Annotated in this window: 57 protein-coding genes and 4 tRNA genes (2 of these 61 cut by a window edge); 53 read left to right on the forward strand and 8 right to left on the reverse strand. The window is 38.9% G+C overall.

The features are described 5' to 3' along the window. The 7 genes from MOQ65_RS08270 to MOQ65_RS08300 all read left to right on the forward strand — a co-directional run. Nucleotides 1-193 carry the final stretch of a sensor histidine kinase gene (locus MOQ65_RS08270; protein ID WP_060924132.1) on the forward strand. Its footprint begins 1,148 nt before the window's first position, so the window shows 193 of its 1,341 coding nt (coding positions 1,149-1,341); its start codon lies off the left edge, out of view; it ends in the stop codon at nucleotides 191-193. Continuing rightward, a complete protein-coding gene (locus tag MOQ65_RS08275) occupies nucleotides 190-879 on the forward strand; it encodes a response regulator transcription factor (RefSeq protein WP_005387927.1) in 690 nt (229 codons plus the stop codon). Before MOQ65_RS08270 ends, MOQ65_RS08275 begins: the two co-directional genes overlap by 4 nt. Before the next feature lie 663 nt (nucleotides 880-1,542). Then, nucleotides 1,543-2,637 carry a S1C family serine protease gene (locus MOQ65_RS08280; protein ID WP_257847261.1) on the forward strand — a complete coding sequence of 365 codons (1,095 nt, stop codon included), beginning with the start codon at nucleotides 1,543-1,545 and terminating at the stop codon, nucleotides 2,635-2,637. 336 nt (nucleotides 2,638-2,973) lie between these two features. Then, nucleotides 2,974-3,303 (forward strand): PadR family transcriptional regulator, encoded by a 330-nt coding sequence (locus MOQ65_RS08285; RefSeq protein ID WP_036466165.1) that lies wholly within the window; start codon nucleotides 2,974-2,976, stop codon nucleotides 3,301-3,303. Beyond that, a complete protein-coding gene (locus tag MOQ65_RS08290; RefSeq protein WP_024047881.1) occupies nucleotides 3,290-3,865 on the forward strand; it encodes a DUF1700 domain-containing protein in 576 nt (191 codons plus the stop codon). The genes MOQ65_RS08285 and MOQ65_RS08290 overlap by 14 nt, the downstream gene beginning before the upstream one ends. Before the next feature lie 9 nt (nucleotides 3,866-3,874). Further along, nucleotides 3,875-4,276: a transcriptional regulator gene (locus MOQ65_RS08295; RefSeq protein ID WP_257847262.1), complete on the forward strand. Its 402-nt coding sequence runs from the start codon at nucleotides 3,875-3,877 to the stop codon at nucleotides 4,274-4,276. A gap of 123 nt (nucleotides 4,277-4,399) precedes the next feature. After that, complete coding sequence (locus MOQ65_RS08300; protein ID WP_257847263.1) at nucleotides 4,400-4,840, forward strand: transcriptional regulator; 441 nt, start codon at nucleotides 4,400-4,402, stop codon at nucleotides 4,838-4,840. Between the two features lie 280 nt (nucleotides 4,841-5,120). Here MOQ65_RS08300 and pyrE read toward each other — a convergent pair whose 3' ends face one another. Together pyrE and pyrF are read right to left on the reverse strand one after the other, a co-directional pair. Next, nucleotides 5,121-5,708, reverse strand: a complete 588-nt coding sequence (gene pyrE / locus MOQ65_RS08305; RefSeq protein WP_105085311.1) for an orotate phosphoribosyltransferase — start codon at nucleotides 5,706-5,708, stop codon at nucleotides 5,121-5,123. Next, nucleotides 5,705-6,424, reverse strand: a complete 720-nt coding sequence (gene pyrF / locus MOQ65_RS08310; protein WP_156719623.1) for an orotidine-5'-phosphate decarboxylase — start codon at nucleotides 6,422-6,424, stop codon at nucleotides 5,705-5,707. Before pyrF ends, pyrE begins: the two co-directional genes overlap by 4 nt. Before the next feature lie 203 nt (nucleotides 6,425-6,627). Here pyrF and MOQ65_RS08315 point away from each other — a divergent pair, with 203 nt between their 5' ends. From MOQ65_RS08315 to MOQ65_RS08330, 4 genes are read left to right on the forward strand one after another with little or no spacing between them, the layout of a single operon-like run. Continuing rightward, nucleotides 6,628-7,257 (forward strand): 3'-5' exonuclease, encoded by a 630-nt coding sequence (locus MOQ65_RS08315; protein ID WP_119206488.1) that lies wholly within the window; start codon nucleotides 6,628-6,630, stop codon nucleotides 7,255-7,257. A gap of 14 nt (nucleotides 7,258-7,271) precedes the next feature. Beyond that, complete coding sequence (gene deoC, locus MOQ65_RS08320) at nucleotides 7,272-7,934, forward strand: deoxyribose-phosphate aldolase (RefSeq protein ID WP_257847264.1); 663 nt, start codon at nucleotides 7,272-7,274, stop codon at nucleotides 7,932-7,934. A 53-nt stretch (nucleotides 7,935-7,987) separates the two neighbouring features. Beyond that, a complete protein-coding gene (locus MOQ65_RS08325) occupies nucleotides 7,988-9,289 on the forward strand; it encodes a pyrimidine-nucleoside phosphorylase (protein WP_257847265.1) in 1,302 nt (433 codons plus the stop codon). Nucleotides 9,290-9,299: 10 nt separating this feature from the next. Further along, nucleotides 9,300-9,716, forward strand: coding sequence for a cytidine deaminase (locus tag MOQ65_RS08330; protein WP_257847266.1), 417 nt, complete (start codon nucleotides 9,300-9,302; stop codon nucleotides 9,714-9,716). 42 nt (nucleotides 9,717-9,758) lie between these two features. Here the strand turns inward: MOQ65_RS08330 and MOQ65_RS08335 are convergent, their stop codons facing one another. Both MOQ65_RS08335 and menA read right to left on the reverse strand, forming a co-directional pair. Then, nucleotides 9,759-10,580 carry a MetQ/NlpA family ABC transporter substrate-binding protein gene (locus MOQ65_RS08335; protein ID WP_156719647.1) on the reverse strand — a complete coding sequence of 274 codons (822 nt, stop codon included), beginning with the start codon at nucleotides 10,578-10,580 and terminating at the stop codon, nucleotides 9,759-9,761. Between the two features lie 257 nt (nucleotides 10,581-10,837). Continuing rightward, nucleotides 10,838-11,734: a 1,4-dihydroxy-2-naphthoate octaprenyltransferase gene (menA, locus tag MOQ65_RS08340; protein ID WP_257847267.1), complete on the reverse strand. Its 897-nt coding sequence runs from the start codon at nucleotides 11,732-11,734 to the stop codon at nucleotides 10,838-10,840. A 240-nt stretch (nucleotides 11,735-11,974) separates the two neighbouring features. Between menA and MOQ65_RS08345 the strand changes: the two genes are divergently transcribed. The 8 genes from MOQ65_RS08345 to MOQ65_RS09675 all read left to right on the forward strand — a co-directional run bounded on the left by MOQ65_RS08345 (nucleotide 11,975) and on the right by MOQ65_RS09675 (nucleotide 18,271). Then, the gene (locus MOQ65_RS08345; protein WP_257847268.1) at nucleotides 11,975-12,919 is read left to right on the forward strand and encodes a hypothetical protein; all 945 of its coding nucleotides are present in this window, start codon (nucleotides 11,975-11,977) and stop codon (nucleotides 12,917-12,919) included. Nucleotide 12,920: 1 nt separating this feature from the next. Further along, entirely contained in the window at nucleotides 12,921-13,703 is a 783-nt protein-coding gene (locus MOQ65_RS08350) for a hypothetical protein (RefSeq protein WP_257847269.1), read from the forward strand. 116 nt (nucleotides 13,704-13,819) lie between these two features. Then, nucleotides 13,820-14,191: a RidA family protein gene (locus MOQ65_RS08355; RefSeq protein WP_105085321.1), complete on the forward strand. Its 372-nt coding sequence runs from the start codon at nucleotides 13,820-13,822 to the stop codon at nucleotides 14,189-14,191. Nucleotide 14,192: 1 nt separating this feature from the next. Beyond that, nucleotides 14,193-15,440, forward strand: coding sequence for an L-cysteine desulfidase family protein (locus MOQ65_RS08360; RefSeq protein ID WP_257847270.1), 1,248 nt, complete (start codon nucleotides 14,193-14,195; stop codon nucleotides 15,438-15,440). A 900-nt stretch (nucleotides 15,441-16,340) separates the two neighbouring features. After that, nucleotides 16,341-16,796 carry a hypothetical protein gene (locus MOQ65_RS08365; protein WP_213467706.1) on the forward strand — a complete coding sequence of 152 codons (456 nt, stop codon included), beginning with the start codon at nucleotides 16,341-16,343 and terminating at the stop codon, nucleotides 16,794-16,796. Between the two features lie 87 nt (nucleotides 16,797-16,883). After that, nucleotides 16,884-17,453 (forward strand): transposase, encoded by a 570-nt coding sequence (locus MOQ65_RS08370; RefSeq protein WP_241670441.1) that lies wholly within the window; start codon nucleotides 16,884-16,886, stop codon nucleotides 17,451-17,453. After that, the gene (locus MOQ65_RS08375; protein WP_257847299.1) at nucleotides 17,417-17,986 is read left to right on the forward strand and encodes an IS3 family transposase; all 570 of its coding nucleotides are present in this window, start codon (nucleotides 17,417-17,419) and stop codon (nucleotides 17,984-17,986) included. Before MOQ65_RS08370 ends, MOQ65_RS08375 begins: the two co-directional genes overlap by 37 nt. A 51-nt stretch (nucleotides 17,987-18,037) precedes the next feature. Beyond that, on the forward strand, nucleotides 18,038-18,271 hold the full coding sequence (locus MOQ65_RS09675) for an IS3 family transposase (protein WP_373027854.1): 234 nt from the start codon (nucleotides 18,038-18,040) through the stop codon (nucleotides 18,269-18,271). Between the two features lie 63 nt (nucleotides 18,272-18,334). Here the strand turns inward: MOQ65_RS09675 and MOQ65_RS08380 are convergent, their stop codons facing one another. The 3 genes from MOQ65_RS08380 to tadA all read right to left on the reverse strand — a co-directional run bounded on the left by MOQ65_RS08380 (nucleotide 18,335) and on the right by tadA (nucleotide 20,245). Continuing rightward, nucleotides 18,335-19,522: an MFS transporter gene (locus MOQ65_RS08380; RefSeq protein WP_257847271.1), complete on the reverse strand. Its 1,188-nt coding sequence runs from the start codon at nucleotides 19,520-19,522 to the stop codon at nucleotides 18,335-18,337. Nucleotides 19,523-19,658: 136 nt separating this feature from the next. Then, a tRNA-Ser gene (locus MOQ65_RS08385) sits at nucleotides 19,659-19,749 on the reverse strand. Beyond that, nucleotides 19,703-20,245: a tRNA adenosine(34) deaminase TadA gene (gene tadA, locus MOQ65_RS08390; protein WP_257847300.1), complete on the reverse strand. Its 543-nt coding sequence runs from the start codon at nucleotides 20,243-20,245 to the stop codon at nucleotides 19,703-19,705. The genes MOQ65_RS08385 and tadA overlap by 47 nt, the downstream gene beginning before the upstream one ends. 83 nt (nucleotides 20,246-20,328) lie before the next feature. Between tadA and MOQ65_RS08395 the strand changes: the two genes are divergently transcribed. The 27 genes from MOQ65_RS08395 (at nucleotide 20,329) to MOQ65_RS08525 (ending at nucleotide 41,771) form a co-directional block, all read left to right on the forward strand. Further along, entirely contained in the window at nucleotides 20,329-20,976 is a 648-nt protein-coding gene (locus MOQ65_RS08395; RefSeq protein ID WP_213467709.1) for a trimeric intracellular cation channel family protein, read from the forward strand. 128 nt (nucleotides 20,977-21,104) lie between these two features. Then, nucleotides 21,105-22,928, forward strand: coding sequence for a DUF4127 family protein (locus tag MOQ65_RS08400; RefSeq protein WP_257847272.1), 1,824 nt, complete (start codon nucleotides 21,105-21,107; stop codon nucleotides 22,926-22,928). Between the two features lie 10 nt (nucleotides 22,929-22,938). After that, the gene (locus tag MOQ65_RS08405) at nucleotides 22,939-24,060 is read left to right on the forward strand and encodes an acyltransferase (protein WP_257847273.1); all 1,122 of its coding nucleotides are present in this window, start codon (nucleotides 22,939-22,941) and stop codon (nucleotides 24,058-24,060) included. A gap of 174 nt (nucleotides 24,061-24,234) precedes the next feature. Then, on the forward strand, nucleotides 24,235-25,092 hold the full coding sequence (locus MOQ65_RS08410) for an aminotransferase class IV (protein WP_005387963.1): 858 nt from the start codon (nucleotides 24,235-24,237) through the stop codon (nucleotides 25,090-25,092). Between the two features lie 55 nt (nucleotides 25,093-25,147). Then, entirely contained in the window at nucleotides 25,148-26,194 is a 1,047-nt protein-coding gene (locus tag MOQ65_RS08415; RefSeq protein WP_257847274.1) for a methionine ABC transporter ATP-binding protein, read from the forward strand. Next, nucleotides 26,175-26,828, forward strand: a complete 654-nt coding sequence (locus MOQ65_RS08420) for a methionine ABC transporter permease (protein WP_005387966.1) — start codon at nucleotides 26,175-26,177, stop codon at nucleotides 26,826-26,828. Before MOQ65_RS08415 ends, MOQ65_RS08420 begins: the two co-directional genes overlap by 20 nt. Before the next feature lie 9 nt (nucleotides 26,829-26,837). After that, nucleotides 26,838-27,134, forward strand: a complete 297-nt coding sequence (locus tag MOQ65_RS08425; RefSeq protein ID WP_005387967.1) for a YerC/YecD family TrpR-related protein — start codon at nucleotides 26,838-26,840, stop codon at nucleotides 27,132-27,134. Between the two features lie 65 nt (nucleotides 27,135-27,199). Then, complete coding sequence (locus tag MOQ65_RS08430; RefSeq protein ID WP_257847275.1) at nucleotides 27,200-27,994, forward strand: TSUP family transporter; 795 nt, start codon at nucleotides 27,200-27,202, stop codon at nucleotides 27,992-27,994. 11 nt (nucleotides 27,995-28,005) lie between these two features. Next, nucleotides 28,006-28,773 carry an SDR family NAD(P)-dependent oxidoreductase gene (locus tag MOQ65_RS08435; protein WP_257847276.1) on the forward strand — a complete coding sequence of 256 codons (768 nt, stop codon included), beginning with the start codon at nucleotides 28,006-28,008 and terminating at the stop codon, nucleotides 28,771-28,773. Between the two features lie 137 nt (nucleotides 28,774-28,910). Beyond that, nucleotides 28,911-29,762 carry a hypothetical protein gene (locus MOQ65_RS08440; RefSeq protein WP_156719658.1) on the forward strand — a complete coding sequence of 284 codons (852 nt, stop codon included), beginning with the start codon at nucleotides 28,911-28,913 and terminating at the stop codon, nucleotides 29,760-29,762. Nucleotides 29,763-29,781: 19 nt separating this feature from the next. Further along, nucleotides 29,782-30,126, forward strand: a complete 345-nt coding sequence (locus tag MOQ65_RS08445; RefSeq protein ID WP_060924113.1) for a YkvA family protein — start codon at nucleotides 29,782-29,784, stop codon at nucleotides 30,124-30,126. 118 nt (nucleotides 30,127-30,244) lie between these two features. Then, entirely contained in the window at nucleotides 30,245-30,664 is a 420-nt protein-coding gene (locus MOQ65_RS08450) for an acyl-CoA thioesterase (protein ID WP_005387975.1), read from the forward strand. Further along, nucleotides 30,657-31,460 carry a glutamate racemase gene (gene murI, locus MOQ65_RS08455; protein WP_257847277.1) on the forward strand — a complete coding sequence of 268 codons (804 nt, stop codon included), beginning with the start codon at nucleotides 30,657-30,659 and terminating at the stop codon, nucleotides 31,458-31,460. The genes MOQ65_RS08450 and murI overlap by 8 nt, the downstream gene beginning before the upstream one ends. A gap of 12 nt (nucleotides 31,461-31,472) precedes the next feature. Continuing rightward, nucleotides 31,473-32,012, forward strand: coding sequence for a hypothetical protein (locus MOQ65_RS08460; protein WP_257847278.1), 540 nt, complete (start codon nucleotides 31,473-31,475; stop codon nucleotides 32,010-32,012). Nucleotides 32,013-32,024: 12 nt separating this feature from the next. Beyond that, nucleotides 32,025-32,675, forward strand: a complete 651-nt coding sequence (locus MOQ65_RS08465) for a coenzyme F420-0:L-glutamate ligase (RefSeq protein WP_005387981.1) — start codon at nucleotides 32,025-32,027, stop codon at nucleotides 32,673-32,675. Nucleotides 32,676-32,738: 63 nt separating this feature from the next. Beyond that, nucleotides 32,739-34,448, forward strand: a complete 1,710-nt coding sequence (locus MOQ65_RS08470; protein ID WP_257847279.1) for a hydantoinase/oxoprolinase family protein — start codon at nucleotides 32,739-32,741, stop codon at nucleotides 34,446-34,448. Continuing rightward, nucleotides 34,438-35,868 carry a histone deacetylase family protein gene (locus MOQ65_RS08475; RefSeq protein WP_257847280.1) on the forward strand — a complete coding sequence of 477 codons (1,431 nt, stop codon included), beginning with the start codon at nucleotides 34,438-34,440 and terminating at the stop codon, nucleotides 35,866-35,868. The genes MOQ65_RS08470 and MOQ65_RS08475 overlap by 11 nt, the downstream gene beginning before the upstream one ends. Before the next feature lie 174 nt (nucleotides 35,869-36,042). Then, nucleotides 36,043-36,798: a ribonuclease PH gene (gene rph, locus MOQ65_RS08480; protein WP_227721499.1), complete on the forward strand. Its 756-nt coding sequence runs from the start codon at nucleotides 36,043-36,045 to the stop codon at nucleotides 36,796-36,798. A 1-nt stretch (nucleotide 36,799) separates the two neighbouring features. Further along, complete coding sequence (locus MOQ65_RS08485; protein ID WP_257847281.1) at nucleotides 36,800-37,375, forward strand: XTP/dITP diphosphatase; 576 nt, start codon at nucleotides 36,800-36,802, stop codon at nucleotides 37,373-37,375. A gap of 66 nt (nucleotides 37,376-37,441) precedes the next feature. Then, complete coding sequence (locus MOQ65_RS08490) at nucleotides 37,442-37,939, forward strand: metallophosphoesterase family protein (protein ID WP_024066691.1); 498 nt, start codon at nucleotides 37,442-37,444, stop codon at nucleotides 37,937-37,939. A gap of 84 nt (nucleotides 37,940-38,023) precedes the next feature. Then, on the forward strand, nucleotides 38,024-38,806 hold the full coding sequence (gene speD, locus MOQ65_RS08495; protein WP_060924105.1) for an adenosylmethionine decarboxylase: 783 nt from the start codon (nucleotides 38,024-38,026) through the stop codon (nucleotides 38,804-38,806). 267 nt (nucleotides 38,807-39,073) lie between these two features. Next, nucleotides 39,074-40,279 carry an NAD(P)-dependent malic enzyme gene (locus tag MOQ65_RS08500; protein ID WP_257847282.1) on the forward strand — a complete coding sequence of 402 codons (1,206 nt, stop codon included), beginning with the start codon at nucleotides 39,074-39,076 and terminating at the stop codon, nucleotides 40,277-40,279. 261 nt (nucleotides 40,280-40,540) lie between these two features. Then, nucleotides 40,541-40,617, forward strand: a tRNA-Pro gene (locus MOQ65_RS08505). Nucleotides 40,618-40,628: 11 nt separating this feature from the next. After that, nucleotides 40,629-40,702, forward strand: a tRNA-Gly gene (locus MOQ65_RS08510). 105 nt (nucleotides 40,703-40,807) lie between these two features. Next, nucleotides 40,808-40,884: transfer RNA gene (locus MOQ65_RS08515), tRNA-Arg, on the forward strand. A gap of 117 nt (nucleotides 40,885-41,001) precedes the next feature. Further along, nucleotides 41,002-41,169 carry a hypothetical protein gene (locus MOQ65_RS08520; protein WP_257847283.1) on the forward strand — a complete coding sequence of 56 codons (168 nt, stop codon included), beginning with the start codon at nucleotides 41,002-41,004 and terminating at the stop codon, nucleotides 41,167-41,169. Beyond that, nucleotides 41,166-41,771, forward strand: a complete 606-nt coding sequence (locus MOQ65_RS08525; RefSeq protein ID WP_257847284.1) for an N-acetyltransferase — start codon at nucleotides 41,166-41,168, stop codon at nucleotides 41,769-41,771. Before MOQ65_RS08520 ends, MOQ65_RS08525 begins: the two co-directional genes overlap by 4 nt. A 66-nt stretch (nucleotides 41,772-41,837) precedes the next feature. On the opposite strand, the gene MOQ65_RS08530 is transcribed toward MOQ65_RS08525, so the two are convergent. Next, a complete protein-coding gene (locus tag MOQ65_RS08530) occupies nucleotides 41,838-42,245 on the reverse strand; it encodes a type II toxin-antitoxin system death-on-curing family toxin (protein WP_257847285.1) in 408 nt (135 codons plus the stop codon). A 518-nt stretch (nucleotides 42,246-42,763) separates the two neighbouring features. Between MOQ65_RS08530 and MOQ65_RS08535 the strand changes: the two genes are divergently transcribed. The 7 genes from MOQ65_RS08535 to MOQ65_RS08565 form a co-directional block, all read left to right on the forward strand. Further along, entirely contained in the window at nucleotides 42,764-44,968 is a 2,205-nt protein-coding gene (locus MOQ65_RS08535; protein WP_257847286.1) for an ATP-dependent Clp protease ATP-binding subunit, read from the forward strand. Between the two features lie 271 nt (nucleotides 44,969-45,239). Next, nucleotides 45,240-46,010 (forward strand): LamB/YcsF family protein, encoded by a 771-nt coding sequence (locus tag MOQ65_RS08540; RefSeq protein ID WP_257847287.1) that lies wholly within the window; start codon nucleotides 45,240-45,242, stop codon nucleotides 46,008-46,010. A gap of 199 nt (nucleotides 46,011-46,209) precedes the next feature. Next, nucleotides 46,210-47,406 carry an NRAMP family divalent metal transporter gene (locus MOQ65_RS08545; RefSeq protein ID WP_257847288.1) on the forward strand — a complete coding sequence of 399 codons (1,197 nt, stop codon included), beginning with the start codon at nucleotides 46,210-46,212 and terminating at the stop codon, nucleotides 47,404-47,406. A 74-nt stretch (nucleotides 47,407-47,480) separates the two neighbouring features. Further along, nucleotides 47,481-48,221, forward strand: coding sequence for a 5-oxoprolinase subunit PxpB (gene pxpB / locus MOQ65_RS08550; RefSeq protein WP_257847289.1), 741 nt, complete (start codon nucleotides 47,481-47,483; stop codon nucleotides 48,219-48,221). Continuing rightward, nucleotides 48,202-49,245, forward strand: a complete 1,044-nt coding sequence (locus MOQ65_RS08555) for a 5-oxoprolinase subunit C family protein (RefSeq protein WP_373027851.1) — start codon at nucleotides 48,202-48,204, stop codon at nucleotides 49,243-49,245. Before pxpB ends, MOQ65_RS08555 begins: the two co-directional genes overlap by 20 nt. 465 nt (nucleotides 49,246-49,710) lie before the next feature. Beyond that, a complete protein-coding gene (locus MOQ65_RS08560; protein ID WP_257847291.1) occupies nucleotides 49,711-56,013 on the forward strand; it encodes an ESPR-type extended signal peptide-containing protein in 6,303 nt (2,100 codons plus the stop codon). A 547-nt stretch (nucleotides 56,014-56,560) separates the two neighbouring features. Further along, on the forward strand, nucleotides 56,561-57,671 hold the start of the coding sequence (locus tag MOQ65_RS08565) for an ESPR-type extended signal peptide-containing protein (RefSeq protein ID WP_257847292.1). The gene runs 6,962 nt beyond the window's last position; 1,111 of the gene's 8,073 nt are visible here — the first part of the coding sequence; it begins with the start codon at nucleotides 56,561-56,563; its stop codon lies off the right edge, out of view.

The following is a 57,671-nucleotide window of genomic DNA, read 5'->3' on the forward strand; positions in this document are numbered from 1 at the left end:
GCTAGAACGTCTAATGCGTCCATTCTACCGTGTAGATTCATCTCGTACGAACCCACAAGAAGGTAGTGGTCTTGGATTGTCGATTATTCGTCGAATTATGGAAATCTTTGAAGGCCGAGTTGTGATTGAAAATGTAAGACCACATGGTCTACGTATTATATTAGAATTTCCTAAACAAGGAGAAGAATCATGAGTGAACATATCTTAATTATTGAAGACGATTTGGATATCGCCAATATTGAGCGTGATTATTTGATGGTGGCAGGTTATGATGTAACTATTATGACTAATGGTACGGAGGGTATTGAGGCTGCCTTAAATACTCCTGTAGACCTTATCATCCTTGATGTTATGTTGCCAGAAATGGATGGTTTTGAAGTTTGCCGCCAAATTCGTGACAAGGTTCGTGTACCAATTGTTATGGTAACAGCTCGACTTGATGATATCGATAAAATCCGTGGTCTCGGCGTAGGTGCTGATGACTACATTGAAAAACCATTCTCTCCATCTGTATTGATTGCAAAAATCAAAGCTATGTTGGCACAATATAAACGCTTAACAGAGCGCGATGCAATGGAAACTAATGCGATTCAATCTGGAGAAATCCGTCTTGATCCTAAGATGATGAAAGTTTGGGTAAACGAAAAAGAAGTTCACCTTAAAAAGAAAGAATTCCAGTTATTAGAATTCTTGATGCGCAATCGTGATATCGTATTTAGTAAAGAAGAATTATACTCTCGCGTATGGGGCCTTGATTCCTATGGTGATTATGCAACTGTAGCAGTTCATATCAACCGTTTACGTGAAGAAATTGAAGATAATCCATCCGATAGTAAGCACATCATTACTGTATGGGGCGTTGGTTATAAATTTGTTTGATGACTGAAATCATTTTCATATTACGCTCACGTTTTTGGTGGCTGTTGATAAAATATGAGTTTATAGGAAGTTATTATATAGATATAATCAAAGATTTAAAAATTGTTTATATACTTCCTTTGATAGTTTAGATATTCCATGTATACTTATCTAAGTAAGGCTGACTTTTGATTCTAGATAAGAAACAACTAAACTTCTCTCTCTTAATAAGTTCTCTCTCAACTTATCTAGATCACATATACTCTCTCTCAACAGTCCTTACACTCTCAAACTATATGCATAAAGGGCATTCCTAGCGACGGCTAGTGAATGCCCTTTATGTTTTATATGGTACATTTTTATATACATATGTTTTTATGTAATTTCTCTACAGTTGAATCGTCTTGAAATTCGATTTGCTCTTAACATATTACAAGATACATATTGTTTATAGAAATTATATTTTTATAATAGATGTAATAAATTGTTATCTTGCAATGTAAAGTCTTGCGTACTATAATAGGTTCATCAAAAATTGATTTTATAAAATTGATTTTGGTAAAAGTAGATATATACTGCTATATTACATTATTGTTATAGTGTGTATTCGATTGCGATTGGCAGTTTATATGATAAGAAATATAACAATAAGAAATCATTAAAAGATGATATAAGGAGATATGCATGAATTTTTCAAAATATAAGAAATCAATTATTGCTTGTATGCTAGCCCTCGGTATTGGCGTAGGTGGAGGATACTATTTCTTTGGTAATCCTGTTACACATCAAACAACTGTGAAGGAGCAAACTAAACAAACGAAACCTATTACAGATACACGTAATACATACGTAGTTCAAGCGGCAAAAGAATCTGGCCCAGCTGTAGTGGGAATTACCACTCAAGTTTTCCAAAAGGATATTTTTAACCGTACCATCTATGCTGGGGAAGGTGTTGGCTCTGGTGTATTGATTGATAATGATGGACATATCGTAACAAATAATCACGTTGTAGCTGGTGCTAAAAATGGAGAGGTTACAGTTTCCTTGTCCAATGGATCTACCGTTACAGGTACAGTTATCGGTACAGATGCCCAAACAGACTTAGCTGTTGTTAAAATCGATCCACCAAAGGATATTCAACCTATAAAAATTGGTGACTCTGATTCCTTGCAAGTAGGGGAACCGGCTATCGCCATTGGTAATCCTTTAGGCCTAGAGTTTAAAGGCTCTGTTACATCTGGTGTAATCAGTGCCTTAGCACGTACTATTGATGATCAAGGGCAACGCTTCCCATTGATTCAAACAGATGCAGCTATCAATCCAGGTAACTCTGGTGGTGCTCTCATCAATGCAGATGGTGAATTAATCGGTATCAATAGTTCTAAGATTTCTAAAGAAGGTGTGGAAGGTATGGGCTTTGCCATTCCTATTAATTCCGCTATGACCGTTGTAGACTCTATTATTAAAAATGGTAAGGTTGTACGCCCTTATATTGGTGTATGGGCTGTGGATCGTCAAACAGCAGCGCGTAACAATGTAAGTTATGAAGGCGAAGGTCTTCTTATTGTTCAACTTGATGCAAATGGTCCTGCTGCACAGGCTGGTTTAGTAGAAGGCGATACAATTGCTCAAGTTGATGGCAAGGATATTAGTACACTGTTAGAATTAAAAGAGCAAATTGACGCTAAGAGCCCTGGTGATACGGTTTTGGTATCTTATACTCATAATGGCAAAATGAAGAGCACACAGCTTAAATTAGGCCAAGCATCTTCGAATTAATCGGAGTATTAAATATATTAGTAGATTAAATTTAACTGAAATAAAAATCCTCATCTAAGATGAGGATTTTTTATTTCAGTTGAATTATTAGACTAGATTTGTGTAAAACCACTTGTAAAGTATATAAATTTTTAAAGTATTTTATATCTATAAAATCAGTAATTATCTATGTTTGTGATCGTTGGAATGTGTTTATTTTTATTTTGTAAAATATATTTTTAACAAGGTACCTTGCATTACGAGGTACCTTGTGTTATTATGTATTTGTCAGTACATGATAGTGACCGTAAGAGAGCTTTCACATTGGCAGGTAGGCACAACCTAAAGGGAGGAACTATGCAAGTTCAATTAAAAAAAGGTGTTATGGATATGCTTGTGCTAGCATTGTTAACACAAAGTGATCGCTATGGATATGAAATCGTAAGCACTATTTCAGAATATATTGAGATTTCGGAAGGAACGATATATCCATTATTTAATAGATTAAAGAAAGAAAAGTATGTTGAAACATATTTAAAAGAGTCCTCTACAGGACCATCTCGAAAATATTATCATATCACGACTGATGGTCGTGCAGCATACAATAAGATGCGCCAAGAATGGGATGAATTTTCTGGTGTAATCAACATCCTGTTGAAAGGAGTCGACTATAATGAACAAAAATAGCTTTTTAGAAGCACTGCGCAATATATTCAAAAAGGCCCATGTTGCTGATGTAGAAAGTATTATCGAGGTTTATGAAGAGCATTTTGCAGTAGGTTATGAAAGAGGACTTACGGATAGCGAAATCATTAAATCTTTGGGCACTCCAGAGGAAATCTATGCATCTTATGTAGATGCAGGCATTATTACAGATACATTAGGCCAAGATGGTGGTGAAAGTAAATCTGTTAATATGCAAGAAATCTATGCTAGATTTGATGATTACAAAGAACGTTTATTGCCACAATTACCAGGAATGGCAAAAAAAGCATCTAAAACATTGTTATCTATTGGAAGTGCTTTGTCATATATCGTAGGAGTTTTACTATTTATCATTACACCAGCTATCCTATATTTACTTGGAAGCTCATGGCAACCGTTTGAGAATGTAACGGCATTTCCTGCATTATCATTAGTAACTTTAGTTGCACTTGGTGGTGTAGGTCTCTTTGGGGGCCTTACATGTATCTTTGTTGGTGTTGAACTTCGTGGGGTACGCGAACGTTATTTCAGCAATGTAGATTAAGGAGGACCTATGAGACGAATTATAATTGCTGCCATTCTAACTGTAATCAGTGCTGTAGGGGCAGGTACATCATTTGCTGTAAATGATCTACCAAATTTTGGCGAATGGATGAAAATAAATGAACAACAGTTCAGAAAACCACATAGACATGATGGTCCTAATATGCATATGGATCAACATATGATGGATGGACATAATCAAATGATGCCTCAAGATGGTATGGGGCCTAATAATGGTCAACATATGTACCAAAATGGTCAAAACCAAATGATGCCTCAAGATGGTATGGGACCAAATAATGGCCAACATATGCAATCAAATGGTCAAATGCCTCCACAAGGTCCAGGACCGCAACAACCTAATGGTAATGCTTCAGAACAAGCACCTAATGGTGAGACACAAGCTCAATAAAATATATAAAACTATTAATATAGATTGAGCCGTATATTTTAAGATATTAATAGATATAGAGTTAGATCTATCTGAGGATATCGTTGTTTTAATCGTATTTGAATATTAGGTAAAGGTGAAAATATGAAAAAACTTTTAATTGCTACAGTATTAACCGCAGCATTTGGGATTGGCGGTGTAACATTTGCTTCTACTAATGACGTACAAAATAATAATGAGCCAATCAAGATGAATTTGTTAGTAGAACGAAATCATGATGATGCAAACAATTTCCAAGATAAAAAATGTGATATGCTACTAGAAAATCAAAATAACCAAATGCATAGACAAGATCGAATGGAGCATATGCCAATGAATCATCCAGTTGATAATATGCATCGAAAAGATAACGATCAATCTATGAGACCAGAAGGTGAAAACCATCAAATGAGACAACAATGTAATAATCATCAAATGCCTCCGCAAGGTCAACCTGGCCAAATGCATCAAGGTGAGCAACCAAATGGTAATGCACCTCAACCACCTGTGGAACAAGGTGCACCACAGATTACTCAAAATCAATAGTATTCTATTGATTCTTTTCTCTCACAACACTTTCAGAGTGCGTGGTCGTGAAAGTGCATTCATGGCCACCATAGAGCCACACACTCTATGTGATACATTCGTATCAGAATCTCTCTCTTACACACAATAACTACACACAAACAAAAAGAGCTCCTCAGTGAAGGAGCTCTTTTTGTATCTATTTATAAAGATAGATTATACTTGATAGACTGGGAATATTTTTATTGACTTATATATTTAAAAGAAAAGACCTATGCATATGCATAGGTCTTTAGTCATTTTATTTGATGTGTTTGGAACCGCGTTCTGTCATAGCTACGCCGTCTTTGCAAAGAGGACATTCTTCAGGTTTGTATGTAGGAACTTCAAGGTTAAGTAAGGCTTGTACTTTTTCGTGAGGTACGCCGAATTCTGCTTTACCGCCAGAACGGTTAACAAGAAGGCCTACACCTACGATTTCACCACCGGATTGGTTTACAACATTTACTACTTCTTGTACAGAACCACCAGTTGTTACGATGTCTTCAACGATAAGCACGCGTGTGCCTGGCTCAATTTTGAAGCCGCGGCGCAATGTCATAACACCTTTTTCACGTTCTGTGAAGATAGCGCGTGTACCAAGAGCTTTACCCACTTCATGAGCTAGTAAGATACCACCAGTCATAGGTCCAATAACGAGTTCTACATTTTGATCACGGAAGCGTTCAGCTAATTCTTTACAAAGTGTTTCAGTGTATTTAGGATGTTGCAATACATTAAATTTTTCAACGTACATTGGGCTGTGGAGTCCAGATGTCAAAAGGAAGTGACCTTCTAAAATAGCTTGAGTGTCGATCAGTAATTGTTTTACTTCTTGTTCTGTCATCATTTGGATACATTCTCCATTTCTTCAATAATTAAACGAACTGCTTCACGAGGATTTTCAGCCTGTGTAATAGGGCGGCCAATAACGAGGCGAGATGCGCCATCTTGTAATGCACTAGCAGGTGTAGCAATACGTTTTTGGTCGTCGGTTGCTGCAAAGGATGGGCGAATACCAGGTGTTACGATGAGAAAATCATCACCACATGCTTCGCGGATCATCTTAGCTTCTAATGCGGAACATACAACGCCATCCATGCCACATTCTTTAGCCAGCTTTGCTAAACGAATAACTTGGTCAGAAATAGGTAGTTGCCCACCAGTAGATGTCCAAGCTTCATCATCAAAGCTAGTTAACACAGTAATTGCCAACAATTTAGTTCTTTCAACACCTAATTGTTCAGCTGTTTCGCGAGCTGCTTGTACAGCTGCTTTCATCATAACTGGACCACCTTGACCATGCATAGTGATCAAGTTAGCACCTAAACGAGTTAGGGAAGACACGCCATGTGCCACTGTATTAGGAATATCATGCAATTTCAAATCAAGAAATACTTGTTTGTTTTGCTCTTGTAAATAGCGAACTGTTTGCTCTCCTTCGGCGTAGAATAGCTCCATGCCAACCTTGTAAAAGCTAACCGCATCACCAAGGGATGTTACGATTTCTTTCATCGCATCCATAGTGGATACATCAAGGGCAACGATTAATCTGTCATCTGCCATCTTGCAACCTCCATACTACATATATATCTAAATAATTTTCACATACAGAGGGCCCATCTGTCAATTAAATTTGATGTGAAAGAGGTGACTATTAGTCACCCTTGAATAGTAGATTATAGACTGTTTCATGCTATAATAAATGGAGAAAATGAATATAATTCTTATATATAAATTTTGAAACATATAGATTTGAAAGGAGTCCTATGTTAGATTTTGTTGCATTAGACTTTGAAACAGCTAATAAATTTAAAAATAGTGCGTGCTCCTTGGCGGTTATTACCGTAAAGGACGGGCAGATTACAAAAAAGGCATACAGCCTTATTAAACCACCATTCATGAGCTTTGATGATGAATGTATTGAAATTCATGGCATTCAACCAAAGGATGTTATCCATGAGAAAACATTTGATCAATTGTGGAATGCTATCTATGAGAATCATTTAAAAGGCAATATCATGGTAGCTCATAATGCAAAATTCGATATGAATGTATTACGTGCTACACTGGATTACTATAAAATTCCTTGGCCAGAGCTAGATTATGCATGTACTGTAAAACTTTCACGTGCCGTATGGCCAGATTTAGTAAACCATAAGCTAAATACAATGGCTGCATACATCGGGGTTGAGTTTAAACATCATTACGCATTGGATGATGCGGAAACATGTGCTAAGGTTGTATTAGAGGCGGCTAAGGCTAAGGGCGTTAATAGCTTGCCAGATTTGTTGAAGGCTACAGGTGTACCACTAGAACCATTTATTGATGACAAAAATCGCGCTGCTCAAGAGGCTTTACATAAAGAACCTGAGCCAGAGCAAATGTCGTTCTTTTAGTAAGGAGAGACACTATGTTAGGTAAAGAATTATTATCTTATGTGGATCACACACTATTACGTCCTACAGCTACATGGGATGATATTAAAGAAATTTGTGACGCCGGCGTAGCCTATAAGACGGCATCAGTTTGTATTCCTCCAGATTTTGTGGCTTCTGCACATGAAGCGTATCCAGAGCTCAATGTCTGCACTGTTATTGGGTTCCCTCTTGGCTATGAAACGACAGAGGTGAAGGTAGCTGAAACAAAACAAGCCCTTTCGGAAGGGGCCTCTGAAATTGATATGGTCATTAACCTAGGCAATGTAAAACAAGGGGATTTTGATGCGGTTACTGCTGAAATTAAAGCTCTTAAAGCAGCCTGTGGAGACAAAATCTTAAAGGTTATAATTGAAACTTGTTACCTTACTGATTCTGAAAAGGTAGCTCTCTGTAAATGCATTACAGATGGTGGTGCCGACTATATCAAAACATCTACAGGTTTTGGTAGCAGTGGTGCTAGCCTTGAAGATATACAACTCTTTAAGAAACACATCGGCCCTAATGTAAAAATTAAGGCTGCCGGTGGTATTCGTTCTATCTCTGATATGAAAGCTTATATTGCAGAAGGTTGTAGCCGTATTGGCGCCAGTGCAGCAGTAGAACTACTTAAAGATCATTTAGACGAAGAAGTGTAATAGAAAACCACCTAGGCAGTGCTTAGGTGGTTTCTTAGAATGGCGGTATAACCATGCGCATGTATGATATTATTCTAAAAAAACGTTCTAATTTACCATTAACAGATGAGGAAATTCGCTTTGTCATCTCTGGCTATGTGAATGGCGAAATTCCCGACTACCAAGTGAGTGCTTTGTTGATGACCATTGTATTTAATGGGATGAATGCTCGTGAACTAGGCACATTGACATTAGCGATGGCACAATCGGGGCATATGGTAGATTTGTCCGATATTGATGGGATAACAGTAGATAAGCATAGCACTGGTGGTGTAGGGGATAAGACAACACTTATCATAGGTCCTCTCGTAGCTGCTTGTGGAGGCAAGGTGGCGAAAATGTCTGGTCGTGGTTTAGGGCATACGGGCGGCACTATCGATAAGATGGAGTCCATACCAAATCTAAAGGTATCATTGGACCAAGAGGCATTTATTAATCAAGTCAATACAATAGGTCTTGCCGTCATCGGACAATCTGAAGGGCTGGCACCTGCAGACAAGAAGCTATATGCTTTGCGTGATGTAACAGGCACCGTCGATAGTATCCCTCTAATTGCATCCTCTGTAATGAGTAAAAAATTAGCCTCTGGGGCACAAGCCATTTTGCTGGATGTAAAGGTTGGTAGTGGCGCCTTTATGAAAACCTTAGATGATGCTCGTGCATTGGCTAAAGCAATGGTAGATATTGGAACGGAAAATGGCCGCTCTGTTAAGGCTGTTTTAACCGATATGGATAGACCACTGGGTCATGCCATTGGTAATGCTTTGGAAATCCGTGAGGTTATTGATACGTTGAAAGGTCATGGCCCAGAGGATTTAACTCATGAATGTGTTATTATGGCAGCTCATATGCTTGTGTTGAGCCAAATTTGTGATTATGAAATTGCTCTCAGTCGCGTACAAGAGGCTCTTAATTCGGGAGCAGCTCTTGAACGATTGCGCATGATGATTGATGCTCAAGGTGGAAATAGTCGTGTTCTTGATGATGAAAGTTTACTAGCCATCGGGAAATTCACTTATGATGTTACAGCGCCTCAAGACAGTTACATTACACACATGAATACAGAACAATGTGGGATTGCCTCTGTTATGCTCGGGGCTGGTCGCACTGTTAAGGATGGACCTATTGATTATAGTGCAGGCATAGTAATGCACAAGAAAACCGGTGATGCTGTTAGGGCTGGTGAAAGTATAGCTACTATGTATGCATCTGATGAAAGTTTGCTTGCTAATGCCTGTAAAACTTATTTAGAGGCAATTACTTTTGGTAAAACAGCACCAGTGGTGGTAGATACGATTCTTGATATGGTGGAATAAGGATATCCATATGATAGAAAAGGAAACTGATATGACGGAACAGGAAATTCAAAAGCTTATTGATCGTGCCATAGTAGCGCGTGAGAAAACCTATAGTCCCTATTCCCATTTTGGAGTGGGTGCAGCCCTTCTGTGTGAGGATGGGGCAATCTATGAAGGTTGCAATATAGAAAATGCATCTTATGGTTTAACTAACTGTGCAGAACGAACTGCTATATTTAAAGCCGTATCAGAAGGTCGTACAAAATTTAAGGCCCTCGCCGTAGTTGCTGATACGGAAGGGCCTTGTGCACCATGCGGTGCTTGTCGCCAAGTAATTTCTGAATTTGAAATACCACAGATTATTTTGGCTAATTTAAAAGGAAATTATAGAGTCCTTGACCTTGATGAATTATTACCATTTAGATTTGGTGCGGACAGCTTATAGTAAAAAAAGAGACCACCGATGTGGTCTCTTTTTTGTTATAACTTAGAATGCAGGAACAACTGCACCTTTGTATTTTTCTTCAATGAATTTTTTGATTTCAGGGCTATGAAGAGCTTCCATCAATTTTTTGATGCGAGGATCGCTTTCATTGCCTTTAAGTACAGTTACGATGTTTACGTAAGGGGAATCTTTAGATTCGATTGCCAATGCATCTTTACTAGGGTTAAGACCTGCATTTAATGCATAGTTTGTGTTAATAGCTGCTAAAGCTACATCGTCAAGAGAACGAGGTATTTGAGCTGCTTCTAATTCAACAAATTGGTAACCATTAGGATTGGAAGTGATATCTTGAATTGTAGACAAGATATTGCTGGAATCTTTCAATGTGATAAGACCTTCTTTTTGCAATAACAATAATGCACGACCACCGTTTGTAGGGTCATTAGGGATAGCGATTTTAGCGCCTTTAGGAAGATCTTTTAAATCTTTAATTTGATGGGAGTATAAGCCCATTGGCTCAAGGTGAACACCACCAGCAGATACTAGTGGAAGGTTGTGAGCTTTTGCGAATTCATCCATGTAAGGTACATGTTGGAAGAAGTTTGCATCGATTTCTTTATCACCCAAAGCAATGTTTGGTGTGTTGTAATCAGTGAATTCAGTGATTTGTAAATCAATACCATCTTTTGCCAAGACAGGTTTAACTTGTTCCAAAATTTCTGCGTGAGGTACTGCTGTAGCACCGATTTTTAATACTTGTTTGCCGTTGTTAGCAGCTTGTTTGTTATTGTCATTACCGCAACCAGCGATCAATAAAGCACCGCCAAGGATTACAGTAGCTGCTAATGCTAAAAATTTTCTCATTAGACACACTCCTTTTACAATCATTTCATATAAAATATTACATTTATAGTACTAAATTATTTCCTATCTATCAAGAAGGAATTGTTACGAGTTCTCCATAGCTTAAAGTTATACCAAAAAGAGATTTCCAAACTAGTATCTATAAATAGTTGATAGTGTTTGGAAATCTCTCTTTATTTTATGTAATTTTATTTATTGTATTTAATGTATGTATTGGTAAACACTTATTTGCTAATAATTGAATCTATGGTTCAACCTTATTTACCTATGATAAGTCCAATGGACCACATAATTTGGTAAATCATTGCAGCCCCTGCAGTTGTACCCATAGCTTTGTCGAGTAGGAACTCATCTGTTTTAGTACTTAAGGTATGTACTGTTTTGAAAGCTAGTGGTGCTGCGAAAAAGGCGAAGAGGGAGAACCATGTCATGTGACCTACGATGATCCATGCAAGGATCCAAATAAAGTTGAATAGGTAGGTGATACTCATTAAACTGAGGGCACGTTCACGGCCTAATACGATTGGTAATGTACGACGACCATGGCTTTCATCATTTCGAATATCACGAATGTTATTCGTGAGCATAATGGAACCAACGAGCAATGTAGATGGAATAGCAGGGATTAATAATGCTAAAGATAAGTCTCGCGTCCATGCATAGCCTGTAATGAGGACGATGGCAAAACCCATAGCGATACCAGAGGAAATTTCACCAAATGGTGTGCGAGAAATCGGTTTTGGCCCACCAGAGTAGAGAAAACTGATGAGAATGCAAAGAAAACCAGCTGGAATATAGTACCAAGTAATGGTTGCCGATAGATAAAGACCGATGATAATAGGTACAACCATGAGTACCTTAATCATGGTAACGATGAGCTCTGGTGTAATGGCACCACGGGTGATAGAACCAGCATTGCCGACCTTCTGCCCCGCATCGAGACCAGATTTAAAATCTTTATATTCATTCCATAAGTTAGCAACAATTTGAGCTGTTACAACAGCTAAAAATATTAAAATCGTATGGAAAATGGCGAGACCTGTACCCTTTACGGCACCAAATGCGTAATAACTAAAGGATGCACCTAAAATGGTAGGCCCTAAAGCGGCCGCTAATGTACGAGGCCTAGTGAGTGGAATTATTTCTTGTATCATAATAAAAGCACACCAAGTGTGCACTCCTTTCTATTTCTCATACCCTATGTTTACATATCTATTTAAGTATTGTATAGCAGAACTGATAGGTTGTAAATTACACTATACAGTTATACATCTCTATATAGTATAATAATTAATATATGCAGTATAGATTATCTTTTTGAAATCTTATAGATGCAGTACAGGTTATGAATATAATCTGTATACATAGTGTATTGTTAAATCGTGAGGTGTCTTATGAGAGCTCTCAATAAAAAATTGATGACATTGGCTTGTGCGACGTGCTTGACTGTTGGCATGGGCGCAGTGGCATGTGCTGATACAGTAGATTTAGGATATGGTTTGTATGGCAGTACATCTCCTACAGTGAAAGCAGTAGAGGTAATACATGTTCCTACGGATGCAAAGCTGCGAAATAATGAGCAAAGTCAAATAATTTCAGCTGCAAATAAAGCGGCTATGGATGCTGTTAATGTTAACTTTAAATTGCATGCTCCAGTTCCTGTCACACCTATGAAGGGCGATATTTTAGATGGATTTTCCTACTATCAATTACAAGGAACTGATAAACAAGGTCACCATGTAGGTGAATTACTGGTTATCAACTATTCTAAAAATGCCATAGATCAAGTAATAGGCATGGCTAAGACTGTTGTGGCGAAGGGCACAGATGTAAAAACTGCTGCGGAAAATTCTTCTGATTCTAAATCGGTAGAGTTTTATTCTAAAGAGTTAGCTCAAGAAAAATTACAAAATTTAAAAGGTAACACCATTGAAGGTGCTAAATTAGCTAAAGACTTAAAAATGATAAATGATAAGTTACCTACTCAAATTATGGGTGCCTTTGATAAAATGCTTGCCACAGATAAGAAATCATCTCCTAAAAGTATAGAAGAATTCCGTTCTTATGTAGACTTTATGGCAAAACAAGTGAGCCTAGATGCAACGCATGTGGCCTATAAACCTGTGCAAACACGCTATGGTACAGCTGTGACTGGTGATTTACGTGGTAGTCTTATATATGATGGTTTTAGAAATTCTTATGCTTTGATTGGTTATGCCGTTCCTACAGATAAAGGTGTATCCTTACAGATTTTATCATCTGATGATTCTAGCTATGATTATTGGGCTAATGAGTTGAATCATATGTATCAAACACAATCTCTTAAGGGAGGTAAATAATATGAAATCTTTGAAAGTATTGGCTTGTGCAGCCTGTTTATTAGGTACTGTATCTGGCGTAGGTTTCGCTAAGGATGTGCAAACTATTGCAGGTTCTATGGTAGTGCCTAACAATGTAAATGTTGTTTCTGCATCTAAAACAAATACACGTGATTTTGTAGAAAAACAATTGAATGAGAATCCTTCAAAATCTTCAATGGCAAATATGATGGCCAAGGAGCTTCTTCAAAACTTTGGCACTACTTTTGACGTATACCAATTAAAAGGTGCTGACAAAACAGGTCAAAAGGATGCGTTAGTAGTAGCTGTAGATGTTAAACAAATAGCGCAAAAAGTAGCTAAAGATAAGGCTAATGACCCTATGTTTGTGGCTGCAATGGCAGCTCTTGATAAAGGCCAAATTGACCCTGTTACAGAACAACTCATGTTAGGTGCTATTAACAAGCAAATTCCAACTACTACTACTACTACTGTAGTACCTTTAAATGATCCGAAACGCTATGCTAATCTTAAGACTCGGTCAGGTGAACTGCTTATAAAACCTAGAACGCTTACTGTAGAAAATGCGGAACAAGTACATCCTGTGGCTGGTACAAAATATCAAACTTATGCAGCAAGTTCTCGCTTGTTATATGCGGATGGAAATGTACAAACTCCGCTTTATGCAAATGCTGCATTTGTGTTGAAGCCAGGTAAACCGGTACTATACGTAGGTGTAACAACTGATGTACAACGGGATTATTTCAAAACGATATTTGACAACGCCTTCAAATCTATTAAATAATTTGTTATAGATATGCTTTCACGAAGTATGTCATTTACAAGGTAATTACTAATGTGAGTATGGCGGCATTAGAATAATTTATATTATTTTCAATTATATTTTAAAGGAGAATTATTATGAACACAATTCACACAGACAAAGCTCCAGCAGCAGTAGGTCCTTACTCTCAAGCTAAAGTAGTAGGCGGTTTATTATTCGCTTCTGGTCAAATTCCACTCGATCCTGCAACTGGTTCCATTGTTGCAAGCGGTATCGTAGAGCAAACTGAACAAGTATGCAAAAACATTGATGCTGTATTGGCTGCAGCAGGTTCTGACTTCTCTGAAGTTATTAAAACTACTTGTTTCTTGGCTGATATCGCTGACTTCAAAGCATTTAACGAAGTGTATGCTAAATACTTCACTTCTAAACCAGCTCGTTCTTGCGTAGCAGTAAAAGATCTTCCATTGGGTGCTTTGGTAGAAGTGGAAATTATTGCGGAAGTATAAGATGGATTATATTTCCTTATTAAAATCAGAGATGCGTCCTGCCTTCGGGTGCACTGAGCCGATTGCATTGGCTTATGCGGCTGCGAAGGCAGTCTCTGTTTTAGATGAGTTTCCTAACCATATTCACGCACGATGCAGCGCGAATATTATTAAAAATGTAAAATCCGTAGTAATTCCTAACTCTGGTGGGCGAAAGGGCCTTCAAGCGGCTGCTACCCTTGGTGCCATCGTAGGTCATCCTGAGCGTGAGCTAGAGGTACTAGAATCTGCTACAGATGAAGATCGTAAATGGCTTGGCACATTGTTGAATGCTAACTTCTGTACGGTCTCACTTGCTGAAGGTGTAGATAATCTTTATATCGAAATCACTGCTGAAACAGATGAACATACAGCGGTGGTTCGCATTGAAAATGACCATACGAATGTAACCTATGTTGCTGTAGATGGTGAGATTGTGTCTGAAACAATCAATGAAATTAAGAAGGTCGCAAAAAAAGAATATGCTATGACCTTTGATAGCATTTACGAGTTTTCTAAAACGGCAGATATTTCTGGCATTATTCCTCAAATCAAACAGCAAGTAGAATACAATACAGCTATTTCTCGAGAAGGTTTATCTAATGATTATGGCTCCAATATTGGCCAGCTCTTGTTGTTGGATGAAGAAAATCCGTCTCTAGAAACGAAATGTAAGGCTCGTGCAGCAGCTGGATCCGATGCGCGCATGAGTGGGTGTCCATTGCCTGTTGTAATTTGCTCTGGCTCTGGTAACCAAGGCTTAACAGTATCAGTGCCTATCATTACAACTGCTGAGGAACTTGGTAAAAGTGATGATGAACTGTACCGAGCGCTAGTCTTTGCTAACTTGTTAACACTGTACGTTAAATCTGGTATTGGTAAATTGTCCGCCTACTGCGGTGTTGTATCTGCTGGTGTTGTAAGTGTAGCCGGTATTGCCTTCTTGAAAGGTGATAGCAAGGATATCATTGAGAATACTTTAGTAAATGGTCTTGCCAGCTTATCCGGTATCGTTTGCGATGGAGCAAAACCATCCTGTGCAGGTAAAATTGCTATCTCCCTTAATGGCGCGTTCATGGGCTATAAACAAGCTCGCCTTAACAAGAACTACCAAAAAGGCGATGGCCTTGTAGCATATACCGTTGACGATACCATCCGCAGTATCGGTACTGTGGCTCAAGGTATGAAAGAAACGGACGTAGTTATCTTGAATGAAATGCTAAAACACTAATTTAGCTAAAAATATAAGTCCCCGTAAGGGGGCTTTTTTGTATATTAACTTGTATACTATGATATTATAATGTTGATTATATTTTTTATTATTCATAGGATATATAAATTAAATAAACATATAGATTACAATGTATGAAATATTGAGTGGATTATAGGTGCAACGTTAATGGGATTAGGTATATTTACAATAATTTTTATTATTATGGCAATAACTACAGTGTTAGGCCCAGTCAAAATAAGTAGTAAATTTTTATTTTATATTGCACCAGTAATATTAATTGCTACATCATTGATTGAAATTTTATTGATAAACAATATTCAATATAGAAATGATTATAGAATTATAAATCTTTCTATAATGTTTGTAAGCTTTATGACGGTAGCATATATTAGGAGTAAACTACCTTTAAAGAAATAAAGTAGGTGTTTTGGTGTTTTTTATAAATTATATTTGGTACTTTATTCTTGTTATATCACTTATATTTGTAATAGTTGGTAGTGTCTATCGAATCAATGGTTGGAACTATAGGATACCGATGGGGCGTGGTGATTTTTTTAAGATCTATATTATTACCTATATAGGCATTATATTCAGTTTATTTTTAACTTATCGCTTGAAGATTAGTGTATATGACAGTAGCAACCTTTTATATGCTATTATAGTTTGCATTATAGGTGCTATAAGTATATCTCAATTCTTTTTGTGTGGAATGCGAAGAATTGTTGATTTGAAATGGTGCTCCCCTTTATTTTATCCTGTTGTATTTATATCGGGTCTTATATTATCTAAGTATATTCCTGATTTAATGTCACTTATGATGCTAGTCCAGCTTTTGCTTTACTTCACACCAGGTAAAAGTGAGTAAGCTACTCGGTTTTATAATCTTGTATGAGGTAAATGATGACGGTTTTAATGTTTTTGGTGATATATTTTGGTTCAGTAGTTCTTTTATATTCTTATAATTTTATTACATGTGGGAACTTTTGGAGAACGGATTATTCTGCATTAAATAGGAAGTGGTTTTTCTTCTATAGTCTCATTGTAGAGAGTATTGTCCTTGTAGTGTTACCGCAGGTTAGGTATTTATTTAATGAACCTTATATAAACTCTATGTTAGGTACCATATTATTTGTACTTGTATTAATAGTTTGTAATATGGGTACGCAATATATTGGTATTAAGCGTTTGGTTGATATTGGTATTACGAATCCGAAATGGTATCTATGGATTAATTTTCTTCTCTTAGGTTCTATATTACTTCCTGGAGAAATAAAAAGTATTATTGTACATTCAGTTAATATGGTTGTATTAGTTATGCCACGTCAAACTATTAAAAATAATAAATCATATTGATTTAATGTAGATAGTATATGTATAAAACAAAAGGGCTGTTTTGATATGTACCCCCTTTACTGGACAACCAGTAAAGGGGGTATTTTCATGAGATATAGTTATGAATTTAAAAGAAAAGCAATTGAATTATTCTATCAAGGTGAATGGCCAGAGACGCCAACTGGAGTATTGACTCATACTTTTCACGAACAAATAATAAAATGGGCTAAACAGGAAGAGTTTAATGGCTCAGAAATCAATAAGCATAATCCAGATAAGCGATGTTGGTCTCCAGAGAAGAAATATGAGTTAGTATGCCAAGTATTATTTGGAGAATCTATCCGCTCTGTATCTATTAGGGCTGGAATTAATACTGGCCAACTGTATCAATGGGTTCATAAATACAAAACTTTGGGATACAATGGTCTTATTAATAAACCTAAAGGACGACCATCAAAGGATTGCAAAATGAAAGTACCTAAGACTATCTCATCCCGAGAGCTCAAAGAGAGTGAATATGAGGAACTCATTCGCTTACGAGCTGAAAACGCTTATATTAAAGCTGAAAATGAAGTCATAAAAAAAGAGATTGCCTTGAGAGAAGAAAAAGAGGCTGCGCGACTCAAGGCGAAAAAGCAGCGATTATCAAAACGCTCCGCCAACAAGGCTATCAACTAAAACATCTTTTGAAAGCTATGCCAATGTCCAAATCTACCTATTATTTTGAACTTACTAAAGTAGATCTTGTAGATAAAAGAAATACAGAGCTAAAAGATGAAATTCAAAAGATTTTTACAGAACATAAAGGCCGGTATGGTGTACGCCGTGTATATCAAGAGCTTCTTAATCGAGGCTTTGCAGTCAATCATAAACGAGTGCAAAGACTTATGCATATTATGGGACTTGCAGGAAAGCGACCGAAAGAAAAGTATCACTCTTACAAAGGGAAAGTCGGTAAGGTAGCAGAAAATATCGTCAATAGAGATTTTAGTACAACTGCACCATTACAAAAATGGACTACTGATGTGTCTCAATTTAATTTCTCGTGGGGAAAATGCTATTTGTCGCCTATTTTAGATATGAATACGAATGAGATTGTTGCTTATGACTTAGCATTAAGGCCTAACTTAGAACAAATTTCTCGTATGTTAGAGAAGGCATTCAAGAAGTTTACTAATCTTTCAGGATTAATCCTCCATTCTGATCAATGATGGCAATACCAACATAAGTACTTTAGGAGAACACTCAAAGAACATGGTATTATTCAATCTATGTCTCGAAAAGGAAATTGTTATGATAACTCTGTGATGGAAACCTTTTTTGGTAGATTGAAAACGGAAATATATTATGGTTTTGAGAGAGAATATTCATCTTTTAATGCTTTTGCAGCAGCGATAGAAGAATATATTAACTATTACAATAACAAAAGGATTCAGAAAAAAACAAAATGGATGCCTCCTGTAAAATACAGGGAAGCATCCATGTGTTTAGGCTAGTAAATAATATGTGTCCAGGAAAATGGGTACATATCATTTTACAGCCCTTTTTGTAATTCTTTTTTATTGTAATTTTTTAGGATCTTTAAGTATCAATGATGCCCCAAGGCCCATTACGAGGAATGGCACGAGTGTCATCATAGCAACAGGTAGGGAGTAGGTATCTGCTAGGTTACCTACGACAGGAGCGATTACGCCACCGATAGTTTGGCTCACGCCAAGGGTGATACCCGATGCAAAGCCGATGCTTTTGGCTAGATATGTTTGGCCTAGTACGATAACTGGGCTGTAGCTAATTGCTTTAGCTGCACCAATCATGAGTAGTAGCAAGTAGGCTACAGGCATCATGATGAGTGGTGAGAAGGTTGGAACCTCTGTTAATAGGAACATAGCAGGTAACCAAACTAATAGGGATAGTCTGATAATCTTGATAGGACCAAATTTATCGCCCAATAGACCGCCAATATAGGTCATGAAGATGCCGATACTAAAGAATACGGTCAAGGCAAAGCTACCTTGTTCAGGGCTTGTACCGAGCTCACGAGTCCAGAAAATCGGAATAAACGCATTGATAACGCGGAAGTTTACTGATTGGCTCAAGATGATAACGAACAAGATGCCAAAGTATTTCCAGTAGTTCTTCAACGGTTTTGCCGCCACTGTTGGATTTTCAGTAGCTACTGCTTGGTCGATAGTACGTGCATGAGCCACGATACGAGGCATTAGTACGAACAATATAGTAAATATAATAATACCTACTACGGTGAAAGCTGCCAATCCATGAGGCCCAACTGTATAAGCAATGGCACCTGCAAAGAGTGGACCAAAGGCGAAGCCTGAGCTGCCGCCGATAGCAAAGGTACCCATGGCCTTACCTTTCTTGCCACCACCGAGACGATTCATAATCTTCGCGCCTTCAGGATGGAAGATGGAAGAGCCAACGCCAGCTAATGTGGCACAAACGAGGAGGCTTTCATAAGAGGTAACAAAGCCCATCATACCTGTACTACATGCAGATAATAAAACGCCGAAGGCAATGAGCCGCGGTTGATTGATCTTGTCTGAAATATAACCTAGTAAAGGCTGTAATAATGATGATAATGCTGTATTAGCTAAGATGAGAAAACCTGCTTGCTCTAAGCTCAGTCCATAGGTATAAATGAACAGAGGTAAGAGGGCAGGCAACACACTTTGACAGGAGTCGTTGATCATGTGACTCACTGTGATGAGATAAGGGTAATATTTTTTCATAGTAGTGTCCCCTTGAGTCTATTTAATAGCAGTAATTATATCTTGTGTATATTATAACTCATAAAGTTACTAAAGTATTGATAAATATAGATACAAAAAAAGCGCTAACAATAGTTAGCGCTTTATATAGTTCAGTTGGCAGAGGAGGAGGGATTTGAACCCCCGCGCCGGTTGCCCGACCTACCGCATTTCGAGTGCGGACCCTTCAGCCTCTTGGGTACTCCTCCGTGCTTTACGGCGCTCTTTAAAGAAGTCTTTCATAATTTGGCTGCATTCATCACCAAGCACACCAGATGCTAGTTCAGGTTCATGATTTAAACCTGGGTGAGAAAGCACATTGAATAGCGACTCTACGGCGCCTCCTTTGTAATCACTTGCACCATATACAACGCGATCAATACGACTGTTGATAATGGCTCCAGCGCACATCGGACACGGCTCTATCGTAACATACAGGGTACAACCAGTCAACCGCCAGCGCTTTAGGACATCGCATGCTTCGCGGATTACGAGAACCTCTGCATGAGCCGTTGCATCATGATCGAGTTCACGACGATTGTGATGGCGTGAAACGATGATATTGTCTTTTACAAGAATGGCACCGATCGGAATTTCCCCAAGAGCATAAGCCTTGCGCGCTTCTTCCATAGCGATGGTCATAAAATACTCGTCGCGAGAGCGTTCATCCATATTTTCAATGTCTACAGTAATGTCTTTTGTCATTGGCATACCTCTTCATGTATAATATCTTACATAAAGTCTATCACAGTGTACGCAGTTATGCGAATAGATTATATGGGGGAATTATGGATATTATATGGTATATGTTTGATATGATTGGCACCATTGCCTTTGCTGTATCCGGTGCACTCGTTGGGGTAGCTCGGAAGATGGATATATTTGGTATGACTGTCCTTGCATTGGCTACTGCTATTGGTGGTGGTATTGTACGGGACGTGTTGCTCGGCTATTTTCCGCCGAATTCATTGCGAAATGTAGTGTATGTTACCGTTGTTTTAGTGGTAACTGTTATCGTGTTCTTGATTTATAACAGCCGATATCGCAAGCATGCGATGGGGCCTCGTAGTCGAGCTAGTTATTTATTAGCCGATGCATTAGGCTTAGCATCATTTACCGTAACAGGTGCTTCTGCAGGTTTTAAACTCTATCCAGAGTTGCCTATCTTTATTGTGTTGCTCGGTACAATCACTGCTGTTGGTGGCGGTATTATCCGCGATATGTTGGCGCAACGCATCCCATCTGTTTTGAAAGAGGATGTATATGCCTTGCCTAGTATTATTGGCGGCATCGTTTATTATCTTATGGTTACATCTAGTTGGGACAGTATGGCCGTATATGGTGCTTTCACAGTGGTACTCGTTATCCGTTTGTTAGCCATCAAGTACAATTGGAGTCTGCCTAAGGTAGGGAAAACCAAGCCAGTTGCGAAATAATAGTCAAATGATATAATTATACTATTGAGCATATGAACATTTCATAAAAGTGTCAGAAAAAGAGAGTATTATAAAACAGTTAATTTCGCGAGTCGGGAGTACTCGCTACACAGAAGGAGATTTGATTTATGACGAATAAATGGTTGAAAGTAGCACTTATGGCTGCAGCTATCGCTACTGGTACATCTATTAATATTGATGCGGAAACCGTGTTGTATGTACCTCAAGATGATCGCCCTGTAAGCTTACAATATACTGTAGATACAGCTCGCGAAGCAGGTATGACTATATTGACACCACCTCAGAACTTGATTTCTGGTAAGAATTACCAAGGTCAAGCAGATCAAATCATGGCTTGGGTTGAACAAAATGCAGGCCGTGCTGATGTGATGGTATTGAGTACAGATACACTTATTTATGGTGGTCTTGTAGACTCTCGTAAACATAATATTCCACTTTCCACATTGGAAAGCCGTTTAAAACGTATTGAATCCCTAAAAGCTCGTAATAAAAACGTGCGTATTTATGGCTTTGGTACTGTAATGCGTTCTCCACGTGCTAGTGGTGGCGGCACTGAACCAGCTTACTATGCAGAATATGGTCCTACTATCTTCCAAATTGCAGCATTGCAAGATAAATTAGACTCTGGCTCCTTAACACAAGAGGAAACTCAAAAATTGATGAGCTTACAAGCCTCTGTTCCTGTAGAATATTTACAAGACTGGTTTGACCGCCGTCAAAAAAATATGAAAATCAACAAAGAGTTGATCGACGAAACTCGTAGCGGTGTATTCGATTACTTTGCATTGGGCCATGATGATACATCTCAATTGTCCCAATCTGCATTAGAAGGTCGTTACTTAAGTAAATACTCTAAGGATATTCCTGCTGAGAAATATGGTAGCTTCCCTGGTGCCGACCAACTTGGGCTCTTGTTGATGGCTCGTTCTCGTACCGATGAAAGTACAGAAAAACCAACATTCTCCGTAATTTATCCACTTGGTGGTGGCGGTAAAACATTGCCAGGTTACGAAGACCAAACTATCGATAAAACAATTGCGCAACACGTTGAGGCCGTAGGTGGCACTATGGTGACACAAGGTAAACCAACTGTGTTGTTAGCAGTAAATACACCACTTACTACAAGCACTGGTGAATCTGAAAGCTTCGAGAACTTCCCGATGATTTCTAATTCTACAAATGCTTTCGTAGATCGAATTCAACAAGCTGTTGATTCTGGTGTAAATGTTAGTGTTGCTGATATTGCTTATAACAATGGCGCTGATAATACATTGGTATCTGCCATGTATAAGCGCGATTTGCTATACAAAATCGGTGCCTATAATGGTTGGAATACAGCAAGTAATACGGTAGGTTATGCCGTTGCTCAAGGCGTATTGCTCAAAACTATGAGCCCAGAAGGTCACCGCAAAATGTTGACTCAACAATATTTGGATAACTGGGCGTACCAAGCAAATATCCGGAAAGATATTTACCGTATGCAAGATTCCATTCGTACAGATAATGTACGTTACTCTGGCGAGTTGAATGAACGTCTTGAAAGCTACTTAGGTGAACGTATCCAAGACTTCGCTGAAAAATACCTTAAAGTCGACCCTCGTACAGTAAAAGCTACATTCCCTTGGGGCCGTCTATTCGAAACAGATATTACAATCTACGATAAACCTGTAGTACCTCTTGAAAAAGAATTGCGCTTGAAACGTGAAGCAGAAGCGAAAGCTAAAGCTGAGGCAGAAGCTAAGGCTAAGGCAGAAGCAGCAGCTAAGGCTAATGGTCAAGCTGCACCAGCACAACCTGCTCAACCTGCTCAACCAGTAAAGACAACAGCTGTTCAAATTACATCATCTGTAATTCCAGTAGTTAAACAACCGGCTACAACATCTCAAGGGCCACGCCTTGTGCCAACACCTGCAGTTGTACCTGGTCAATAGTGAATAGGGAATGGACATGAAAAAAGCATTTTTACCGGAAATTACATATATGCGTGGCCTCTGTATGCTCGGTGTTATCGGCATTCATGTAGGTTCTTACGCATTACAAAATCCTTTTGTAAATTTAGAACTCATTAGCGTCTTAGAAATTCTATCGCGCTTTGGAGTACCAGCATTTTTCTTCCTCTCTGCATTTGGATTGTTCTACCATACATCTGTAGAGGGACCATTCTCATATAAGGAATTTATGCACCGCCGTATTCAGGTGGTGCTATTTCCATATATTACGTGGTCCATATTTTATTTGCTCTACACGGGACTAACGGCGCATAATCTAGGTAATTTGCATCCGGGACCATTGGCTGTAAATCTATTATTTGGTACGTCTATGTATCATTTATACTTTATGGTTATCCTCTTATGGTTCTACGTGATGATGCCTCTATGGCGAGCTATGGTGAAAGTCATCTTAAAACGCCCTGTATTTTGGATGGTTCTATTATTTATCATCCAAGTTGGCATCGATTATGTTTCGTCTTACATGCTCGGCCGTTGGGTAACAGAACATCTTAGTAATAACCCTGTGTTGAAATATCTTTTTGATATGAGACTTAATTATTGGGTTATCCATTATGTGTGGATATTCTTGTTGGGTGCTGTATGTGCTGAGCGCTATGAAACGGTATGTGAATACATGTGGCGCTATCGTTACTTATTAGGTGTTAGTGCGGTAGGCTCTGTTTTATTGATGCTTGGATCCTACTACTATGTCATGGACGTATGGCATTATACTGTTCTAGAAGCAATTTATACAGTTCATCAAATGAGCCCAATGGGTGTTCTCTATACTGGACTGGGAACACTATTTAGTCTGTTCTTATTCCAAACCTTACCAATGAATGCGACTATGGAATCTACTTGGTCAGAAATAGGGGATAAGTCCTACGGTATTTATTTAGCACATCCATTCTGGTTGTTGATCATCTCTGGCGTGATGGCTAAATATAATCTTTTATATACCGTAGTTAATGTGCTAGCTATGTATGTGATGGCGCTAGGCCTGTCCTATTTGACTGCCGTGACATTAAACCATGTACCTAAACCATTACGTAAATTTATATTGGGACATTAATAATATACATCCGCTAGGATATAGTTTTTAACTATGGTATCCTAGCGGATTTTTGTATATCTAAGTTATATCTTTCACAAAGTAAAGCGTGAAAATTTGAAAGTAATTGTGATATAATAAGTCCATGATGATTACTACTTGATAGAGTAACGATATAGAAAAAGAGGTGCTCCTATGCAAGAATTAACATATTTTAATGGCGAATTCGTTGAACCAGGTGCCAAAGTTATCAGCATTGATGACCGTGGCTATTTGTTTGGTGATTCCGTATACGAAGTTGTACGTGTTGTAAAAGGCCGTTGCTTCGCGTTGTCTTACCATCAAGATCGCTTGTATCGCTCCATGCGTGAAATGGATATTCCCGTAAAAATGACCCCAGATGATTTAACAGAATTGCACGAAATTCTAATCGAGCAAAGTGAAATCAAAGAGGGCTATATTTATTTGCAAATCTCTCGTGGGGTAGCGCCACGTCATCATGCATATGATCGTTCTAAACTAGAACCACAAATGCTCATGTCTATCCGCAATTTGGATATGGATGCAGTTAATAAATTGGGTGAAGGTGTAAAAGCGATTGCATTACCTGATGAGCGTTGGGACCATGTAGATGTTAAGACTACTAACTTGATTCCAAATATCTTGGCTCAAACTAAAGCGGAGAAGAAATTTGCTTATACTGCCATGTTGTTCCGTGATGGCGTTTGTACAGAAGGTGCAACATCCAATGTATTTGCTGTCAAAGATGGTATCTTGTATACGCATCCAGCAGATAATCATATCTTAAAAGGTATTACGCGCCAAATGATTTTGACTCGCGTAGCACCATCTCTAGGTATTACTCTCATCGAAAAAGAATTTGACCGCGCCTTTGTAGATGATGCGGACGAATTATTCTTTACCGATACAATTGGTGGTGTCATCCCAATTACTAAGCTAGACAGAAATCCAGTATCCGGTGGTAAACCAGGTGCTATTACACTTCGTCTACGCGAAGCACTAGAAAAATTGATGGAAGAAGGTTTGCCTTAATAGGTAATCTACTTTCATTACATGGTAAACTTTTACCTTAAGAAAGGACATTATTTTGATTCAATTACAACACATTAGTAAAGTCTATGAAGGCGCTACTCGTGTGGAAGCCTTAAAAGATATTAGCCTTGAAGTTAAAGAAGGTGAAATCTTTGGCATTATCGGTCAATCTGGGGCCGGTAAATCCACATTGATTCGATGCATCAACATGCTCGAAGCGCCTACATCTGGCTCTGTTATCGTCAATGGTACAGATTTAACAACACTTAGCAAATCCGATTTACGTAAAGCACGCAAAGATATTGGTATGATTTTCCAACATTTTAACCTTTTGTCCTCTCGTACAGTGTATGACAATGTGGCATTTCCGTTGGAATTACAAGGCTTGAGCAAATCCGAAATCAAGGAACGCATTACGCCAATCCTTGATATCGTAGGCCTTACTGAGCGTATGAATAACTATCCATCTCAATTGTCTGGTGGTCAAAAACAACGTGTTGGTATTGCACGTGCCTTAGCGTCTAATCCAAAGGTTCTTCTTTGTGATGAAGCTACATCTGCTCTGGATCCGCAAACAACAGAATCCATTTTGAAATTGTTGAAAGATATCAACGAAAAAATGGGCCTTACTATCGTTCTCATCACTCATGAAATGCACGTAATCCGTGAAATTTGTGATCGCGTAGCGGTTATCGAAGGCGGCGTAATCCTCGAGGAAGGTAGCACTGTTGAAGTATTTACACATCCTCGTGAAAATACCACAAAAGAATTCATCAGCTCTGTAGTAAGTGACAACTTACCGCCAGAAGCGTTAGAACATTTAGAATTGCATGACCAATGGATTGCAGGTACAACTCCATTAGTACGCCTTAAATTCACAGGCCAATCTACAGATGAACCTGTAGTGGCAGGTCTCGTACGACGCTTTAACCTCGATGTAAGTATCCTCTTTGGTGGCATCGACTATATCCAAAATACATGCGTTGGTCGCCTTATCGTTATCTTGAATGGTGACCCAGAAAATGCGCAAGAGGGCTTAGACTACATCAAAACATTACCAATTGAAAGCGAGGTGATCGGTTATGTCAGAGCAAATCATTAATCTTCTCATAACTGGTACCCTTGATACATTGCAAATGACCATTATTTCTACGGTCATGGCTATGTTACTTGGTATCCCTCTCGGTGTTATTTTGGTAGTAACCTCTAAGGGTCATATCTTAGAAAATGTAGCGCTTAATAAGGTGCTAGGTGCTATCGTCAATGCAACGCGTTCCGTACCATTTATCATTTTGATGGTAGCTATCATTCCATTCACTCGTATGGTGGCAGGCACATCTATTGGTACCACTGCAGCTTGTGTGCCTTTAACAATCGCTGCAATTCCATTCTTAGCACGCCTTGTAGAAACATCTATTAAAGATATTAACTTTGGCGTAATTGAAGCGGCCCAATCCATGGGTGCAAGTCCACTCCAAATCATTTGGAAAGTATTATTACCTGAAGCATTGCCTACGATTATCGATAACGTAACGGTTCTTATCGTTAACCTCATCAGTTACTCTGCAATGGCTGGTGCTATCGGTGGCGGTGGCCTTGGTGATATTGCTATCCGCTATGGTTACCAACGTTTCCAAGCTGATATTATGATTGCTACCATTATCATCTTGGTTATTTTGGTACAATTAGTCCAAATGATTGGCGATGCTTGGTCTAAAGCGATGAATAAGAAGTAGGAGGATCCTATGAGTATCAATGAGAAGTTGAGAAGTGAACAAAACGATGAGCTATTCACCGCTATATTAACGCTTGAAAATACTGAGGAGTGCTATGCGTTCTTTGAAGATATCTGTACGATTAATGAATTGAAAGCTTTGTCTCAACGCTTACAAGTAGCAAAAATGCTACGTGCCGGTGATAGCTACGAAAAAATTGTAGAAGAAACAGGTGCGAGCACGGCTACTATTAGTCGTGTCAAACGATGCTTAGTCTATGGTGCTGATGGATACACATTGGCTTTAGATCGTCTAGGTGCAAAATAAAATAAACTAGCATGACAACGGTGGCCTTTTGGCGACCGTTGATGTGCTATCTACAGGAGGTTTATATGGAGTGGCTTATTGAGGTAACAGGTTTACCATTTGATATCCTAATTCTCGTTTTACTCGCTGTAGCAGGTGCTTTTGCCGGCTTTGTAGACTCCATTGTGGGCGGTGGGGGACTAATCTCTGTTCCTGCTATGCTATTAACCAACCTTCCGCCGAGTATGGCCTTAGGCAGTAATAAGCTGTCTAGTATATTTGGAGCTGGCAGTGCGTCAATTACATTCTTAAGAAATCACATGGTTGATTTTTCTCTAGTTCGTAAATTACTACCTTTTACATTTATAGGATCCATGCTTGGTACCTTAGCAGTTGTATCATTGCCACCCTTGTATGTAAAGCCTATTATTATCGTCCTACTCGTGTGTGTCACACTTTTTGTGGTATTTAAAAAGGATTGGGGCGAAATAAACCGTACCTCAGCAGTAGCAGGAAAAGCATTGTATATTTGCATGGCTTTTGCTCTTGGCATTGGTGTTTATGATGGCTTTATTGGCCCTGGTACAGGTACATTTTTGATTATGGGCTTTATCTTTACTGGCTTTGATTTTCTGCATGCTTCTGCGAATGCAAAAATATTGAATTTTACTAGTAATTTAGCATCTTTAATCGTGTTTTTCTATTTAGGGCACGTCAATATTAAGTACGGTTTAGCTACAGGGGTAGGCCAAATTATAGGTGCTTACTTAGGATCTCATTTAGCTATTGCTAAGGGTTCGTCGTTGGTACGTGTTGTATTCTTGTCGGTAACGACAGTTATGTTGTTGAAATTAGTCTATGACTATGTTTCCACATTATAGGAGGGCAAGGTATGCCTCATAAAAGTGATGTACAAGTGGCATTGATTAGTGGTGGCACATCGGGCATCGGATTTGCTACGGCAAAATTGCTTCTTAAAGAAGGCTGGTGTGTTGTCATTAACGGTCGTGATGAAAAATCAGGACAAACGGCTAAGATGAAATTGCGCCGCTATTCTTCAAGGGTGCAGTACATCCAAGGGGATGTATCGAAGATTGAAGATTGTCAGCGTATTGTAAAAGAAACCGTTAAATTATTCGGCGGTGTTTCTGCTCTCGTAACAGCAGCAGGCTATTATGAAGAAGAGCTTCTGGCAGATGTAACGGAAGCAGCCTTTGATGAAATGTTTGGCACCAATGTGAAAGGTACGGTTTTCTTGTGCCAAGCGGCATTGCCCTATTTGCGCGCTACAAAGGGCAGTATCGTAACGGTAGCTAGTGATGCAGGCTTACAAGGTAATGTGGCTTGCTCTGTATACGGTGCTTCAAAAGGTGCGGTAGTGAGTTTTACGAAATCACTATCCCTTGAAATGGCACCACATAATGTGCGCGTTAACTGTGTTTGTCCTGGTGATGTGGATACCTCTTTAGTAGATAAACAAATTGCAAATGCTCAGCAAGATGCAGAGGCTGCTAAGGCTGAAATGGGCCAACATTATCCCTTGGGACGCATTGGTCAACCTCATGAAATTGGAGAGGTTATTGTATTTTTATTGAGCAATAAAGCTTCCTTTGTAACGGGGGCAGCATGGACTATCGATGGTGGTCTCACTAGTTGGTAAGATAGAAAATATTGGAAGTTATTTTATTTTTTAAATCTATAGATAATTAGAAAAATTCATTTCACTTCTAGCAATAGAATGGTATAATAATACTAATAATATGACCTATAGTTGGTTCACAACAAAGGAGAATACTTATGGCAGAATATAATGGCGTAACACTTGAGCCACTTATGGATGGTTCTCAAGACCGTGACTATCAAGTTGAACAATTTATTTTCTGGGGTGCAGGTCGTGCAGCGGCATTGGCATTATCCCCTAAATTCAGCAGTGTTGCTTTGTGCGCCAATGCAACGTATATGGTAACTCGCATTGCACATCTTTACGAAGTAGAATTACAATCTGGTGCCGTAGTGGGGCTAGTTGGTGGTCTTAGCACAGCTGTAGGTACAGCGGCTATTTCTCTTCTTGTTCCTCTAAAAGCAGTTCGCGTTCCTGTAGCAGTTGGTTTAACATATGCTATCGGTAAAATTGCTCACATTTGGATCCAAGATGGTATGCCTTCTGATATCGAACGTTATAAACCAATGGTTGCTGAATTCCTTGAAAGCGGTAAAGCTATAGCAGGTGACATCATCCGTGATGCAAGCGCTAGCATTCCTTTCACACAAGGTCAACGCGACGTTTGGGCTGGTATTGCTAATGAAACAGGTCTTGCTAAAGAAACTTTGAAACAAGTTTACGAAGAAAAAGTAACACCTGCTATCGATAAATGGAATACAGAAACAAAATATCAACTTCATGACAATGCAGCAGAAGTTGTGGCGAAAGTAACCGATGCGGCAAAAGAGAAAATTGATGTTGCTAAAGAAAATATTGATGTAGCTAAAGAATTAGCTAAAGGTGGCGTAGAAGTAGCTAAAGCTTCTGCACAAGCTGCAGTAGAAACTGCAAAAACTAAAGCTAATGATGCTGTTGAAACAGCAAAAGATGTTGCTACAAACACTGTTAATACAGCAAAAGATAAAATTGGTGGTTTGCGCAAATAGGCGCTAAAGGATTATGAAGATGAATCCATTAAAAATTATTACATATGGTAAGTATTTTAACGAATCTAAATTCGCCGCTTTTTTAGGACGATATGGTAAGAAGCTTGCCTTTGTACAACGAGCAGTGACCTTGTTCCTTTGTATGCGTGACAAGGACACTCCAAAATATGTAAAAGCAGTCATTGCTGGTGCCTTAGGGTATCTCGTATTACCTATTGATATTGTACCGGATACAATTCCTGTATTAGGTTGGATAGATGATGTAGCCGTGCTTGGTCTTGCCTTCAAGGTTGCCAATCGTTACATTAAAACTCGTCATCAAGAAGAGGCAAAAAAATACTTCCCATTTGGTGGCAGTAACTAGCTTTTAACCATTAAGGCAGTTTGATCCGTTGCGATTGAACTGCCTTTATTTATTTGACACGCTAAAGTAATAGATATACAATGAAGGTTGTATTCTATGAAAAAAGAAGGATAAATATATGCATATTGCTTCAGTAAATGTACGATTTTACGAAACCGATATGATGGGTATTGCGCACCATAGTAATCATTTTAGATGGTTTGAAATGGCACGCATTGAATTCCTTCGTCAAATCGGTGTAACCCTGTGGGATATGATGAATGAGGATATTGTATTTCCTATCATGAATGTATCCTGCAATTATAAAGAACCAGCAAATTTTGATGATGAACTTCACATCGAAACATACTTGGTTAAAATGACACGTGCTCAAATGATATTCCGTTATCGTATGCGCCGTGCCAGTGATGGTGCGCTCCTAGCTACGGGAGAGACTAAGAATGCATTTATGTCAAAATCAACAGGTAAAATTGTGCGATTAGACGATACTTTTTATCAGCCTATGTTAGCAGCTGTTGAGGAGATGCCTAATGAGTAATGTACAACAATTGCCTATCGGCGTGTTTGACTCCGGTGTAGGCGGGCTATCTGTTTTAAAGGTCTTACAAGAACAATTCCCTAACGAAGACTTCATTTATATTGGTGATAATGCGAATAACCCGGTGGGGAATCGTAGTGATGATGAAATTACTTATTTAGCTTGTCATATTGCAGAGGCTCTTGAAAAACAGCCTGTAAAATTGATGGTTATTGCTTGTAATACGTTTACTGTTGTAGCCCTTGATGCGGTACGTGAACGCGTGTCTGTACCCGTTATTGGAGTATCACAAGGCGTAAAAACAGCGATTAGTCAAAGCAAGAGCAAGACAATTGGTATCATGGCGACGGCAGCAACTGTGAATAGTCATATTCATAAACATGTAGCCCTTGAAGTTGATCATGAAGTGCTTGTTTGGGAACAACCTTGTCCTGAATTGGCAGGCCTCATTGAGCAAGGTCATTTAGATGACTATTCTGTACGCGATGTATGCACTGAATATCTAGAACCTTTATTGTCCCGAGAAATTGAGGTCGTAGTTTTGGGCTGTACTCATTTCCCATTTGTACAACCTTTGCTAGAGGAACTAACGTCAGGGCGCATTCAATTCATCGACCCTGCTTTTGAAACGAGTGAACTTGTTCGCCGCAGATTAGAGGGTAAAGATTTGTTTAACCCTCAAAAAACGGCGGGGACTGTGTCATTGTATTTTACAAAGGATATTGAGCTTGGTGATACGTTGAGCGCCTCTTTCCTTGATACAAGTCGTCGCAGCATTGAACATATTACATTATAAAGGAGATGCCCTATGTGGTTTTATAACATCCTAAGTGTAGTAATAGCTATTATTGTAGCTATTGCAGCTTTGTATTTATTATTCCGTTTGTTCGTATTGAAACAAGGTAATGAAAAGGTTATTTTATTGCCAAAACGTGCAACAAACTTCCAAGTATCTGACCGTAATTTTGAATCTATTACCTTGTTCTGTGATATTCCATTTGTGAACAAAGGACGTCAACTTGGTACAATTATGGACTTATTCCCACGTCCATTGTTGCCAGAGGAACATTTTGATGCTGTGAAAGCACATGCATGGGCTATGGACATTAATCGTCCTCGTCATGATGGTTATTTTGAAGCTATTATCATCAAACCTCGCAAAGGTGGTACTATTCGTGTATTCGTTACCTTAACAGGTAAAAATGGCAATATTCGTGAAGATATTAAGGGATTCCCTTATATGGACATCGATATTTACTACCAAATCGTAGGCCGTACAGATTATCATATCGATAAACAACGTATTCGTTTAACTGCTGAAGAAGTTCAAGCAGCATTGGTTCAATAAGGAGGCATAACAATGGCAGAATTAGAGTTAGTATGTGTGCCAACACGTATTCTTACAGATAATGATGACATCGTGGATGCTATCGTTGAATTTGGCGGTCATAATATTGGACCTGAAGATATCGTATGTGTAGCTGAATCTGTAGTAGCTATTACACAAGGTCGTTTTACACGTCCTGAAGAACTAAATGTTTGCTGGCAAGCTCGTTTAATTAATCGCTTTATCCATCCAGATGGCTCTATGGCATCCATTTATGGCATGCAATCCGCTATGAATCTAGATGGTAAATGGAAAGTATTGGGTGCCTTCATTTTAGGCGCTATTGCTAAGATTTTCCGCAAACCAGGTGTATTCTATGCAATTGCTCGTGCAGCATCTTTAACAGATGATGTAACTGGTACAATGCCTCCATTCGACAAGCACATCGTATTTGGTCCAAAGGATCCAGATAAAGTAGCTGAGAAAATCGTATCTCGCACAGGCTGTTATGGCGCTGTTGTAGCTGACGTTAATGACTTGAAACGTTCCGCTGTGTTAGGTACAAGCCGTGGCATTGACGGTAATAAAATTGCACAATTGTTGATTGACAATCCATTTGGTAATGATAGCCAAATGACTCCGATTGTTATCATTAAAAATTACGCATCTGTATCTGGTAAATAACAGAAGGCTGTACTCATCACATAGAGATGGGTACAGCTTTTTTTATACTAATTAGGAGGTCGTATGTTACTAGGTTTAGACGTAGGTGGTACTTTTACAGATGCGGTCATCATCGATGGCCATCGTGTAGTAGCATCTGCTAAAAGACGGACTACCAAAGATAATTTAATGCAAGGCATAGGCGAGGCCCTTGATGCAATTCTCCAACATTGTGATACTACAAATATTGATCAAGTTACGCTGTCTACTACTGTGGTAACAAATACCATCGTGGAAGAGAAAGAGCAAGTAGTAGACTTGTTTGTAGTAACGGGACCTGGCCGAAATGTGGACGATATATTCCCTGTAAATCCTGTCTGTCTTCAAGGTTATACTGATCATAGAGGTATTGTGGTGGAACGTACACCTACAAATGCAGTTCGACATATAGCCGAAATGGTACAATCTCGCAGTGGCACAGATTTGGCTGCTGTATCTGCTAAATTTGGGGTACGGAATCCTCAAGAAGAATTATCTATAACAGAAGCATTGAAAGATAGATATAATACTATCTCTAATGGCAGCTTATTAAGCGGCTCTTTGAATTTTCCGCGTCGCACTATTAGCGCATATTTTAATAGCGCTGTAACACCGGTATTTACAGTATTTAAGAAGAATGTAGAAGATGCGTTAAGCGTGCGAAACATTAAGGCTCCACTTCATATATTAAAGGCCGATGGAGGTTCTTTACCTATGGAACATATGGTGAGTAGACCTGTAGAGACCGCTTTTACAGGTCCTGCGGCAACTGTACTAGGCTTATCTGCTCTTGGAGCTATTGGAAATGAACATACAGTTGCTTTAGATATTGGCGGTACCACTACAGATATTTCTTTGTGGAAACAAGGCAGACCGTTGATGACTAAAAGTGGTGTATCTATTCGTGAATATCCAAGTGCGGTACGCTCCTTTGCCGTTACCTCTGTTGGTATTGGCGGTGAATCTGTTGTTCGCGTTGTAGATGGTGAGATTACTGTCGGACCTGAACGGGTGGGCCCATCGGTAGCATTAGGTGGGACAGAACCTACACTAGGGGATGCTCTCATCGTACTAGGGTATGCGAGCTATGGTAAGGTTGGATTAGCTGAACGAGCTATGGAGGTATTGGCTAATAGACTAAATGCTAGTACAAACGGAAATACAACTGAGACTCAACAACAATTAACAGAGGATATAACTGCTTCTGATGTTGCTCGATTAATCGTAAATAAGGCGTTGCAAACAATTCAGCATGGCATAGATGAGGTGGTAAAGGCAGAAAATAAACGACCTATCTATGTAGTAGCGGATATTGTGAATCCCGATGTATTTGTGCCTGCTCAAATCGTGGTAGTAGGTGGCACAGCCCCTAGTCTAGGCCCAAGTATTGGCGAGTATTTGAATTTGCCTGTCACAATTCCAGAGAATGCGGCGGTGGCGAATGCTATTGGAGCAGCCCTAGCATTATCGACCATTGAACTCACTGTTCATGTCGATACAAAACGACGCTTACTCGTTATTCCTGAACTAGGGATTAAACAACAAACCTGTACGTTGAAGCGAGTAGAACAAGTAGTGGAACGAGCTAAAGAAGCTCTCAGTGAAGAAGCATTGCGTTTAGGTCTTGGTAAAGACCAAGATATAGAGGTCATTAGTATGGAAGATTTCCCTGTTGTTGAGGGCTGGCAATCGATGGAACGATTAATCACTGTAAAAGTACAATTAGCAGCGGGGGTGAAACAGTATGTGGAATAAAGGCTTATCCTATCGTGAGCGTCATGGACTTGGACTTGCGGGTATGAATAAAGGTATTAATACAAATGTAGATGATACGTTACATACTGATACAAATGCATCAAAGCATAGTTTAGGGCTTGTATTTTTTCCTGCTTTCGACTGGAAGATTTCTGAAACCCATCCAGAACGACAAGAGCGCTTGCTGTATACGCGTGATCAAATCGTTGAGGAAGGCTTATTAGATATACCCAATATTGTGGAATATAATCCTATCGTGGCCGATTGGGATACCATAGAGCGCGTTCATGTGGGCGCTCCTGACTTAGAGTCCTGGGTAACGGAAGCACATCGTGTGTCTGCAGGTGGTGCTATTGCCGCTGCTGATGCGGTTATGCGCGGTGAAGTAGATCGCGCTTTTGCCTTAGTAAGACCGCCAGGGCATCATGCGATGGCCATGGTTCATGGTATTCGTGGATTCTGTACCATTAACATTGAAGCTGTCATGATTCAACATATGCGTCAAACCTATGGTATTAAACGGGTTGCTGTGGTGGATACAGATGTACATCATGGTGATGGCTCTCAAGATGTGTTCTACCATGATCCAGATACACTATACATTAGTTTCCACCAAGATGGACGGACCTTATATCCTGGCACAGGCTTTATGGATGAATTCGGTGGTCCACAGGCTATTGGCGGAAATATAGATATCCCATTGCCACCTGGGACTGGTGACGAAGGCTTGATGAAGGTTATGCGTGAGTTAGTATTGCCAATCCTAGAAGAATTCAATCCAGACATTGTTATTAATTCTGCAGGGCAAGATAATCATTTTAGCGATCCATTGGCTAATATGCAGGTAACCGCAAAGGGCTATGCTGAGCTTGTAGATTTATTGCAAGCAGATATAGCTGTCTTAGAAGGTGGTTACTCCGTACAAGAAGCATTGCCATATGTAAATACTGGTATCATTTTATCTATGGCAGGCCTTGATTACAGCAAGGTCGTCGAACCTGCCTTTGATCCTGTTAAATATAAGCAAAGTCAAAATGTAACCGCTTATATTGATGACCTTATCGCTAAGTGGAAGGTACAATGGGCTAACCGTCATAAGATGGCCGAAGAGGAACGCACCGGTGTGGGCGATATATGGTCGAACCGCTACAATGTGTACTACGATGAAACAGGTGTACAAGAGGAACGCCTTGAAAAGGTGCGTATGTACGAAAATAAAGTTGGATGGCATAGCGTACTTTCACATGGTCAATATGGACCCTATGGGCCACAAAGTGTTTATGCCATGTTCATTCCTTGGCAAGCTGATGAGGGAACTCGTCAAGATGCCATTACAGAGACCAAACGGGCTAAAGCAGAAGGCGGTGCAAGCCGTTATGTAGTGGTAGATCCACTTGGCGATGGACAATACGAGGTATAGTAGTAGATTCTCAAAGTTGTGACTCCTGATAATGAACCATACTGTGTTAGAATGGGTAACTATAATCTGATTCGTAGTGATAAAAAATAGTTAAATTGTGATATAATAAGAAAAGATAACGCCCCTTTGTGTAAGGGGCGTTCTAATGTTTAGATTTAGAATGGTGAGGTTCCTATGCGCAGCGATAATAGAACAGCAGGTCAATTGCGACCTATTAAAATAACACGGAATTTTACAGAGTATGCAGAAGGTTCTGTACTCATTGAGTGCGGCAAGACTAAGGTTATCTGCACGGCTACTGTGGAGGATTCTGTGCCGCGCTGGCTAAAAGGTTCTGGCCAAGGCTGGGTAACTGCAGAATACTCCTTGTTGCCACGTTCTACGCAAACTCGCGTGAGCCGTGAGGCTGCAAAGGGAAAACAAACAGGTCGTACCGTTGAAATTCAACGTCTTATCGGCCGTGCATTGCGCGCTGTCGTAGACCTTGAAGCACTCGGTGAACGTTCTATTACGATCGACTGCGATGTTATTCAAGCCGATGGTGGTACGCGTACAGCCTCTATTACAGGCGCCTTTGTGGCCCTTGTTGATGCGGTGGACTTCACCTTTGGTGGAGCAGGCAAATTCCCAATTACTGATTTCTGTGCTGCTATTTCTGTAGGCATTGGTCCTGACGGTCCTATTACAGATCTTTGCTATGAAGAGGACAGTGCTGCTATCGTAGATATGAATGTGGTGCGCACCGGTTCTGGCAACATGGTTGAGGTACAAGGTACAGGTGAACACGGTACCTTTAACCGTGATGAACTCAACGCATTACTTGATTTAGCAGAGGCTGCTACCGATGAGCTTATGGCTAAACAACGTGAAGTACTTGGTGCGACAGCAGATAAAGTAGGTAAGGTATATCCTACAGCTCCGGAGGTGTAAGATGGAACAAATCGTATTAGCAACAGGGAATAAAGGGAAGATTCGTGAGTTTTCCGAAGCTTTCTCTCATTTATCTATTGACTGTGTGCCGGTAAAAGAGGTCATTTCCATCGAAGAACCAGAGGAAACTGGTACAACCTTTATGGAAAATGCTCTTTTAAAAGCTCGCTATTATGCAAAGGCTACAAATCGTCCATGCCTTGCCGATGATTCTGGTATCACTGTAGATGCTCTTAATGGGGCTCCAGGTGTGTATTCTGCTCGTTATGCAGGTCACCATGGTGATGATCAAGCTAATAATGAAAAATTAATTCGCGAACTGCAAGGTAAAAGCGACCGCACAGGTCATTATGTATGTGCCTTAGCTCTCGTATATCCTGATGGCCGTGAAGTGACAGCTGAAGGCTATTGTGATGGACTTGTTCAAGATGAGCCAAAAGGGGACAATGGTTTTGGCTATGATCCATACTTCTATGTACCTGAATTTGAAAAGACAATGGCAGAACTTAGCATTGAAGAAAAGGAAGCTATCAGCCATCGTGGCCGTGCTTTACGCAAATTAATTAACAAGCTTTAATATTTTCGAACTATATGGTATAGTTCATATAAATATGTAATATAATAGTATTAGAGAACTTATAAAATGAAACGAATTGGTATTTTAAGTGATACCCATGGGTATCTAGATGATATAGATCTTGTCTTGGAGGCTACAGCAGACCAAGAAATCGATATGTGGCTTCATGCTGGTGATTATGGTGATGATGCACGCTATATGCAGGAACATACTGATATTCCTGTGTATGCAGTGCGCGGTAATAATGACCGTGTACAGCCTCTTGAACCGCGAGAACAGTTGATTCCTCTAGAGGATACCTATATTTACATGACTCATGGTCATGAGGTATCATATTATAATCGAATACAAAAACTGATTGAGTTAGGCACTGATATGGGGGCGCGACTCATCGTATCCGGTCATAGTCATCATCATGGTGAGGTTCGTGTTCGTGATGCGGTATTTGTGAATCCCGGCAGTATATCGTTGGCTCGGGACCGCTCAGGCGGTACATTTGCTATCGTTACCTACGATAATGGACAGTTTAGTGTAGAGTTTGTGTATAAACAAGATATTGTTTAGTTATATGGTAAAAGCTTTGAGCCTCGACGGGGTAAGCTTTCAAAAAAATAGTAAGTCTATGCATGGAAAGGGTTATGACATATCATGGATACACCAGTTAAAGCAAAGCCTAAAATGAAATTATATGGTTTTAATAATCTCACAAAGACATTGAGTTTTAATATTTATGATATTTGTTATACTCGTACGGAAGAAGAGAAAAAGCAATACATTCAGTACATTGATGAAGTATACAATGCAGATCGTTTAACAGCTATTTTAACGGAAGTAAGCCGCATTATCGGTGCTAACATCCTTAACGTAGCGAAACAAGACTACGACCCTCAAGGTGCGTCTGTTACGATTTTGATTTCTGAAGAGGAAATTGAAAAGGAAGATGTAGTCATGCATCTTGATAAATCTCACCTTACTGTACATACTTATCCTGAAAGCCATCCGCACAAAGGGGTTAGTACGTTCCGTGCAGATATTGAAGTATCTACATGTGGTCAGATTTCTCCCCTTAAAGCACTTAATTATTTGATTCAAAGCTTTGATTCCGATATCCTTACAATGGACTACCATGTACGTGGCTTTACACGTGATGTATCTGGTAAGAAAATCTATATCGATCATCGTATCAACTCCATCCAAAACTACATCAACGCAAAAACTCGTAACATGTACAACATGATTGATGTAAACGTATATCAAGAAAATATTTTCCACACAAAAATGATGTTAAAAGAATTTGATTTAGATAACTATCTCTTTGGGATTACTGAATCTGAATTGAGTGAACGAGAAATCAAACAAATTAAACATCAATTAAAACAAGAAATGATGGAAATTTTCTATGGTCGTAACTTGCCATCTGTAAAAGCATAAATAAAATATATATTCTGTATGCTATGTGTCCTATCGGATAATATGTATATAGTACCAAAGTAGATAAGTCGTATATGGCTTATCTACTTTTTATTTAATTATCATTTTTATTACTAAATTAGATTAATTAAATTTAATTCTAAAATATTCGAAAAACTATATCGAAAAAACTTGAATTGTTATATATCATTTTGTATAATACAATTAGTTAAAGGTATTAATTACCGACTCAAAAGAGTCCGAGTTTATCCACAAAGGAGAATTATTATGGACGTACGTGAATTAGCTGTACAAAAAAAACGTGAATTAAAAGGTTTCCTTACTGTAGGGACAAAATATGAATTAAAAGACGCTCATGATTTATCTGTAGCTTACACACCAGGTGTAGCAGAACCATGCTTGCGTATTAAAGATAATGAAGCAGAATCCTTTGAATTAACTTGCCGTTCCAACATGGTTGCCGTTGTATCCGACGGTACTCGTGTACTTGGTCTTGGCGATATCGGTGCTGCAGCAGCATTGCCTGTAATGGAAGGTAAATCTTTATTATTCAAAAAATTCGGCGATGTAGACTGCATTCCATTGGTTGTAGATACAAAAGATGCTGATACATTGATCAACACTGTAAAATTATTGCAAAAAAACTTTGCTGGCATTAACTTGGAAGATATTTCTTCTCCTAAATGCTATGAAATCGAAAACCGTTTGAAAGAAGAATTGGAAATCCCTGTATTCCATGATGACCAACACGGTACTGCAATCGCATGTTTGGCTGGTGTAAAAGGCGCTCTTCGTTTAGTTAAAAAAGATTTAGCTACTGCTAAAATCGTTGTAAACGGTGCTGGTGCTGCTGGTGCAAACATTGCTCGTTTGTTATACCTTGCAGGCGCTCGTGATATTACATTGTTAGTATCTTCTGGCGTATTGCACAAAGATTACAAACGTCTTGACTCCTTGCAAGCTGAATTGATCGACTTGCTTAAACTTGAAGAAAAACATGGCAACTTGGCTGAAAATGCTAAAGGTGCTGATATTCTTCTTGGTGTATCTGCAGCAGGTGCATTCACAAAAGAAATTTTGGAAAACTTGGCTGACGATGCAATCGTATTCGCAATGGCTAACCCTAACCCAGAAGCAACATATGCTGATATGAAAGCAGCTGGTATTCGCATCGCTGGTACTGGTCGTTCCGATGCTCCTAACCAAATCAACAACGTAGCAGTATTCCCTGGCGTATTCCGCGGTGCTATCGACGTACGTGCGGCTCAAATCACTGACGAAATGAAATTAGCTGCTGCTGATGCATTGGCTAACTTGATTCCTGATAGCGAATTGAACGAAGAAAACGTAATGCCATCCGTATTCGATCCTCGTGTAGCTCCAGCTGTTGCAAAAGCAGTTGCTAAAGTTGCTGTAAAACAAGGTATCGCTAAAAACCCTGGCGTAATAGAAGACGGTAGCTACGAAGGTTAATCTATTTGCTGTAAAAGTATTGGCATAACCATAAAATAACTATAGAATAATATGACATGCACCTCGAAAGGGGTGCATGTTTTTATATGAACTAATAAAATTTAAAAAATTAATGAAGTTGTAAAAAAGTACTTGTCACTAATTTGTATCAATGATATAATAATTTTCGTTGCAGAGCGATACTCAACAGAGTAAAAACTCAGTAAGAGTAGTGGTTGACATCAACTACCAGGTTTGCTATAATTAGCAAGTAATTAATGACGGGGCATAGCGCAGTTTGGTAGCGCACCTGGCTTGGGACCAGGGGGTCGCAGGTTCGAATCCTGCTGCTCCGACCATTTTTTTATTTGCGGGTGTAGCTCAATGGTAGAGCCCCAGCCTTCCAAGCTGGTCGCGAGGGTTCGATTCCCTTCACCCGCTCCATTTTTTTTTGCCTTTTTTAGGGTAAACTGCAATAGAGCACAGTTGACGATACATAGTACATAATTTATACTATAATAGATAATTACATATATAGGTAATCCACATGGTTCAGTAGCTCAGTTGGATAGAGCAACGGCCTTCTAAGCCGTGGGTCGGGGGTTCGAATCCCTCCTGGATCACCAAAGAAAAAGCGAAGTCTCTTGTTGACTTCGCTTTTGTTTTTCTTACTATAAATGTATTGCTAATTAAGGTGCTTGACCATATAATAAAGATAAAGAATAGGAGGAGGCGGTGTATACATGGCTACAAAAAGTTTTTTAAAGAATGTAACTATTAAGAACAAAAAAGATTGTAGTAAGCTTTTACATGCGTTAGAGAGTGCGCAAAAGCAAAAAAGTGTTCCTGTTGAGTTTTCTAGATCTTATTCCATGGCTACAAAAGACGAAATTGATAAGATTTTCATATGATAGGATTTAAAATTGTTAATCTAGATTTACTTTTACAAGTTAAATCTGAGGAACAGATTAGAACAATTTTAAATGACTTTGAGAGTCCTCTCAATCCTGATATAGAAAGTTTTTTAAAATATAAAGCTGTTGAATTTTCTAAATCAGCAATTGCAAAAACATATCTAGTAATGGTCTCTTATCAAGGTGAAAACAAGATTGCTGGATATTTTTCTGTATCTGGTAGTAAATCTTTTGTTGTAAAAACAAAGGGAAATGAAATTAGTAAGAATATGAAAAGAAGGTTTAATAAGTTTGGCACTTATGATGCAGTTTTGAAACAGTATCATATCGCAGCTCCACTTATTGGACAACTTGGGAAGAATTATAAATATAAAGAACTTATCACTGGTAATGAATTATTAACCATGGCTGTAGATATGTTACGCCATGTCCAATCTTTAGTTGGTGGTAAATTTATTTATTTAGAGTGTGAAAATAATGAGAAGTTGATAGAGTTCTATATTAGGAACGGATTTAAAGTATTTGGTGAACGTAGCTTGGATGCAGATGAACAAGATTTTGCGGGACATATGCTAATTCAACTCTTAAAATATTTATGATTAGCATTAAAATTTATATTAAAAAAAGGTGAATGGAGATTCCATTCACCTTTTTTGTTGTAAAAATCATATATTTTTATATATTTCTATCGTATTTTTCTCCAACCAATATGCTAGTTCTACATTTGTCATATTTCCTGCGGCCACATTGATAATTAGGTTTTCAACTTCTTGTTGTGAAGCGGCAATATCAAAACCATTGATAATAAGATACACATACATGCTGTGTAGTGCAGTTCGCTTATTGCCATCTGTAAAAGGGTGGTTATTGGCGATACCATAACATAATTGTGCTGCTTTGTCACAGAGAGATGGATATAAGTCGCTCCCCATAAATGTTTGAAATGGGGTATTTACAGCTGACGCTAATAGATTCTTATCTCGCACTCCTGAAGAGAGGACAAATGCATCTTCTAATTCTCTGTGCAGTTCGTAGATATCTTGTACCGTAAGTTGAATATTAGGTGTACTCATTTATTCTCCAATGCTTTATATAGGTCATAATTACGCTTTAATACTTGTTGCGAGATGTCTTTTATCTGCTTTTTTAGCTCTTTATTAGTATCACTAGTTATGATAGAGGGGTTGTGGTTTGTTTTGCGATCGGTAATTTTCAGATCTTTTGACATCATAAATTAAATTCCTTTACTGTATTTTTGACTTTTATATTTACTATATGTTTGACTTTTATATCTATTATATAGGGAATAAATTAATATAAACAATCTAATTTATAGTAAATATTTTAAAAGTTCAAATTTAATTATCTCTCACAAACCCAGCATTTATCTATATTCTTGTCATATAAATCTAATTAGTCAAAATAAAAGTCAAAAAAAGTCAAAAATTTTATCTTTGACCTATTGACTTTTTGACTTAATCAGATTATTATAATGTCATAAGGTTGAAGAAACCTAGAAATAAAGCAAGAAATTAAACAGACTTAAAAAGTCAAACAGATATACTTGTAGTAAAAAAGTGAGGTAATTTATATGAACAACAATTTCAATAACTTTGGTAGCGATTTCGGTAGCATGAATGATTTATTCAATCAATTGATGGGGAACATGGGTGGTTATTCCACAGAAAACCGTCGTTATAAAATTAATGGTCGTGAAGTGACTCCAGAAGAGTTTGCTTTCTATCGTCAAACCGGTCGTTTACCTTCTAATGAAGAAATGCAAGCTGCTCAAGCTGCACAACAAGGTAAAATGAAACAAGATGGTATCCTTGCTAAGTTAGGTACAAACTTAACTCAACAAGCTCGTGATGGTAAACTCGATCCTGTTATTGGCCGTAATAAAGAAATCCAAGAAACAGCAGAAATCTTAGCACGTCGTACTAAAAACAATCCTGTACTCGTAGGTGATGCTGGTGTTGGTAAAACAGCTGTAGTAGAAGGCTTGGCACAAGCAATTGTTAATGGCGATGTTCCTGCAGCTATTAAAAATAAAGAAATCATTTCCATTGATATTTCCGGTTTGGAAGCTGGTACTCAATATCGTGGTTCCTTCGAAGAAAATATCCAAAACCTTATCAAAGAGGTTAAGGCTGCTGGTAACATTATCTTGTTCTTCGATGAAATCCACCAAATCTTGGGTGCTGGTTCCACAGGTGATGGTCAAGGTTCTAAAGGTTTAGCAGATATCTTGAAACCTGCTTTGTCCCGTGGTGAAATGACTGTTATCGGTGCTACAACACAAGATGAATACCGTAACACAATCATGAAAAACGCAGCTCTTGCTCGTCGTTTCAATGAAGTTAAGGTAAATGCACCATCTCCAGAAGATACTTTCAAAATTTTACAAGGCATTCGTCCATTGTATGAAGCGCATCATAACATTGAATTGCCAGATGCAGTGTTGAAAGCAGCTGTAGATTATTCCGTACAATACATTCCTCAACGTAGCTTGCCAGATAAAGCTATCGACTTGATCGATGTAACAGCAGCTCACTTGGCTTCCCAACATCCTGTAACTGATATTAAAACATTAGAAGCAGATATTGCAGAAGCTAAAGCAAAACAAGAAGAGTTTGCTCAAAAAGAAGATTACGAATCCGCTATTAATGAAAAAATGCGTATTCAAAAGTTACAAGAAGAAATCGACAACCACACTGAAAACCAAAAGGTTGTGGCTCAAGTCAATGACGTAGCTGAAGCCGTTGAAAGAATGACTGGTATTCCTGTATCTCAAATGGGTGCATCCGATATTGAACGCTTGAAAGACATGAAATCTCGTTTACAAGCTCATGTAATCGGTCAAGATAAAGCAGTAGAAGCTGTATCTAAAGCTATTCGTCGTAATCGTGCAGGCTTTGACGAAGGTAACCGTCCAATCGGTAGCTTCTTGTTCGTAGGTCCTACTGGTGTTGGTAAAACAGAATTGGCTAAACAATTAGCACTTGATATGTTCGGCAACAAAGATGCTATCATCCGCTTGGATATGTCTGAATACAGTGATCGCACAGCAGTTTCCAAATTGATTGGTGCTACAGCTGGTTATGTTGGTTACGAAGATAACTCCAACACATTGACTGAACGCGTTCGTCGTAATCCTTACTCCATCGTATTGTTCGATGAAATCGAAAAAGCAGATCCTCAAGTTATTACATTACTTCTTCAAGTGTTGGATGATGGTCGCTTAACAGATGGTCAAGGTAACACTGTAAACTTCAAAAATACTGTTATTATTGCTACATCTAACGCAGGCTTTGGCTATGGTCAAGATAAGGACGATGAAAACAAAGTAGATGTAATGGAACGTATCGCTCCATTCTTCCGTCCAGAATTCTTGAATCGTTTCAATGCAGTTATCGAATTCAATCAATTGAAAAAAGAAGATTTGAAACAAATCGTAGATTTAATGCTTGATCAAGTTAATAAAACTTTAGCTAAAAAAGAAATTACTCTTGATGTAACTGAAGCAGCTAAAGAATTATTGATGGAACAAGGTTACGATAAAACTATGGGCGCTCGTCCATTACGTCGTGTTATCGAATCTGAAATCCGCGATAATGTAACTGACTTCTACTTGGATCACATCGATGCAAAACACTTGCTTGCTGATGTGAAGGCTGGTCACATTGTAATTAGCGATAAAGATGCTGCTAATACATCTGATGATAAATCTGCAGATGATAAAGCTAAAGACGACAGCAAACAAGCTGATGATGCTGCATCCAAGGATAATAAATAATCGATAGGCTATCGACACTAACTAATGAATCCCTTACAACTCTCTCCATATACAAACTAATGATAGACCTATTGATACTGAGAGCACCCCACATAATGTGGGGTGCTTTTTTGTGTCTTAATATGCATTTTAATATGTGTATTAATAAAGAAATTTTGTATATATGATAAAAATCATTGCTAATATATCGATTTATTTAGTATAATCATAACTATAAATTCAATATTCTATAGAATTTAAAAAAGAGATGAAGAAAGGGAGGAGATTATTGATGTCACATTATGTAGATCTAAATAGTGATTTAGGTGAAAGTTTTGGCAACTACACATTAGGCATGGATGGTGAAGTGTTAAATCATGTCACAAGTGCTAATGTTGCCTGTGGATGGCATGCTGGGGATCCTCTCATTATGGATGCTACAGTTCACATGTGCAAGGAAAAGGGCGTAGCCGTAGGGGCTCATCCTGGGTATCCTGATTTAATGGGCTTTGGTCGTCGAGCAATGGCAGTCAATCCTGCAGAGGCTAAAGCATATATGATATATCAAGTTGGTGCACTACAAGCCTTCTGCGATAGTTATGGTGTTACATTACAACATATGAAATTACACGGTGCTTTTTATAACACCGCATGTGTAACTCCTGCATTGGCAGATGCTGTATTAGATGGCTTACAAGCGGTAAACCCTAATATTGCAGCTATGGTATTGAGCGGTAGCTATATTGCAAAAGAAGCACAACGCCGAGGCATTTCTGTTATTCAAGAGGTATTTGCTGATCGTGGTTATACCGACGAAGGTACATTGGTACCTCGTACAGAACCAGGTGCTTTCATAAAAGACCCTCAAGAGGCTCTTGAACGAGTTCTTATGATGGTTACAGAAGGCAAGGTCATTACTAATACAGGCAACACTATTGATATTGTAGCTGATTCCGTATGCGTACACGGCGATAACCCTGAAGCGATAGCTTTCACCAACTACATTCGTGAAGGCCTTACAAAAGCGGGTGTTACAGTAGCTAATTTTCAGAACCGTAAATAGTAAAACGGCGATTAGAAAATAAGCGATAAATAGAAAATACGTAGTAAATACGTAGAAAATACGTAGTAAATACGTAATAAATAATAAGTACGTAATAAATAATAAGTACGTAATAAATAATAAGTACGTAATAAATAATAAGTACATAATAGATTGTTAGTTGATTAATGAATAAATAAGTTAGTGTGTGGAGGTCCTTATGAAACCAATTGCAGGTAAAGCAAGTTTCTCTGTCCTACTGGGGGCAGCTTTCTTGATGGCCACGTCCTCTATTGGGCCGGGCTTTATGTTACAAACGGCGGCATTTACAAATGACTTAAAAGCAGATTTTGCGTTTGCCATCATTGTGTCTGTTATTTTTTCAATTATTGCACAGCTTAATGTGTGGACCATCATTGGCATATCTAAAATGCGTGGTCAAGATATTGCGAATAAAGTATTGCCAGGACTTGGCTATTTCGTAGCATTCTTGATTTCCCTTGGGGGCCTTGCGTTCAATATCGGCAACATTGGGGGCGCATCTATGGGCCTAAACATTGTATTTGGTATTGATACAACGACTGCAGCGGCTATCAGTGGTATCTTGGGTATTCTATTGTTCGCCTCTCCAAAAATGGGTGGTGTACTAGACAACACAGCTAAAATTCTTGGTACGGTTATGCTAGTATTGATTGGCTATGTAGCATTCTCTACAAATCCGCCAGTGGCTGAAGCGGCTACTCATGCGGTGGCACCGACGCATTACCCATGGCTTGCAACTATTACCCTTATCGGTGGTACTGTAGGTGGTTACATTACATTCTCTGGCGGTCACCGTCTCATTGACGCGGGTATTACTGGTCAAGAACATTTGAAAGATGTACGTCGTGCAGCCTTCATGGGTATGTCCGTAGATGCAGTGGTTCGTATCTTGTTATTCTTAGCGGTTCTTGGTGTTGTATCTATGGGCTTTGCGTTAGATCCTAAAGATCCAGCTGGCTCTGCATTCCTTCTTGGTGCTGGTGAAATTGGTCATAAATTGTTCGGTATCGTGTTCTTCTGTGCAGCCTTAACATCTGTAGTAGGTGCAGCATACACATCTGTGTCCTTCTTAAAAACATTATTCAAAGTGGTAGAACGCAATGAGAAATTGACTATTATGACATTTATCTTCGTTTCTACATGTATTTTAATCTTCATTGGTAAACCAGCATCCTTGTTGATTTTGGCTGGCTCCGTAAACGGTTTGATCTTGCCGATTACATTGGCAGTAATGCTCTTTGCTACTCATAAATCTGAAATCGTAGGAGACTACAAACATAATAAACTGTTATACTATACAGGATGGATTGTAGTACTTGTAACAGCTTACATCGGCGTTACATCCTTACAAGGCATTGCTAAATTACTTGGTTAATTTGATAATTATGAAAGTACCATTATTTTCGTTTGAAGGTAATGGTTCTTTCTGGTTTTAGGAAGGAGATACCTATGAAACCTATAATTTCACCTGTAGGGGATTGCGCTATCTCTATTGATTTTGGTCAAGTCATCGATCCAAAGATTAATCGACATATTCGTCAAACGATAGAGCGAATTCAAGAGCTGAATCTAGAGGGCATTATTGAATTAGTACCTACCTATTGTGCATTGCTTTTGCAATATGATGCTATGTTATACTCCTATGCAGAATTGTGTAACATCATTGAGCCTACATTGAAGCAGACTGTAACAGATAATGCTAATGAACTTGTTACCGTCGTGGAAATTCCTACCGTGTACGGTGGTGAGTTTGGTCCAGACCTTGGTTTTGTAGCCTCTCATAATAATCTAACTGAAGATGAGGTTGTAGCCATTCATAGTGGTACTGATTACTTGGTATATATGCTTGGCTTCATTCCTGGTTTTACCTATTTGGGTGGCATGGATCCACGTATTGCAACACCTCGTTTATCCTCACCAAGAACATTGATACCTGCAGGTTCTGTAGGCATTGCAGGGGAACAAACTGGCACGTATCCATCCGACTCTCCAGGGGGCTGGCAAATCATTGGCCGTACACCGGTAACCATGTATGACATGTCCAAGAAACAAGCGGCGCTATTGAGTGCTGGCGACTATGTGCGCTATGTGCCGATAGCTGAAGTGGAATATAATCATATTAAAGCATTGGGGGCGGACTATGCGCCATCCATGTATGAAGTAGAGGTAGGTGAGTTGCGTGGCTATTAATGAGTTTAATAAATCATCTATCTACGTAAATGCACCTGGTATGTACACTACCATTCAAGATAAAGGTCGCGTTGGGTTCCAACAATATGGTATGCCTGTAGCCGGTCCTATGGATAGTGAAAGCTATCTCTTGGGGCAAGCGCTGGTAGGTAATGTAGAAATGGCAGGTGCCTTAGAGTGCACATTGCTGCCGCCTACACTCACCGTGAAAGGCTCATGTATCGTTGCTTTCACAGGAGCCGATATGGAACCAACCATCAATAGTGTGCGAGTACCGAGATATATTCCATTTGTATGTCATGACGGAGATGTCATTTCCGGCGGTTTTAGCCAATGTGGCGTGCGCATGTACATTTCTTTCTCTGGAGGTATCGACGTGCCAAGCATCAACGGCAGTGTATCGACCCATACAAAGGCGAAAATTGGAGGACTTGAGGGGCGACCATTACAAAAGGGCGATGAACTTGGTATCAAAGCGTTTACCAGAGATGACGTGCATGTCTGCGATTACCGTGGCGAAGGGCATACCCTATTCAATACCGCCTTATATAACCGTGGGGGACGTGAATGTCATGAACCGTTACGCGTTGTATTAGGTGATCAGGCAAAATATTTCACCGAGAAGGGAATCAAGACCTTTAGTGATAATATCTATACACTGACTGTAGAATGTGACCGTATGGGCTTCCGCTTAGATGGTCCTGAAATTGAACACGTAGACAGTGCAGATATTATTTCTGATGGTGCCGTATTTGGCTCTATCCAAGTGCCATCGAATGGACATCCCATTGTCCTTATGGCAGATCGCCAAACAACAGGGGGCTATACAAAAATAGGCACTATCATTACCGCAGACCTACCTCGGCTTAGCCAATTGCCGGTAGGGGATGGGATTAACTTTAATATCGTGTCTATTGACGAAGCACAAGATATATACCGAGCCTATATGAAACGATTACAGAAACGTATCAAATTAGCACATGAACAAAGTGCTTATGTATTTAAATTAAATAATGTCATATAAAAAATAACGTCTAAAGAGATTATTCTTTAGACGTTATTTTTGTTTTTGCCTGCCAATGTATCTCAATTTGACTGAAAAACTAATTTATAAAAATTTAATGAAATATAGTACTGTAAAACAGGTGGGGTTATTAGAGTGTAGCTATATAAGGCGTTTTGACAATTATTTTTATAATTTATCGATTATATTTATATGGGAAAAGTTAAAATGTGAGTTTAAATTCATCTTCTCTTCTAAATTATGGTATAAAATCACCCCAATTATTAGGTTTTATTTTATTAGGGGGTTAAAGGAATCACGTTGTTGCTGTATTTGCAATAGTTATTCCAAAAATGAAATATTAGTGAAAAGGGGTTGCAAGCATATCGAAAAATTTGGTATACTAACTATATCGAAAAACTTGAAATTGAGATTATTTGTTATATAGAAGTTTGAGAGCTTTATAGTAGTTTAAAGGAGAAATGAATGAACAAGATTTTTAAAGTGGTTTGGAACAAATCCAAAAATTGCTACGTAGTAGTATCTGAATTCGCTAAGAACAATAGTGGTAAAAAGAAAGTTGTAGTAGCTGCTGTATTTGCAGCATTGGCTATGACTAATGCTAATGTAGCATTGGCTGTAAACGAGGTGCCTACATCTACTGGTGGTGCATCTGTAGCTTTTGGTGATAGTGCTACTGTTACAGGTGCCAATGCAGTCGGTTTAGGTAACAGTGCTAGTGTTACAGGTGTAAATGCAGTTGCTTTAGGTACAAATGTAAAAGCTACTACTAGTGATGCTGTTGTAATTGGTACTGCTGCAAAAGCAGAGACTGCTGGTGGTGGGGTTGCTATTGGTCAAAATGCTTATTCAAAAGGTCTATATAGTAATACACCAAGTGTTGCTGTAGGTAAAAATTCAATTGCAAATGGTGGTACTGCGATTGCTATTGGTACTGGTGCGACGGTAAACGAAGCTGGTACTAATTTTTCACAAGGTATTGCCATTGGTGGTGGTGCATTACCGGGGCAAGGGGCTACCGTTATAGGTGACCAAAGTATTGCTATTGGTGGTAATACTAAAGCCATTGGTCACTCCTCAATTGTTATTGGCGGTGACGATGCTGATAGAATGACGAATACTAGAGCAGTTTATACCGATATTAATACAGGGAAAGCTAAAGTTGGGACCGTTTCTGCTGCTGTTAAAGATTTAACAGGATATGAAATTAAGTGGCGTGATTATAATAATGCTACAGCAGACCATATCGGTATCACAGTGGGTACTAAAGGGCAATCTGGTAATGCTGGTATTGCTATTGGTACTGGCGCTGACTCTAAAAACCGTATCGCTGGTGCTTTGACAGGTATTAATACAAGTGGTGCTGATAATGATTCTGTAACAAATGCCATCGCTATTGGTACAGGCGCTAAAGCAAATCGTGATAACTCTGTCGCTTTAGGTGGCGGTTCTACTACAGATAACCCAGGTACTAAACAATCTAGCTATACATTGTCAAATGGTATTACAGCAACATGGGCTGGTGGTGACAAAACGTTAGAAGGTGATGTTGTATCCTTCGGTGCTGAAGGCTATGAACGTCAGTTAAAAAACGTCGCTCCTGGTGAAGTAAGTGCTACTTCTACAGATGCCATCAACGGCTCTCAGTTAGCTGCTATCGTGGATCAAATTGCTTATAAATATGTATCTATTAAATCTACTGATACTCCAAATAAAGACAACACTGGTGCAAAAGCTAATAACGCTATTGCTATTGGTCCTAATGCATCTACAGATACGGCTGCAACAAGCTCTGTAGCTATTGGTGATGGTGCTAATACAACAGGTCGATCTACAGTTGCATTGGGGTTATCAGCACAAGCTACATCGGCAAATGCTACAGCGTTAGGTGCTAACTCCATTGCGTCCGAGGATGATACTGTGGCAGTTGGTCATGGTGCTAAGGCAACAGATGGCAATGCCAGTGCTTTTGGGGCTGATGCGATAGCTTCCAATATTGAGTCTACCGCAATTGGTCATGGTACTGCTGCATCTGGTGCATCCTCTACTGCATTGGGATCCAGAGCAAAGGCCGCTGGAACTGCAGGTGTTGGTATCGGTATGTTAGCCAATGCAACTAAAGATTATAGTATTGCTATTGGCGGAGAAAGCTCTTCCACTGCAGATAACAGTATTGCTATTGGTAGAAAAAGCTCAGTATCAGAGAATGATGGTATTGCTATCGGTACTAGATCTAATGCAAGTGCAGCTAAATCGATTGCTATTGGTGATGGTGCTAGTGCTACAACTGCTGATGGTGTTGCAATAGGTTCTAAGTCTGTTGCTAGTACTGCAGCTGGTGTAGCAGGTTATAATGCTAATACTGGTCGTACTGATATATATGCTAACTTAACTGGTGCAACGTTAACATCTACATTGGGTGGTGTTGCTGTTGGTACAACAGGTCAAACTCGTCAAATTAACTATGTAGCTGCTGGTACGGCTGATACAGATGCTGTTAACGTAGCACAATTGAAGAGTGTGAACCTTGCTTTCACAGGTGACACTGGTTCTGGTGACGTAAACCTTGCTAACAGTAAATTAGCTGTAAATGGCGATAACACATACATTGAAACTACAGCTAATGGTAAGAAAATTACAATTGCTGGTAAAAAACAAGATATTACTGTAACTAATGGTGTTGCTTCTGCAACTGCAGGTATGGCAGATGCTCAAAACGTAGCTGATGCAATTAATCAAGCAGTTGCTAATAGTTCTTCCAGTTGGAACTTATCTGCTAATGGTGAAGCGACAACAGCAACCGTTGAAAAAGGTAATAAAGTAGATTTCTCTGGCAATGATAACATTACTGTTGCAAGAAACGATAAAAACATCTCTTTAGCTTTGAAGAAAGATCTTACTGGCTTGAATAGTGCATCTTTCAATAATGCTGCAGGCAATCCAACTGTAAAAATTGATGGCAACACAGGTATCAATGCAGGCGACATGAAGGTTACTAATGTAGCAGATGGTGTAGCTGACAAAGATGCTGTCAATGTTTCTCAATTGAAGAAAACAGACGATAAAGCAGAAGCTAACAAAACTGCAATCGCTCGTAAAATTTCCTTAGGTGGCAACACTGGTTCTACTGCAGAGAAATCCTTGAGCACAGGCGATGTAAAATTCAATGTGAAAGGTGCTAATGGTTTAACTACGGTTGCTTCTGGCGATGATGTAACTGTTAAACTTGATGATACTACTAAAGACACAATCGATAATGCTGCTGATAAAAACTTGAGCAACTTGAACCCAGCTGGTGAGCAAAAAGTAAAAGATTTAGCGGCTTGGAAAGTTGTGGCTAACAGTGGTACTGCTGAAAATGTTAAAGGTGGCGACACAGTTAAGTTTATCGATGGTGATAATGTTGAAATTACTCAATCCGGTAAAGATTTCACAATCTCCACTAAGAAAGATGTAACATTCGATAATGTAACTGCAAACCAAGCTATCACAGCTCCTAAAGTGAAAGCTACAACTGGTGTAGAAACACCGCAAGTAACAGGCTTGACTAATACAACTTGGACTCCAGGTCAAACACAACCAGTATCTGGTCGTGCAGCAACAGAAGATCAATTGAAAGCAGTTGATAATCAAGTAGCTACTAATAAACAAAATATTGCTGATAATAAAACAGCAATCGATAAAAATACAACAGCTATTGCTCGTAAAATTTTCTTAAATGGTAATACTGGTACTACAACTAAGAAATCCTTAAGCGCTGATGATGTAGACTTCACTATTAAAGGTGAAGATGGTATTACTACAACCGCTTCCGGTAATGATGTAACAGTTAAACTTGATACAGATACTAAAAATAAAATCGATAACGCTGCTGACAAAGATTTGAGCAATTTGACTCCAGATGGTAAAAAGCAAGTTAAAGATTTAGCGGCTTGGAATGTAGTTGCTAATAATGGTACTGCAGAAAAAGTGTTAGGTGGCGACACTGTTAAATACATTAATGGTGATAACATTCTCATTACTCAATCTGGTAAAGACTTCACATTCGCTACTAAGCCAGATGTAACATTCAATACGGTAACGGCTAACGACACTATTACAGCTCCAAAAGTTAAAGCTACAACTGGTGTGGAAACGCCTCAAGTAACTGGTTTAACTAATAAAACTTGGGATCCAAATAACATTACATCTGGTCGTGCAGCAACTGAAGACCAATTGAAAGCTGTAGATGATCAAGTTAAAGCTAATAAAGACAATATCACTCAAAATGCTGGTGATATTGCAACAAACAAAACAAATATTGCTAAAAATGCTGGTGATATTGCTGATAACAAAACTGCTATCAATAAAAATGCTGGCGATATTGCAAACAATGCAAGAGAAATTGCTGCAAACAAAGATAAAATCGACCAAAATACAACAGCTATTGCTCGTAAAATCTCCTTAGGCAGTGATGATGGTGATACAGATGAAAAATCTTTGAGCACAGGTGATGTGAAGTTCAATATTAAAGGTGAAAATGGCATTACTACTGCAGCTAATGGCGTAGATGTAACTGTTAAATTGGACGATGCTACAAAAGATAAAATCGACAACGCAGCAAATAAAGACTTGAGCAACTTGACTCCAGCTGGTGAACAACAAGTTAAAGATTTAGCAGCTTGGAATGTAGTAGCTAACAACGGTACTGCGGAAAAGGTTCAAGGTGGCGATACAGTTAAATTCATCGATGGTGATAATGTTACTATTACACAAAATGGTAAAGAGTTCACTGTTGCCACAAAGAAAGATGTAACCTTCGATAACGTTACAGCAAACCAAAAAATTACAGCTCCAGAAGTGAGTGGTTTAACAAATACTACTTGGGTACCAGGTCAAACAACACCTGTATCTGGTCGTGCAGCCACTGAAGATCAATTGAAAGCCGTTGATGATCAAGTAACAGCAAATAAAGCTAACATCACTAAGAACGCTGATGCTATTAAAGCTAACAAAGATAATATTGCAGCAAATAAAGAACAAATTGATAAAAATACAACAGCTATTGCTCGTAAGATTTCCTTAGGTGGTAACACTGGTTCTACTGATGAAAAATCTTTGAGCACAGGTGATGTGAAGTTCAATATCAAAGGTCAAAATGGTATCGTTACTGAAGCTAATGGTGATGACGTAACTGTTAAATTAGATGATGATACTGCAAATAAAATCAACAACGCAGCAAATACTGATTTGAGCAACTTAACAGATGCTGGTAAACAACAAGTTAAAGATTTATCTGCATGGAATGTAGTGGCTAACAATGGTACAGCTGAAAAAGTTGAAGGTGGTAACACAGTTAAATTCATCGATGGTGATAACATCTCCATTACTCAAAATGGTAAAGACTTCACAATTGCTACTAAGAAAGATGTTACTTTCGATACTGTAACTGCAAATGATACAATTACAGCTCCAAAAGTAAAAGCAACTGATGGTGTAGAAACTCCAGAAGTAACTGGTTTGACTAATAAAACTTGGGTTCCAGGTCAAACACAACCTGTATCTGGTCGTGCAGCAACTGAAGATCAATTGAAACAAGTTGATGACCAAGTAGCAGCAAATAAAGCTAACATTACTAAAAATGCTGGTGATATTGCGAAAAACAAAGCTCAAATCGATAAAAATACAGAAGCTATCGGTCGTAAGATTTCCTTAGGTGGTAACACTGGTTCTACTGATGAAAAATCCTTGAGCACTGGTGATGTGAAATTCAACATCAAAGGCGAAAACGGTTTAACAACGGTAGCTAATGGTGAAGATGTAACTGTTAAAATCGATGATGCAACAAAAGCAAAAATCGATAATGCAGCAAACCAAGATTTGAGCAACTTAACACCTGCTGGTAAACAACAAGTTAAAGATCTTTCTGCATGGAATGTAACTGCAGCTGGTGGTACTGTTGAAAAAGTACAAGGCGGCGATACTGTTAAATTCCAAGCTGGTGATAATCTTGAGGTTAAACAAGATGGTACTACTTTCACATATAGCCTAGCTAAAGACGTGAAAGGTCTTAACAGTGTAACTGTAGGTGATGAAAATGGTCCATCCACTAAGATTACTCCTGCTGGTACAACTGTAAAAGATGCAGCTGGTAACGCTACAACAGTTAATGGTGCAGGCATGACTATCAATCCTGCAAACTCTGCAGCTAGCCCTGTATCTCTTACTGCAGATGGCTTGAATAATGGTGGTAACCAAATTCATGGTGTAGCACCTGGTACAGCTGATACAGATGCAGTAAACGTAAGCCAATTGAAAGAAACTAAAGCTGGTTTACAACAAGCTATTAACAATGTAGGTGTTGAAACACAACGTGTTGGTGCTCATGCGGCAGCTATGGCAGCGTTGAAACCAATCCAATACGATCCATTGGAACCAACACAAATCATGGCTGGTATTGGTAACTACCGTGGTGAAACAGCGGGTGCAATCGGTCTTGCCCATTACAAAACTGAAGACACTATGTTCAATATTGGTGTTACACTTGGTTCTAGCCATAACATGATTAATGCTGGTGTAACTCATAAATTTGGTGGTAGCCGTGATAGAAAAGATGCGATTCCAGAACGTTATAAAGCTGGTCCTATCAGCTCTATCTACGTAATGCAAGATGAAGTAAGTCACTTGCGTTCCCAAAATGAAGAGTACAAATCCAAACTTGAACAACAACAATCTGAAATTGATGCGTTGAAAGCAGCAGTTAACCAATTGTTGGCAAATAAAGCATAATCACATTGTACATATAGTTAGAACTATGTATATCCCGTGAATGGATATGTAAAAATGAAAAGAGCCTTCCTCGAAAGAGGAGGCTCTTTTTAGTATGAAAACAAAAATAGTTTATTAAAGCTATATCTGTAAAATAAAATAGTCTGAAAATTCTAATTTAATAATTAATAAAAATATCGATAAAACTGTATATAATGAATAATTTATGAATGTTTTTAGACGGTGATTAATTTTGTAATGAAATCTAATATTCTTTTCGTTCTCAATTAGTGGCATAAAAATTCATATAATATGCAATTTATTAAGGTGAATTGTAAATGAATTATGATGATACTGCGTGTTTAAGCATACTCTATGCATAATTGAGATAATAGTAAATATCCAAAAATTACACTTTTAAATTGAGAAAATTAGATGAATTATGGTAAAATTAAAGATAGATTTTATAAATGAAAGTCTGTGTAGCTTTCATTATTTCCAGACTGAGAGAAGTGTGGAACATATGATTCATATAGTTGAGGGTTAGTAATTTAAAGAAGGAAAATGTATGAATAAGATATTTAAAGTCATTTGGTCTAAGTCTAAACAGTGCTACGTTGTAGTATCTGAAATGGCAAAAAATAAAACAGGGAAAAAGAAAATTGTAGTAGCGAGTATCTTGGCTGCCTTGGCGATGCAGACTGCAAGTGTAATTGATGTTGCAGCGGCAGTGGGCGATCAACCATCTGCAGCTATTGCAAATGGTAGCGTAACTAGTGGTAAAACTAATGGTCTAGCTATTGGTAATTTTGCTAGTTCTGGTAGCAACCAATCCATTGCTATTGGTTATTATAGTGTAGCAACAGCAACAGAAGCAGATCCTGCACTACCTGCTACAGCAGTTGGTGCAGGTGCTAATGCAACAGGTCAATCTACAGTTGCATTGGGGTTATTAGCTCAAGCTACATCGGGAAGTACTACAGCGTTAGGTGCTAAATCCGTTGCGTCCGAGGATGCTGCTGTGGCAGTTGGTTATGGTACTAAGGCAACAGGGAACTATGCTAGTGCTTTAGGTGCTGATGCCACTGCATCTAATAATGATGCCACTGCATTTGGCCATGGTACTGTTGCATCTGGTGGATCCTCTACTGCATTGGGATCTAGGGCAAAGGCTGGTGGAACTGCAGGTGTTGGTATCGGTATGTTAGCCAATGCGACTAATCAGTATGGTGTCGCTATTGGGGGCGAGAGCTCTTCAAGTGCAGATAACAGTATTGCCATCGGTAGAAAAAGTTCTGTCACAGGCGAGAGTGGTATAGCTATCGGTGCTTTTACCACTTCAAAAGGTGCAAATGGTGTTGCTGTTGGTACTAATGGAACTAAGTCTGATTTAGGCGGTGTCGCAGTTGGTCAAGCTGCTCAGTCGATTGCCTTTAACAGTGTTGCTACTGGTATGAATGTAACTGCTAAAGGTGCTAACTCTGTGGCGTTAGGTGCTAGTGCTACAGCCAATGATGATGGAACTATTGCCATTGGTTCATATGGATCTACGCCAACGAAAGCTACAGGCAATAGAGCTCTTGCAATCGGCTCTGCTACGACAGCTAATGGTTTAGAATCAATTGCCATAGGTAGTCGTGTTAATTCCACATCTCAACATTCTATTGCTATTGGTACTA

Source organism: Veillonella faecalis, assembly GCF_024677885.1.
Lineage (GTDB): Bacteria > Bacillota > Negativicutes > Veillonellales > Veillonellaceae > Veillonella > Veillonella nakazawae.

Bases quoted from the DNA above. Each gene is read 5' to 3' on its own strand.
- MOQ65_RS08525 (WP_257847284.1), top strand. From the start codon at position 41,166: ATGATAGGATTTAAAATTGTTAATCTAGATTTACTTTTACAAGTTAAA.
- rph (WP_227721499.1), top strand. From the start codon at position 36,043: ATGCGCAGCGATAATAGAACAGCAGGTCAATTGCGACCTATTAAAATA.
- MOQ65_RS08535 (WP_257847286.1), top strand. From the start codon at position 42,764: ATGAACAACAATTTCAATAACTTTGGTAGCGATTTCGGTAGCATGAAT.
- MOQ65_RS08360 (WP_257847270.1), top strand. From the start codon at position 14,193: ATGGATTATATTTCCTTATTAAAATCAGAGATGCGTCCTGCCTTCGGG.
- MOQ65_RS08460 (WP_257847278.1), top strand. From the start codon at position 31,473: ATGTGGTTTTATAACATCCTAAGTGTAGTAATAGCTATTATTGTAGCT.
- MOQ65_RS08345 (WP_257847268.1), top strand. From the start codon at position 11,975: ATGAGAGCTCTCAATAAAAAATTGATGACATTGGCTTGTGCGACGTGC.
- MOQ65_RS08410 (WP_005387963.1), top strand. From the start codon at position 24,235: ATGCAAGAATTAACATATTTTAATGGCGAATTCGTTGAACCAGGTGCC.
- MOQ65_RS08465 (WP_005387981.1), top strand. From the start codon at position 32,025: ATGGCAGAATTAGAGTTAGTATGTGTGCCAACACGTATTCTTACAGAT.
- MOQ65_RS08400 (WP_257847272.1), top strand. From the start codon at position 21,105: ATGACGAATAAATGGTTGAAAGTAGCACTTATGGCTGCAGCTATCGCT.
- MOQ65_RS08300 (WP_257847263.1), top strand. From the start codon at position 4,400: ATGAAAAAACTTTTAATTGCTACAGTATTAACCGCAGCATTTGGGATT.
- speD (WP_060924105.1), top strand. From the start codon at position 38,024: ATGGATACACCAGTTAAAGCAAAGCCTAAAATGAAATTATATGGTTTT.
- MOQ65_RS08470 (WP_257847279.1), top strand. From the start codon at position 32,739: ATGTTACTAGGTTTAGACGTAGGTGGTACTTTTACAGATGCGGTCATC.
- MOQ65_RS08430 (WP_257847275.1), top strand. From the start codon at position 27,200: ATGGAGTGGCTTATTGAGGTAACAGGTTTACCATTTGATATCCTAATT.
- MOQ65_RS08330 (WP_257847266.1), top strand. From the start codon at position 9,300: ATGATAGAAAAGGAAACTGATATGACGGAACAGGAAATTCAAAAGCTT.
- MOQ65_RS08475 (WP_257847280.1), top strand. From the start codon at position 34,438: ATGTGGAATAAAGGCTTATCCTATCGTGAGCGTCATGGACTTGGACTT.
- deoC (WP_257847264.1), top strand. From the start codon at position 7,272: ATGTTAGGTAAAGAATTATTATCTTATGTGGATCACACACTATTACGT.
- pyrF (WP_156719623.1), bottom strand. From the start codon at position 6,424: ATGGCAGATGACAGATTAATCGTTGCCCTTGATGTATCCACTATGGAT.
- MOQ65_RS08420 (WP_005387966.1), top strand. From the start codon at position 26,175: ATGTCAGAGCAAATCATTAATCTTCTCATAACTGGTACCCTTGATACA.
- MOQ65_RS08425 (WP_005387967.1), top strand. From the start codon at position 26,838: ATGAGTATCAATGAGAAGTTGAGAAGTGAACAAAACGATGAGCTATTC.
- MOQ65_RS08405 (WP_257847273.1), top strand. From the start codon at position 22,939: ATGGACATGAAAAAAGCATTTTTACCGGAAATTACATATATGCGTGGC.
- pxpB (WP_257847289.1), top strand. From the start codon at position 47,481: ATGAAACCTATAATTTCACCTGTAGGGGATTGCGCTATCTCTATTGAT.
- tadA (WP_257847300.1), bottom strand. From the start codon at position 20,245: ATGACAAAAGACATTACTGTAGACATTGAAAATATGGATGAACGCTCT.
- MOQ65_RS08520 (WP_257847283.1), top strand. From the start codon at position 41,002: ATGGCTACAAAAAGTTTTTTAAAGAATGTAACTATTAAGAACAAAAAA.
- MOQ65_RS08485 (WP_257847281.1), top strand. From the start codon at position 36,800: ATGGAACAAATCGTATTAGCAACAGGGAATAAAGGGAAGATTCGTGAG.
- MOQ65_RS08290 (WP_024047881.1), top strand. From the start codon at position 3,290: ATGAACAAAAATAGCTTTTTAGAAGCACTGCGCAATATATTCAAAAAG.
- MOQ65_RS08540 (WP_257847287.1), top strand. From the start codon at position 45,240: ATGTCACATTATGTAGATCTAAATAGTGATTTAGGTGAAAGTTTTGGC.
- MOQ65_RS08440 (WP_156719658.1), top strand. From the start codon at position 28,911: ATGGCAGAATATAATGGCGTAACACTTGAGCCACTTATGGATGGTTCT.
- MOQ65_RS08315 (WP_119206488.1), top strand. From the start codon at position 6,628: ATGTTAGATTTTGTTGCATTAGACTTTGAAACAGCTAATAAATTTAAA.
- MOQ65_RS08450 (WP_005387975.1), top strand. From the start codon at position 30,245: ATGCATATTGCTTCAGTAAATGTACGATTTTACGAAACCGATATGATG.
- pyrE (WP_105085311.1), bottom strand. From the start codon at position 5,708: ATGATGACAGAACAAGAAGTAAAACAATTACTGATCGACACTCAAGCT.
- MOQ65_RS08530 (WP_257847285.1), bottom strand. From the start codon at position 42,245: ATGAGTACACCTAATATTCAACTTACGGTACAAGATATCTACGAACTG.
- MOQ65_RS08370 (WP_241670441.1), top strand. From the start codon at position 16,884: ATGAGATATAGTTATGAATTTAAAAGAAAAGCAATTGAATTATTCTAT.
- MOQ65_RS08285 (WP_036466165.1), top strand. From the start codon at position 2,974: ATGCAAGTTCAATTAAAAAAAGGTGTTATGGATATGCTTGTGCTAGCA.
- MOQ65_RS08325 (WP_257847265.1), top strand. From the start codon at position 7,988: ATGCGCATGTATGATATTATTCTAAAAAAACGTTCTAATTTACCATTA.
- MOQ65_RS08365 (WP_213467706.1), top strand. From the start codon at position 16,341: ATGATGACGGTTTTAATGTTTTTGGTGATATATTTTGGTTCAGTAGTT.
- MOQ65_RS08355 (WP_105085321.1), top strand. From the start codon at position 13,820: ATGAACACAATTCACACAGACAAAGCTCCAGCAGCAGTAGGTCCTTAC.
- MOQ65_RS08380 (WP_257847271.1), bottom strand. From the start codon at position 19,522: ATGAAAAAATATTACCCTTATCTCATCACAGTGAGTCACATGATCAAC.
- MOQ65_RS08295 (WP_257847262.1), top strand. From the start codon at position 3,875: ATGAGACGAATTATAATTGCTGCCATTCTAACTGTAATCAGTGCTGTA.
- menA (WP_257847267.1), bottom strand. From the start codon at position 11,734: ATGATACAAGAAATAATTCCACTCACTAGGCCTCGTACATTAGCGGCC.
- MOQ65_RS08500 (WP_257847282.1), top strand. From the start codon at position 39,074: ATGGACGTACGTGAATTAGCTGTACAAAAAAAACGTGAATTAAAAGGT.
- MOQ65_RS08490 (WP_024066691.1), top strand. From the start codon at position 37,442: ATGAAACGAATTGGTATTTTAAGTGATACCCATGGGTATCTAGATGAT.
- MOQ65_RS08275 (WP_005387927.1), top strand. From the start codon at position 190: ATGAGTGAACATATCTTAATTATTGAAGACGATTTGGATATCGCCAAT.
- MOQ65_RS08280 (WP_257847261.1), top strand. From the start codon at position 1,543: ATGAATTTTTCAAAATATAAGAAATCAATTATTGCTTGTATGCTAGCC.
- MOQ65_RS08560 (WP_257847291.1), top strand. From the start codon at position 49,711: ATGAACAAGATTTTTAAAGTGGTTTGGAACAAATCCAAAAATTGCTAC.
- MOQ65_RS08395 (WP_213467709.1), top strand. From the start codon at position 20,329: ATGGATATTATATGGTATATGTTTGATATGATTGGCACCATTGCCTTT.
- MOQ65_RS08545 (WP_257847288.1), top strand. From the start codon at position 46,210: ATGAAACCAATTGCAGGTAAAGCAAGTTTCTCTGTCCTACTGGGGGCA.
- MOQ65_RS08435 (WP_257847276.1), top strand. From the start codon at position 28,006: ATGCCTCATAAAAGTGATGTACAAGTGGCATTGATTAGTGGTGGCACA.
- MOQ65_RS08445 (WP_060924113.1), top strand. From the start codon at position 29,782: ATGAATCCATTAAAAATTATTACATATGGTAAGTATTTTAACGAATCT.
- MOQ65_RS08335 (WP_156719647.1), bottom strand. From the start codon at position 10,580: ATGAGAAAATTTTTAGCATTAGCAGCTACTGTAATCCTTGGCGGTGCT.
- murI (WP_257847277.1), top strand. From the start codon at position 30,657: ATGAGTAATGTACAACAATTGCCTATCGGCGTGTTTGACTCCGGTGTA.
- MOQ65_RS08350 (WP_257847269.1), top strand. From the start codon at position 12,921: ATGAAATCTTTGAAAGTATTGGCTTGTGCAGCCTGTTTATTAGGTACT.